At 35.2% G+C, this 57671-nt stretch carries 47 protein-coding genes and 3 tRNA genes (2 of these 50 cut by a window edge); 28 read left to right on the top strand and 22 right to left on the bottom strand.

Annotated features, from left to right (window positions below; all coding sequences use genetic code 11):
• A protein-coding gene (locus tag ACAM30_RS09860; RefSeq protein WP_017494733.1) for a dipeptidase crosses the window boundary here: on the bottom strand, positions 1-635 show its 5' end (the start). 754 nt of this gene lie to the left of the window's left edge; only the first 635 of its 1389 coding nucleotides appear in the window; its start codon is at positions 633-635; the stop codon falls past the left edge of the window.
• Positions 636-755: 120 nt separating this feature from the next.
• On the opposite strand from ACAM30_RS09860, the gene ACAM30_RS09855 reads away from it, so the two are divergent.
• Positions 756-837: transfer RNA gene (locus ACAM30_RS09855), tRNA-Leu, on the top strand.
• 163 nt (positions 838-1000) lie between these two features.
• Here the strand turns inward: ACAM30_RS09855 and ACAM30_RS09850 are convergent.
• Positions 1001-1234, bottom strand: coding sequence for a hypothetical protein (locus tag ACAM30_RS09850; RefSeq protein ID WP_369618332.1), 234 nt, complete (start codon positions 1232-1234; stop codon positions 1001-1003).
• 86 nt (positions 1235-1320) lie between these two features.
• Here ACAM30_RS09850 and ACAM30_RS09845 point away from each other — a divergent pair, with 86 nt between their 5' ends.
• Positions 1321-1551 carry a helix-turn-helix domain-containing protein gene (locus tag ACAM30_RS09845; protein ID WP_369618331.1) on the top strand — a complete coding sequence of 77 codons (231 nt, stop codon included), beginning with the start codon at positions 1321-1323 and terminating at the stop codon, positions 1549-1551.
• Positions 1552-1874: 323 nt separating this feature from the next.
• On the opposite strand, the gene ACAM30_RS09840 is transcribed toward ACAM30_RS09845, so the two are convergent.
• The 9 genes from ACAM30_RS09840 to trxA all read right to left on the bottom strand — a co-directional run bounded on the left by ACAM30_RS09840 (position 1875) and on the right by trxA (position 12088).
• Positions 1875-3458: an MFS transporter gene (locus ACAM30_RS09840; protein WP_369618330.1), complete on the bottom strand. Its 1584-nt coding sequence runs from the start codon at positions 3456-3458 to the stop codon at positions 1875-1877.
• 1 nt (position 3459) lies between these two features.
• The gene (locus ACAM30_RS09835) at positions 3460-4509 is read right to left on the bottom strand and encodes an HlyD family secretion protein (RefSeq protein WP_369618329.1); all 1050 of its coding nucleotides are present in this window, start codon (positions 4507-4509) and stop codon (positions 3460-3462) included.
• A 155-nt stretch (positions 4510-4664) separates the two neighbouring features.
• Entirely contained in the window at positions 4665-6014 is a 1350-nt protein-coding gene (locus ACAM30_RS09830; RefSeq protein WP_369618328.1) for a TolC family protein, read from the bottom strand.
• A gap of 237 nt (positions 6015-6251) precedes the next feature.
• Positions 6252-7076, bottom strand: coding sequence for an AraC family transcriptional regulator (locus ACAM30_RS09825; RefSeq protein ID WP_369618327.1), 825 nt, complete (start codon positions 7074-7076; stop codon positions 6252-6254).
• A gap of 248 nt (positions 7077-7324) precedes the next feature.
• A tRNA-Asp gene (locus ACAM30_RS09820) sits at positions 7325-7398 on the bottom strand.
• Between the two features lie 502 nt (positions 7399-7900).
• Positions 7901-7974: transfer RNA gene (locus ACAM30_RS09815), tRNA-Asp, on the bottom strand.
• Positions 7975-8060: 86 nt separating this feature from the next.
• On the bottom strand, positions 8061-8987 hold the full coding sequence (locus tag ACAM30_RS09810) for a DUF58 domain-containing protein (protein WP_369618326.1): 927 nt from the start codon (positions 8985-8987) through the stop codon (positions 8061-8063).
• Positions 8984-11557, bottom strand: coding sequence for a M1 family aminopeptidase (locus ACAM30_RS09805; RefSeq protein WP_369618325.1), 2574 nt, complete (start codon positions 11555-11557; stop codon positions 8984-8986). The genes ACAM30_RS09810 and ACAM30_RS09805 overlap by 4 nt, the downstream gene beginning before the upstream one ends.
• A gap of 213 nt (positions 11558-11770) precedes the next feature.
• On the bottom strand, positions 11771-12088 hold the full coding sequence (gene trxA / locus ACAM30_RS09800) for a thioredoxin (protein WP_012023423.1): 318 nt from the start codon (positions 12086-12088) through the stop codon (positions 11771-11773).
• Positions 12089-12332: 244 nt separating this feature from the next.
• On the opposite strand from trxA, the gene ACAM30_RS09795 reads away from it, so the two are divergent.
• From ACAM30_RS09795 to ACAM30_RS09760, 8 genes are all read left to right on the top strand, one after another.
• Complete coding sequence (locus ACAM30_RS09795; protein ID WP_369618324.1) at positions 12333-14795, top strand: AsmA-like C-terminal region-containing protein; 2463 nt, start codon at positions 12333-12335, stop codon at positions 14793-14795.
• A 183-nt stretch (positions 14796-14978) separates the two neighbouring features.
• On the top strand, positions 14979-16652 hold the full coding sequence (locus ACAM30_RS09790) for a DNA cytosine methyltransferase (RefSeq protein WP_369618323.1): 1674 nt from the start codon (positions 14979-14981) through the stop codon (positions 16650-16652).
• Positions 16642-17415 carry a DUF3883 domain-containing protein gene (locus ACAM30_RS09785; protein ID WP_369618322.1) on the top strand — a complete coding sequence of 258 codons (774 nt, stop codon included), beginning with the start codon at positions 16642-16644 and terminating at the stop codon, positions 17413-17415. Before ACAM30_RS09790 ends, ACAM30_RS09785 begins: the two co-directional genes overlap by 11 nt.
• Before the next feature lie 15 nt (positions 17416-17430).
• Positions 17431-18951 (top strand): ATP-binding protein, encoded by a 1521-nt coding sequence (locus ACAM30_RS09780; protein WP_369618321.1) that lies wholly within the window; start codon positions 17431-17433, stop codon positions 18949-18951.
• A gap of 7 nt (positions 18952-18958) precedes the next feature.
• Positions 18959-22081: a Z1 domain-containing protein gene (locus ACAM30_RS09775; RefSeq protein ID WP_369618320.1), complete on the top strand. Its 3123-nt coding sequence runs from the start codon at positions 18959-18961 to the stop codon at positions 22079-22081.
• Positions 22081-23043, top strand: coding sequence for a PD-(D/E)XK motif protein (locus tag ACAM30_RS09770; RefSeq protein ID WP_369618319.1), 963 nt, complete (start codon positions 22081-22083; stop codon positions 23041-23043). Before ACAM30_RS09775 ends, ACAM30_RS09770 begins: the two co-directional genes overlap by 1 nt.
• Before the next feature lies 1 nt (position 23044).
• Complete coding sequence (locus ACAM30_RS09765; RefSeq protein ID WP_369618318.1) at positions 23045-25477, top strand: AIPR family protein; 2433 nt, start codon at positions 23045-23047, stop codon at positions 25475-25477.
• 31 nt (positions 25478-25508) lie between these two features.
• Positions 25509-25925, top strand: coding sequence for a very short patch repair endonuclease (locus ACAM30_RS09760; RefSeq protein WP_369618317.1), 417 nt, complete (start codon positions 25509-25511; stop codon positions 25923-25925).
• A gap of 130 nt (positions 25926-26055) precedes the next feature.
• On the opposite strand, the gene ACAM30_RS09755 is transcribed toward ACAM30_RS09760, so the two are convergent.
• The gene (locus ACAM30_RS09755; RefSeq protein ID WP_369618316.1) at positions 26056-26289 is read right to left on the bottom strand and encodes a hypothetical protein; all 234 of its coding nucleotides are present in this window, start codon (positions 26287-26289) and stop codon (positions 26056-26058) included.
• Between the two features lie 481 nt (positions 26290-26770).
• On the opposite strand from ACAM30_RS09755, the gene ACAM30_RS09750 reads away from it, so the two are divergent.
• Entirely contained in the window at positions 26771-27085 is a 315-nt protein-coding gene (locus ACAM30_RS09750) for an HPF/RaiA family ribosome-associated protein (protein WP_369618315.1), read from the top strand.
• A gap of 56 nt (positions 27086-27141) precedes the next feature.
• Here ACAM30_RS09750 and ACAM30_RS09745 read toward each other — a convergent pair whose 3' ends face one another.
• Entirely contained in the window at positions 27142-27798 is a 657-nt protein-coding gene (locus tag ACAM30_RS09745) for an oxidoreductase (RefSeq protein ID WP_369618314.1), read from the bottom strand.
• A gap of 476 nt (positions 27799-28274) precedes the next feature.
• Between ACAM30_RS09745 and wrbA the strand changes: the two genes are divergently transcribed.
• Positions 28275-29435 (top strand): NAD(P)H:quinone oxidoreductase, encoded by a 1161-nt coding sequence (gene wrbA, locus ACAM30_RS09740; protein WP_369618313.1) that lies wholly within the window; start codon positions 28275-28277, stop codon positions 29433-29435.
• 226 nt (positions 29436-29661) lie between these two features.
• Here wrbA and ACAM30_RS09735 read toward each other — a convergent pair whose 3' ends face one another.
• Complete coding sequence (locus ACAM30_RS09735) at positions 29662-30327, bottom strand: hypothetical protein (RefSeq protein WP_369618312.1); 666 nt, start codon at positions 30325-30327, stop codon at positions 29662-29664.
• 345 nt (positions 30328-30672) lie between these two features.
• On the opposite strand from ACAM30_RS09735, the gene ACAM30_RS09730 reads away from it, so the two are divergent.
• The 5 genes from ACAM30_RS09730 (at position 30673) to ACAM30_RS09710 (ending at position 34905) form a co-directional block, all read left to right on the top strand.
• Positions 30673-31164, top strand: a complete 492-nt coding sequence (locus ACAM30_RS09730; protein WP_369618311.1) for a nuclear transport factor 2 family protein — start codon at positions 30673-30675, stop codon at positions 31162-31164.
• A 261-nt stretch (positions 31165-31425) separates the two neighbouring features.
• Positions 31426-32808 carry an ammonium transporter gene (locus ACAM30_RS09725; protein ID WP_369618310.1) on the top strand — a complete coding sequence of 461 codons (1383 nt, stop codon included), beginning with the start codon at positions 31426-31428 and terminating at the stop codon, positions 32806-32808.
• A 238-nt stretch (positions 32809-33046) separates the two neighbouring features.
• Positions 33047-33724, top strand: a complete 678-nt coding sequence (gene trmB, locus ACAM30_RS09720; RefSeq protein ID WP_369618651.1) for a tRNA (guanosine(46)-N7)-methyltransferase TrmB — start codon at positions 33047-33049, stop codon at positions 33722-33724.
• A 42-nt stretch (positions 33725-33766) separates the two neighbouring features.
• Positions 33767-34402 carry a LysE family transporter gene (locus tag ACAM30_RS09715; RefSeq protein ID WP_369618309.1) on the top strand — a complete coding sequence of 212 codons (636 nt, stop codon included), beginning with the start codon at positions 33767-33769 and terminating at the stop codon, positions 34400-34402.
• A gap of 176 nt (positions 34403-34578) precedes the next feature.
• A complete protein-coding gene (locus tag ACAM30_RS09710; protein WP_369618308.1) occupies positions 34579-34905 on the top strand; it encodes an MGMT family protein in 327 nt (108 codons plus the stop codon).
• Between the two features lie 88 nt (positions 34906-34993).
• Here ACAM30_RS09710 and ACAM30_RS09705 read toward each other — a convergent pair whose 3' ends face one another.
• Positions 34994-36319, bottom strand: a complete 1326-nt coding sequence (locus tag ACAM30_RS09705) for a PAS domain-containing sensor histidine kinase (RefSeq protein WP_369618307.1) — start codon at positions 36317-36319, stop codon at positions 34994-34996.
• An 81-nt stretch (positions 36320-36400) separates the two neighbouring features.
• A complete protein-coding gene (locus ACAM30_RS09700) occupies positions 36401-37747 on the bottom strand; it encodes a sigma-54-dependent transcriptional regulator (protein WP_369618306.1) in 1347 nt (448 codons plus the stop codon).
• A gap of 157 nt (positions 37748-37904) precedes the next feature.
• Between ACAM30_RS09700 and ACAM30_RS09695 the strand changes: the two genes are divergently transcribed.
• The 3 genes from ACAM30_RS09695 (at position 37905) to ACAM30_RS09685 (ending at position 42600) form a co-directional block, all read left to right on the top strand.
• Positions 37905-39149 carry an efflux RND transporter periplasmic adaptor subunit gene (locus tag ACAM30_RS09695; protein WP_369618305.1) on the top strand — a complete coding sequence of 415 codons (1245 nt, stop codon included), beginning with the start codon at positions 37905-37907 and terminating at the stop codon, positions 39147-39149.
• A 166-nt stretch (positions 39150-39315) separates the two neighbouring features.
• The gene (locus ACAM30_RS09690) at positions 39316-40023 is read left to right on the top strand and encodes an ABC transporter ATP-binding protein (RefSeq protein WP_369618304.1); all 708 of its coding nucleotides are present in this window, start codon (positions 39316-39318) and stop codon (positions 40021-40023) included.
• 147 nt (positions 40024-40170) lie between these two features.
• Complete coding sequence (locus ACAM30_RS09685; protein ID WP_369618303.1) at positions 40171-42600, top strand: ABC transporter permease; 2430 nt, start codon at positions 40171-40173, stop codon at positions 42598-42600.
• Positions 42601-42765: 165 nt separating this feature from the next.
• On the opposite strand, the gene ACAM30_RS09680 is transcribed toward ACAM30_RS09685, so the two are convergent.
• Positions 42766-44385, bottom strand: a complete 1620-nt coding sequence (locus tag ACAM30_RS09680) for a murein L,D-transpeptidase (protein WP_369618302.1) — start codon at positions 44383-44385, stop codon at positions 42766-42768.
• A gap of 417 nt (positions 44386-44802) precedes the next feature.
• Between ACAM30_RS09680 and ACAM30_RS09675 the strand changes: the two genes are divergently transcribed.
• The 4 genes from ACAM30_RS09675 to ACAM30_RS09660 all read left to right on the top strand — a co-directional run bounded on the left by ACAM30_RS09675 (position 44803) and on the right by ACAM30_RS09660 (position 47340).
• Complete coding sequence (locus ACAM30_RS09675) at positions 44803-45933, top strand: Mrp/NBP35 family ATP-binding protein (protein WP_017494692.1); 1131 nt, start codon at positions 44803-44805, stop codon at positions 45931-45933.
• Positions 45934-46022: 89 nt separating this feature from the next.
• The gene (locus tag ACAM30_RS09670) at positions 46023-46262 is read left to right on the top strand and encodes a NifU family protein (protein WP_017494691.1); all 240 of its coding nucleotides are present in this window, start codon (positions 46023-46025) and stop codon (positions 46260-46262) included.
• Positions 46263-46480: 218 nt separating this feature from the next.
• Positions 46481-46963: a hypothetical protein gene (locus ACAM30_RS09665; RefSeq protein WP_369618301.1), complete on the top strand. Its 483-nt coding sequence runs from the start codon at positions 46481-46483 to the stop codon at positions 46961-46963.
• 59 nt (positions 46964-47022) lie between these two features.
• Positions 47023-47340 carry a 2Fe-2S iron-sulfur cluster-binding protein gene (locus ACAM30_RS09660; RefSeq protein WP_012023404.1) on the top strand — a complete coding sequence of 106 codons (318 nt, stop codon included), beginning with the start codon at positions 47023-47025 and terminating at the stop codon, positions 47338-47340.
• Between the two features lie 95 nt (positions 47341-47435).
• On the opposite strand, the gene ACAM30_RS09655 is transcribed toward ACAM30_RS09660, so the two are convergent.
• The 4 genes from ACAM30_RS09655 to ACAM30_RS09640 all read right to left on the bottom strand — a co-directional run bounded on the left by ACAM30_RS09655 (position 47436) and on the right by ACAM30_RS09640 (position 52170).
• A complete protein-coding gene (locus ACAM30_RS09655) occupies positions 47436-47939 on the bottom strand; it encodes an SMI1/KNR4 family protein (RefSeq protein WP_369618300.1) in 504 nt (167 codons plus the stop codon).
• Positions 47940-48055: 116 nt separating this feature from the next.
• On the bottom strand, positions 48056-49045 hold the full coding sequence (locus tag ACAM30_RS09650; protein ID WP_369618299.1) for an aspartate-semialdehyde dehydrogenase: 990 nt from the start codon (positions 49043-49045) through the stop codon (positions 48056-48058).
• 167 nt (positions 49046-49212) lie between these two features.
• Positions 49213-49629, bottom strand: coding sequence for a large conductance mechanosensitive channel protein MscL (gene mscL / locus ACAM30_RS09645; protein WP_369618298.1), 417 nt, complete (start codon positions 49627-49629; stop codon positions 49213-49215).
• A gap of 69 nt (positions 49630-49698) precedes the next feature.
• Positions 49699-52170, bottom strand: coding sequence for a bifunctional UDP-N-acetylmuramoyl-tripeptide:D-alanyl-D-alanine ligase/alanine racemase (locus tag ACAM30_RS09640; RefSeq protein WP_369618297.1), 2472 nt, complete (start codon positions 52168-52170; stop codon positions 49699-49701).
• A gap of 226 nt (positions 52171-52396) precedes the next feature.
• On the opposite strand from ACAM30_RS09640, the gene ACAM30_RS09635 reads away from it, so the two are divergent.
• Positions 52397-53002, top strand: a complete 606-nt coding sequence (locus ACAM30_RS09635) for a hypothetical protein (RefSeq protein ID WP_369618296.1) — start codon at positions 52397-52399, stop codon at positions 53000-53002.
• Here the strand turns inward: ACAM30_RS09635 and ACAM30_RS09630 are convergent.
• Positions 52997-53710, bottom strand: a complete 714-nt coding sequence (locus tag ACAM30_RS09630; protein WP_369618295.1) for a porin family protein — start codon at positions 53708-53710, stop codon at positions 52997-52999. The two genes, ACAM30_RS09635 and ACAM30_RS09630, sit on opposite strands and share 6 nt — an antisense overlap.
• Positions 53711-53931: 221 nt before the next feature.
• On the opposite strand from ACAM30_RS09630, the gene ACAM30_RS09625 reads away from it, so the two are divergent.
• The 3 genes from ACAM30_RS09625 to ACAM30_RS09615 all read left to right on the top strand — a co-directional run.
• Complete coding sequence (locus ACAM30_RS09625) at positions 53932-54285, top strand: hypothetical protein (RefSeq protein WP_369618294.1); 354 nt, start codon at positions 53932-53934, stop codon at positions 54283-54285.
• 158 nt (positions 54286-54443) lie between these two features.
• Positions 54444-56651, top strand: coding sequence for a TonB-dependent receptor (locus ACAM30_RS09620; protein WP_369618293.1), 2208 nt, complete (start codon positions 54444-54446; stop codon positions 56649-56651).
• Between the two features lie 143 nt (positions 56652-56794).
• Positions 56795-57671 carry the start of a prolyl oligopeptidase family protein gene (locus ACAM30_RS09615; RefSeq protein WP_369618292.1) on the top strand. Its footprint extends 1232 nt past the window's final position, so the window shows 877 of its 2109 coding nt (coding positions 1-877); the start codon lies at positions 56795-56797; its stop codon lies off the right edge, out of view.

Raw genomic sequence — 57671 nt, 5'->3', positions numbered from 1 at the left:
CCTGTAACTTCAACCTCAACATAACTCAAACCTCTTAAACCTGTCGTGATCGACGGCTGTTGGTTCGAAATCATTCCGGTATCAGAAATTAAGATTACGTCGTTTTTCAGTTTTTCCTGATTGCGTTCTACGAACCATGCTAAACTTGCCGAACCTACTTCTTCTTCCCCTTCGATCATGAATTTTACGTTACAAGGCAAAACATTGTTCTGAACCATGTATTCCAACGCTTTTACGTGCATGTACATCTGACCTTTGTCGTCACACGCACCACGAGCGAAGATCGCCCCCTCTGGATGAATCTCTGTTGTTTTGATCACAGGTTCAAAAGGTGGCGAAGTCCATAATTCTAATGGATCTGGCGGCTGAACATCATAATGTCCGTAAACCAAAACTGTTGGTAAATTTGGATCGATTATTTTCTCTCCATAAATAATTGGGTACCCCGGAGTGTCGCAAGTTTCGACAAAATCGCAGCCTGCTTTCGATAAACTTTCTTTTACTGCTTCGGCAGTATCAATAACATCTTGCGAGTATGCAGTGTCGGCACTTACCGACGGAATTTTTAATAATTCGATCAACTCATTGATAAAGCGATCTTTATGTTGTTGAACGTAGGACTTAATATTTTCCATTTAAATTATTTTTATAGAAATCCAAAAGTACAAAAAAGAGAATTAATATTTTTTTCGAAATTTTTCATTTTTTTTCTTTGAATATTCGAAAGTATGTCTATCTTTGCACCCACAATAGCCGCGGATATGGTGAAATTGGTAGACATGCCAGACTTAGGATCTGGTGCCGCAAGGCGTGTAGGTTCGAGTCCTATTATCCGCACCGAAAAAAAGCTTCTGAGAAATCAGAAGCTTTTTTGTTTTTAGCTATTTACAATCAATTCTTCCTTAATGGATGGATTAAAATCCATCCCTACAATATATTTCGTTCCTATGGAACTCTCTAAAATTTAACAAACCAATTTTACTCTGTCGTTTAGATATGGTTATTTAACATCCAAGTAAGGATCTAAAACCTCCGCCAATTTATTCAGCCAATAAAAATTATCATCAATATAAGGCAATTCAGATTCTATGGTTTCGCACCCACGCATGGAAGAAACCGAGAGAGCATAATTTACCTGTCGTAACATTCTTGCCATATCTTTAGGCTCGATAAAATCCTTAAAAAAATCTCTTAATCTGGTTTCTAGTTCCTTTGAAATATTTTCTGTGGCCATAATCTTATTTTTTATTTGAAGCAAATATAATAATTTGTAGGCTAATTAGCCTACGTAAACAAAATAAATCTTTTCACTTTTGGAATATGAATATTTCAGAAGAAACTTTTCTCGTTAATCTTGGTATTCACGTTAGACAATTACGTGAAAAGAAAGGCTTATCCCAACAAGGTTTAGCTGACGACTGTAATATTAACAAATCTCAAATAGCAAGATTAGAAGTTGCGAAAGTAAATACAGGTATAAAAACCCTTATAAAAATCGCCAATGCTTTAGATATTGAACCTAAAGAATTGCTTGATTTCCCTTTAAAATAGAGATCATTCGACTAAAGCCTTTTTCTTCAACTCATAAAAAAACCTCCAGCTAAAGCAGGAGGCTATTTGTATCATTCCTTTTTTTTCACGTTCTGTTTGTCATTTCGACGTAAGAAGACTCGAGCGATAGCGAACAGGCGAAGCAAATCGCACTTGTAATTCGACAAAGATTGGCGACATTTGGAACGGAGTTTCTTGTGTGATTCCTCCTTCGTCGGAATGACAAGATGGTGCAGAAACTTTGCGCAAAAACTCACAATCCATAACTCACAATCCATAACTCACAATCCATAACTCACAATCCACAACTCACATCTCACAACTCAACCTATCCAAATTTTACTCTTAACCAAAGTCATCGTTTGTCTTAAATGCTGATTGCAGGCAATGAGGAAGATCAAAACCAGAAGACTATAACCCACAATGGTATAAATCTCCATATCGGCCAGTAAAGTGGCTTGTTTGGTAACGGTTCCGAAAATCTTTTTCATGGCTAAAACATTGGCATTGTCTACCGAATATCCTTTGGCTATAAAACTTTGTGTTGTTGCGGCAATCGTTTGCTGCGCTTCGGGATTATCACCTGTTACAAACTGACTGAGTTTTAAAAAGTGTTTTTTGTTTAAAAATACCGTCGCATTCTGCATTACGCAAAAGCCAATGGTACTTCCCCAAAAGCGTCCCGAAACCCCCACAATTCCAGAAGAAGCCGCCATTTTTGAAGGAACCGAAGAAGTTGTAAACAATATTAACGGAACAAATAAAAATCCCACTCCAATGCCTTGTAAAACATACGGAATGATAATATCCAACAACGCAACATCGGGCACAAAAAGAAACGTAAACCAAAAATGAAACAACGCAATAAGCGAAAAGCCAATTATAAAAATGATTTTAGTCGAAACGGATCTCATCAGAAAAAAAGCCGCCAAAACAAGTCCGATTACATTCCCTAGTCCGTTAATGTATTGCACACCCGCCACACGCGACGGATCCCAATTCCAAATCGAATACATCGCCGAGTGACAAAGACTCAGCGTTGCCCTGCTGATGTAGAAAAGAAAAAACAGCAAGAATCCGATTCGTAGATTGGCATATTTAAAGACTTCAAAATTAAAAGTAGGTCTTTTTACCAAAAGCTCCTTAAAGATAAACAACCCTCCCGAAATCAGCGCGATGATAAGCGTCAGCACCATTTGAGAAGAATCGAACCAATATTTTTTCTCGGCATAGACAAAAAAGTAAGCACCGCAAAGAATTGCAGTTAAAACCAAAAAATAACTCATCCAGTCGATTTGATACAACGGAATTTTCTTTGTGATTCGGTGCCCACGAAAAGTAACTAAGATTAAAAAAACGTTCAAAACCTGCAATCCGCCCGAGACATACAGCATGTATTTCCAGTCGTAATGGTCCAGAAACCAAACCGCAATATTCATTATAAAAGGTGTCGACAACAACAACGCTCCATAATAAAACGAAAAACCTATGATGATGGCACTTTTAGAATTGAACTGTTCAATCAACAATTGTCTGATCGTAATCACCGGAAGCGCCATCAGGATTCCTTCGGCAATTCGCAGGATTAAAAAGAGCGAAAAATTGGTGATATAGGCCGAGGAAACAATCGTAACCCCAATTAAAGAATAGACCGCCATGAGGTAATTTTTGGCAGGGAAAAAACTCGAAAATCGGGCTTCGATTAAAATGGTCGCAAGCAGTGTTCCGTAAGTAACACACATGGCGAACTGCAAATCTTCGGGTTCAATATCGAGAAAACTTGCCGCATAGGTCACATTTGACGTATAAACCCCCAATAAAATCATAGAATGCAAAAGACAGACAAACAAAATGATAATGATTGCCCACTTTGGAACCCAGGATTTAAAAATACTTTTATCTTCCATTTTAGTGTGCTGCAATCACAGTGATATTCATTCCCGCTCTTAAAAAATCGGTTTGTTTGTCGGTATCCTTTAACTGAATTCTAACCGGAATTCTTTGCTCGATTTTCACGAAGTTTCCGGTTGCATTATCCGGAGGAAGCAATGAAAATCTTGCCCCGCTCGCAGGCGATAACGATGCAATTGTACCTATAAATATCTTATCACTTACTGCATCGGCTTTGATTTCCACATTCTGCCCCACGGTTAGATACTGCAATTGCGTTTCTTTAAAATTGGCTGTAATCCATTTTTCTTTGCTTACAATCGAAAGCAGGGACTGACCTTCTTTTACTAATTGTCCGGGCTGTAAAGTTCGTTTCCCGATCCAGCCATCGTAAGGCGCCGTAATTATGGTGTACGAAAGAAATAAGGCCGCATTATCTGCCGTGGCTTGTCTCGAAGCGATATTCGTTTGTGTTGTTGGCACATTGGCTTCGGCCACCGAAGTACTCAGTGCCGAAGTATGAATTCTGTTTTTCATTTCCTGAAAATGCGCTTGTGCCGACTCGTAATCTGCCTTTACTTTTTCTAATTGCTGAGAAGTCGCCGCTTCTTCACTCACCAAAGCTTTGTATCTTTCGTACTCTAATTTGGTTTTCCAAAGATTCGATTTTGCAGCGTCTAATTGCGCTTCGTTAATAGCCGTTGCACTTGCCATATTTACTGCATTTTTCTCGGCAACCAGGCTGTTTTGTCTCGCGTTCTGAACATCGGCAAGAGCCACATTTAATTTCGATTGATATTCTCTGTTGTCTATAACAACCAAAGTATCCCCCTTATGCACAAACTGATTTTCGTTAAAACGAACTTCCTGTACATAACCCGTAATTCTCGACATGATTGGCGTTACATACTGCTCGACCTGAGCATCATTAGTTTCCTCATGATTCCTGTTGAAAACATAAAACCAAATTCCCAAAACAATACCGCTTACTACCAACACACTTGCAATAATTGTTATTAACACATGAAACGTTCTGTTTCTTCTAGTCTCATTTTTAATCTTAACCATATTTTCGTCTATTCTCTATATTTTATTTTCTACTGGATTAAAATCCTGCCCTACAATATGAATCGTTCCTTCAGAACTCAAAAATCCATATTCTTTACTCTATACTCTTTCTTCTAACTTTTCGCATCTAACATTTCACAAATAACATCTCACTTCTAAGGAAGCATTCCCGCCGTATGCAGCAGTTCGTAATGTTTTAAAATCGCATCCAATCGGGTAGCAATTTTATTGTATTTTGCCTGAAGCAAAGCATTGTCAGCATCAACCATTTCGGTTATTAAAACCAGTTGGTTCATATATTTCAGCTTTACAATACGGTAATTTTCATCGGCCAAATCCAAAGCTTTATCCACTACAACAAACTTTTCAAGGATTTCCTGATACTGTGTATGCTCTTTAAAAAGCTTATCCTGAATTTCGTCTTTCAAAATTTCAGATTGCATTTCCTGCCATTTGATTTTGGTGCTTGCCTGATCTACTTTGGTCTTGTTTTTATACAGAGACGAAAGATCAAAAGCAGCCTCAACACCTATTTGCCCCAGCGTGTACAAATACGGATTGGGCGGGAAGAATTTGTAGTTCGGATAATAAAAACCATAGTTCCCAAAGAAATGAACCGTTGGCAGGTAATTTCCTTTGACCAGTTTCAGCTCCGTTTTACTAATATTCAGTTCCTGACTGGCAATTCTCATTTCTTCATTATTCAAAGCCTTATTCAGATAAAAATCATACGGATCTAAACCGTTCATTTCATCCAAACTGGCCGCCGTATCGATGGCTATTTCTTCGTTTTCCGGAAGTTGAATTAGAGTTTTCAGATCGTGAAGCGCAATTTTTATGTTTTTGGAATTTGTAAGCGCATTTAATTCACGATCCGAAAGCTGTAATTCGGCTCTGATAACTTCATTTTTAGTGACCGCTCCATGTTTTCGAAGCGACTGTACTTCTTTCAATCGGCTTTTCTCTTCTTTGATGTTTTCTTCGAATATCTTTTGAAGCTCCATCATCTTATAAATCGCCAGATAGTTTGCCACAACTTCGAGTTCGACATCATTTTCGACCTTTTCTGTTTTTATTTTAGCAATTTCACTCTCCTGATTGGCAATTTTGATAGCGTTATTTATTTTATTTCCAGCGTAGATTGGCATTTTAAAACTCGAGTTCACCTCATAGAGTTCCGGAATCGCCTTTGTAACTTCTTTGCCGTTTAAAAAACCGTTTCCTTTGAATTCGGTAATATTGGTGATTCTGGAGTACATACCACTTAGCTGTACATCTGGCAATCGGAGTTCTTTTCTTTCTTTGATGTTTTGCTCTGAGAGCGTAATCTCAAGTTGAGATCTGAGGATTTTTTTGTTGTTTTCTTTAGCCAGTTTCAAAGCTTCTTTTAGCGAAACCGAATGCACTTCCTGCGCTTTTATACCATTAAATACTAATACAAGTAAAAATAAGAGCAGGATTCTGGGAAAACAATCGTCTGTAGAATTTGTTGTTTTAAGGAACATGAATACATAAATAATTTAAGCTGCAAAGTTCCTTCATTTTTTTTATTGACTGATAATTCTAAAAAGTCAATAACATATTCATTTCGGACAAATGTTAAAATCTTGTTTTTACAAAAAATTCAATTGAAGCACTGAAAAACAAACTATTAAAAAACAGATATAATATTTGCTCGTTTTTTAGGTTCACGCAGATTTTGCAGATTTTATTTTATGTTTTGACTATCTGCCTGAAAAAATTCATTTTCCTCGGCCTAAAATCTCCTCACCGTTTAAGTAATCAGAAGGTCTTTGTCCTAAGATTTTGAAAAAAGTATTACTAAAAGTCGGGACACTATTATATCCAACTTCTTCGGCTACCTCTTTTACCGAAAGCTTTCTTTCCAATAACAACTCGATAGCCTTTAAAATTCTCCGAATAGTGTAATATTGAATGAAGGACATTCCGAGATCTTTTTGAAACAAGCGATACAAAGAGCGTTCGCTATACCCGAATTCATGCGCCACATCGGCAAACAGAATCGTTTCTCCCAGATTATTTTCGATATGACGTAAAATCTTCCCAAGTCGTTTGTCTTTCGGCTGCGGTAATCCCAAAGGCAAATTAGCAGTACATATTTGAGGCAGAATCGCTTTTATAGCTTTAGCAATGGTAAAGTTTGGCGTTCCTTTTTTAAGATCGCCATTCCATCGATTTGTAAAAAGCATCATTTGAAGCAGTAAATTATTGACAGGATAAATTCCCTCATTCTTATAAAACTCGTCTTCATCTTTTTCAATCGGAAAATACAGGTTTCGCATTGTAACACTTTCCGACTTCGGTTCAATGCTGTGCTCTACTCCACTCGGAATCCAAATAAAATGTCTTGCCGGTAAAAAATAGGTTTTAGTTTCGGTTGTTACAAAAACAACATCTCCTTCGGCATACAATAGCTGTGCTTTGTCGTGTTTATGCGTAGGCACAAACAACTCCCCCATCAAATCGTGGTGACAGTAAATGCTTTTTTTATCAGCATCTACTTTTTTGATGTAATACTTATCTAATTTCTGACCGGAATATTCCATTGGAGTTTATACAATGTTTTTGCAACTTTAAATATAAGAAAATTAAATTTCAATTGTTTGAAATACCAAATTCCAAAGCTGCTCATTAAGACTTAACCGCAAAGTCCACAAAGGAAAAAACGCAAAGTTCGCAAAGCTAAATTAAAACTTTGCGAACTTTGCGTAAATCTTAGCGCTCTTTCCGGTTAAACCTAAAAGCTATAAAAACAAAAAAGCCTTTCCATTAAGAAAGGCTTCTTCCAATATTGCGGTCTGGACGGGACTCGAACCCGCGACCCCATGCGTGACAGGCATGTATTCTAACCAACTGAACTACCAAACCGTGCGTTATTGCGAGTGCAAAAATACAACAGAATTTCGTTTCTGCAAGCATTTTTTACGAATAAATTTCAATTAATTTTTAATCAATTAAATTCCAATATTTTAAAATTTGACCATAAAATCAAAAAAGAAGAATTTACTTTCTTTTTAATCACAAAGACTACGAAACTGAAAGTCCAAAGTCTACAAAACTTATAAAAAACTTTGCGGACTTCGCGTAAATCTTAGCGTTCCTTGCGGTTCAACCAAACACCTAAAAACAAAAAAGTCCACAAAGCTTATAAAAACTTTGCGGACTTCGCGTAAACCTTAGCGAACTTTGCGTTTAAATTCAGAATAGCCCTAAATCAAAAAAGCCATCCACAAAAGTGGAAAGCTTTTCATTGGTCTAACTACTAAACCAGCTACGAGTTACAAAGTCGTAGCAAAACAACACAACTAATCTTAGATACCGTATTTGGGCAAAAAAGCCTTTCCGTTAAGAAAGGCTTTTCCCAATATTGCGGTCTGGACGGGACTCGAACCCGCGACCCCATGCGTGACAGGCATGTATTCTAACCAACTGAACTACCAAACCTCTGCGTTATTGCGGTTGCAAAGATAGTACAGAATTTCGTTTCTGCAAGTGTTTTTTGAAAAAAAATTAAATAAATTTTAAATTATTTAGCCAAAGTTTTGTTTTTCAACCAAATATGTCGTCAATATTTTTTCAAAATTATCGCCTACATTTACCGGAACGTACTTAATATGGTTCTTTGCACAGGTTAAAGCCAGGTTTTTAAAATACCCTTCTACCCTTTTTTCATATTCCGCTTTTACATTATCGGCAAAAATCGATACTTCTTCACCCGATTCTAAGTCAATGAACTTACGCGGTGTGTTATCAAAGTCAAACTTTAGTTCTGTTTGATCATCAACCACATGAAACAGTACTACTTTATGTTTGTTGTGTTTCAAATGCTGTAAGGCGTTAAAAAGCTTCTCATCCTCTTCGGCCTGAAACATGTCTGTAAAAAGAATAATCATCGAACGACGATGCATTTTCTCCGCAATCTGATGCAGATACGTAATCGTATCGGTACTTTTTTTAGCTTTTGGCTGTTCCAGTAACTGTTCTAATTTATTGAGCAGCATTCTGTGATGGCGATCACTTCCTTTCTCCGGAGCATAATATTCATAACTGTCCGAGAACACGCTCAAACCAACAGCATCACGTTGTTTTTTAAGAATATTCATCAATACAGCAGAAGCCAGAACTGAAAACCCTATTTTCTTTTCGTAAAAGGGCTGATTTGATTTCAATTCAGGATAATGCATAGACGATGAATTATCGACAATAATATGACATCTCAAATTGGTTTCTTCCTCAAAACGTTTGGTGTACAAACGATCTGTTTTGGCAAACAGCTTCCAGTCGATATGTTTCGTACTTTCTCCGGCATTATACACTTTATGCTCAGCAAACTCTGCCGAAAATCCATGAAACGGACTTTTGTGCATCCCCGAAATAAATCCTTCTACCACCTGATTGGCAAGCATTTCGAGATGTTGAAAACTGGAGACTTTTTCTATTTCCGATTCAATTTTCATTCGGTTTCTTTTTTAATATTTTGTGCGCGGTACAAACCGTCGGTTGCCTGCATTAATTTTCTTTTCAGAATTGGACTAAAATTAGAATTCTCTTTTAAAAATCGCTGTACCTCATCAAAAGCATATTTCGACGAATATTTTCCAATTGTATTGTTCAGCCAGTCTTTTGGAAAAAAGATATCTCCCGTTCTCTGAATTTCGTCAACCAAATCTAGTGAAAATCTAATATACTTCTGAGCACTTTCCTGACGTAAAGGATGATTTATATTCGCTAAACCTACAGAAACCCATGCTTCTTTTTCTCTGTTGGCATCGTCTTTTAAGGACTGCACAAAAGCATCGCGCACTGCTTCGTCTTTAGACAATGAAGGAAGCAGAAATTCAAATCGTTTTTGCTTGTCGGGATTACTAATTGAAGTTCTGGTTTTATTCAAAATCTCATCCGCTTTTTCATGTTTAAATATAGCCAGATTCATAGCCATGTTTGTATAATCGTCTTCGTTTAATTTTAAACCGGAGATTACTGTTTCTTTACTCCAAATTGCATAAAGTTTTGCTTTTCCTGAATCGGAATAAGCAATCGAACTGAACAGATTAAACAACGTTTTCTTAATATTGCTAGGCAAATTGGTCTTCAAACGATCTAAAACTACTTCGTCAAGCTGTTTTTGCGCTATATTTTGCTGTTTTTGTGTGAGATATTTCCAAAAAATCGCACTCGTTTGATTGGTAATTATTTTCAGTACCAATTCGTTTTGCTCCTGCTGAATTCCTTTCACAAAACAATCGAAAGCTTTTGTTGGAGCCACATTTCCCGTTAAAGTATTTTCATAAATATTAATGTAAGTCGAAGCTCTTGCCACCTCATCCTTCAGACTCAAAACAGACTCTACATTATTCCCGTCAAGCGGAAAAACACCATATCCGAAACCATTGTAATTGTATATAACCGCTATTGGTTTTTCAAGTCCAATAGCTTCTTTCAGCGACAGATTTTTGTCTTTTATAACAGCGCTGATCACTTTTACGCTGTTGGGATAAACCAAACCAATATCAAAGATCTGAGGCCATATGTTAGCCGAATGATCTTCTGCCTGCTGTGTAATTTCAAAGCTCGAAATTCGGTTTTGAGCATCATAGGCAATCTTATCTGTGAAAATGGCTCTTCCAGATTTATTCACCCAGACTTCACTCCATTTTTTCATATCCAAAGGCGTTTCGGCATCCAGAATTTCCACCAGATTGTTCCAGTCGGCATTATCGTTGGCGTACTTTTTAATGTACTTTTCAATTCCTTTCTGAAAAGCCACTTTCCCCATTGAAGCTTCTAACTGGCGCATCATAATAGGTGCTTTGTTGTAAATAATGGCGCCGTAAAGCGATCCTGCATTTTTAAGATTGGCGAGATTTTGTTTGATTGGATGTGTACCCAGCGAACGATCTTCACCATATGCATTAGGAACGTGTGCGGTTAGAAACTGTAAATTATGGTTGACTTTCGGAAAAATCGGATTCATGATTTTGTCGGCCATGAAATTGGCAAAAACCTCTTTCATCCAGACATCATCAAACCATTTCATGGTAACCAAATCTCCAAACCACATGTGCGAGGTTTCATGAGCAATTAATTTAGCACGATCGAGTTTCTCGCTGTCTGTGGCACTATTGTCCAAAAATAAGGTCGATTCCTTATATTGTATCGCTCCAACATGCTCCATTCCGCCATATTGAAAAACAGGAATCGAAGCAAAATCTAGCTTCTGAAACGGAAATTTGTAATTCGTATATTTTTCTAAAAAGTCTAAGGATTGCTGGTGCAATTTAAAAATGGTATCGGTACTTGTTTTTAACTTTTCAGGGCTGTTCTCACGATACAACATGGTCATTTCTAAACCTGGTACCTGAGTGATGCTTTTAAACTTTCCTGCTACAAAAGAGAACAAATAAGTACTCATTTTATCGGATTCTCCAAAGGTGTAACTTGTAAAATCACCTTTTTCAAATTTCTCCTCCACATGCCCCCCAGCCAAAACCGACCAGTCTTTTGGAACTGTTAACTTCAATTTATAAGTTGCTTTTATATCCGGCTGATCAAAACACGGGAATAAAGTGCTGGCACGATCAGGAACCAGTAAAGTATACAGGAAGTCATCATTTCGATTTAAGGACAAATCTCCTGCAATAAAAGAGATTGCAATCGTATTTTTTCCTTTTGTCAAACGCTCCGCGGGAATTATGATATGTCCTTTTTGATGCACAATTGGGATACTTTTCCCGTTTGCTGTAACTGATTTAATATTTTGAGATTTCTCTTTAAAATCAAGATACAAAGACTCACTCCCGTCAGCAAGAATAAGGTCCAACACCAATTCGGCGTTAATAAACTCCGCTTTTTTCTCCGGAATTTCAAAAGACAGTTCGTAAGTAAGTTTAGAAATCTGCTTTTTTCGAAAATGCGCTAACTGTTCTGAAACACCGTCCTCTAGAATCAGTTTTTCTTTTGACTTTGATTGGGAAAAACCAATTGTAATAAACACAAAAAAGCAGAGTAAGCTGGAGGAAATTTTCATTTTTAAAGAAATATAAGATTCGTTAAAAATAAAAAAAACTTTGCCACTAATTTCACTAATTAGCACGAATAATAAATCTCTTGCTACAGATTACACAGATTAAAATGATTTTAAAAAAAATCCATGAAAATTCCTTTAATCTGTGGCAAAAAAAACAAATAAAAAAGGTCCGACTTTCGCCGAACCTTCTTTATATAAATTATAATCTTTCGATTACAACAAAGCGTCTAAACTATCTGCGTAGGTTTGTTTAGGAGCAACTCCTACTTGTTTTCCTACTACTTCACCGTTATGAAAAACCAAAACAGTTGGTATATTACGAACACCGTATTTTGCAGCAAATTCCTGGTTAGCATCTACATCTACTTTACCTACCACTACTTTACCTGCGTATTCGTCGCTTAATTGGTCAATGATTGGACCAACCATTCTACAAGGACCGCACCATGCTGCCCAAAAATCTACCATTACCGGTTTATCTGACTTCAAAACTACTTCATCAAAAGTAGCATCTGTAATTGCTAATGCCATAATTTTTTGTCTTTTAAAATTATTGTCTGAATTATTTCGTTTCAAACTAGACCACAAATTTAAAAATTAAATACAAATGAAACACCATAACCAAATTAGTTTTCATTATAAATGTATTGTCATTAATTATATTCATTCAAAAAGTAAAAATCATAAGTTTTAACCTACGTAAGGTCGAAATTCATCTTTTTAAAGAAACGTAAGTTTTTTACCTTATCTTTAGTGATCCTGAAAATTCTTCCAGATGAAAGCCACTTTACTACGCATAAAAAACTTTTTTCAATCGCTTCATTTTAGAAGATATGCCAGACGTTTTGGCTTTTTCATTCTGGGACTTACTGCTTTACTCCTTCTTGCTTGTGGCGGATTGTCAATTTATTTTAATCGAAATAAAGCCGAAATCATTACCAAGATCAACACTAAAATCAATGAAAACATCAACGGGAAATTTCACATTGGCGATTTTCATTATAAGTTTCTAACTGGTTTCCCTAACTTTACTTTGGCTTTAAAAGAAGTTGAAGTCAAAGACAATCAATGGGCCACGCACCAACACACTTTATTGAAAGCCAAAGAAATTGAAGTACGTCTGAATGTTTGGAGTTTAATTCAAAACGAAATCAATATTCATAAAATCCTGATCAACGACGCGGCTATTTATGTGTATAAAGCACCGAACGGTTATTCGAATGCCAATATTTTTAAGCCGAAAAAGAAAAAAGCACCGGAAGACAAGTCCAATACCGAAACTACAATTGACCAAATCGAACTAAACGGAGTTCACTTCACTTTAAACAATCTGCTTGGGCATAAATTGTTTGATTTTGATGTCGATCACTTACAGTCAAAGATAGAACATGATGGCGACAACTGGCAAACCGATGTTTATCTGAACACCCAAATTAAGAGTTTGGCCTTTAATACCGTACACGGAAGTTTTGCCAAAGAAAAAGAGCTCAAAGGTACTTTTGCAGTGGCTTACTCCGCTCCAAAAGACAGAATTGATGTCGTGACTAAGGATCTGAAAATTGGAACAGACTCTTTTGATATTATCGCTTTTTTTAATCTGGCCAAAGGTAATGCGCTGTTCGGAATCAATATCAGTACGAGTATTTTGTGGCAAAATGCGTCGAATTTATTATCGGCAAACATCAGCTCTAAGCTTAACCGATTTAATCTAAAAAAAGAAATTGAGGTGAATTGCGACATCAAAGGCGATTTTAATGCCGAAGGTGATCCCAGAATTGTCGTTCAGGCAATTGCCCAAAACAACGAACTTTCTATACCGGACGGATTGATTAAAGACTGCCACTTTAAAGGCATTTTTACCAATAATTTCAAACCAACGGCCGGTTATAACGATGCCAATTCGGCTATTATTTTAACGAAATTTACGGGGGAATACGAAAACATTCCGCTTACCATTCCGCAATTGTCGATCAATAATCTCGAGAAACCGGTGGCCACCGGAAATCTAAGTTCTGATTTCGACATTGAAAGACTCAACCAAATAAGCAACGACAAGTGGATTCAGTTTACAAGCGGTCATGCCAAAGCCAACCTGGCGTTTCAGTTTGACATTGTTGACCTGTACATTACCAAACCGCGTTTTATTGGTAAAATAGATGTTGACGACGCCTCGTTTCATTATATTCCGAAGAATGTTCGTGCTGTAAAAACCAACATTCATCTTGACTTTACCGAGAAAGCTTTACTCATCAAACAAATCGCTTACAAACACAATAAGAATACAATTTTCATCGAAGGGCAAATTGACAATTTCCTGAACCTCTATTATGATGCTCCCGAAAAAATGATTGTCAACTGGAAAATCTATTGCCCTAATATCGATCTCAAACAATTTCTGGGTGTTTTAGCCAGTTCACAAAAAGTAAAAGGCTCGGCCAAAATGACCAAAAGACCCACGATTTCGAATCACCTGAGAAGTGTCATCGACAAATGCTCGGTGGTAATCGATATCAAAGCCGATAAAATCAATTACAATAAACTCGTTGCGACCAATACCACCGCCCGAATTCAGATGCTGGATTCGAAACTGGTGATCAAAAACGGTTCGCTGCAAACGTCGGGAGGTACTGTAACTTTTGACAGTGAAGTGGTACCAAACGGGAAAAATTATGCTTTTAGTTCGAATGCTCAGGTAAACAGGGTCGAAATTGCAAGCTTTCTGAAATCGTTTAACAACTTCGGTATTCAGTCCTTTAGCCCCAACAACATCAAGGGAAAACTAACGAGTAAAGCCAGCGTAAACGGTTTTATCAATAGCCGTGGCGAATTGATTAGCAACTCGATGCGCGGAAAACTAGATTTTAAAGTCAATCAGGGAGCTTTGGTTAACTTTGAACCTATTGTGAAAATCGGAAAATTTGCTTTTCCGTTTCGTGATGTCGAGAACATAACCTTTAGCGATTTGTCCGGTCAGCTCAATATGCGCGGAGAGCAGATCGACGTCAACGATCTCACCATAAGTTCCAATGTGCTCAACATCGATGTCAACGGAATTTACTCTTTCGGACGAGGCACCAATCTCGCCCTCACCATCCCCCTCCGAAACTCTAAAAACGACGCCAAACTCGCCACCCAAGCCGAACGCGATGCCGTCCGTGAACGCGGGATTGTCTTGCATCTACTTGCCATTGACGATAACGGAAAAATGAAAATTAAATGGGGGAAGAGGGAGAAATAGGATATTTTTTAACTTAGAATAAAAACACGTATAAATACGCTATTATAACTTTTTATTTATTAATACACTTGTCTAAGTAGAATTTTTAAGATAGTACGGTTTTCCATAATGATGTAATTAGTTATTAAACCTATATTTGTTTAATCTGATCATTTACCTTAAAATTAAACTTATTTTATCCTAATGCCAATACCAATTATAGATATATTCGCCGGCCCGGGAGGATTAGCAGAAGGCTTTTCATCTTTAACAAACGATGAAGGAAATCGAATTTTCGAGATTTCCTTATCTGTCGAAAAGGACGAAAATGCCCACAAAACACTTAAACTCAGAAGTTTTTATAGACAATTCCCAATTGGAAATTTACCTGACGATTATTACAAGTTTGTTAAGGGAGAAATCACGATAACTCAATTATATAATAATCATCCCGATGCCTCAAATCGAGCAGATGAAGAAGCTTGGTGTGGAACATTAGGGAAACCAGACAAAAAGGATTTAAATGGAGTAAGCGACGAAGAAGTCGATAAAAGAATCGAACGAGCGTTAAATGGAAACCAAAACTGGGTACTGATAGGAGGACCGCCTTGTCAGGCTTATTCTTTAGTAGGACGAGCCAGGCGTCAGGAATTAACACTCAACGAAGAAACGGATAAAAGAGTTGGACTTTATAAGGAGTACTTACGTATCCTCGCAAGGCATAATCCTTCGGTTTTTGTTATGGAAAACGTCAAAGGAATATTGTCAGCTGAAACTGAAAAAACTAATGTCTTTACTAAAATCCTGAGTGACTTAAAAAATCCACTTGATGCATGCCTGTCAGAAGGAACTTTTATTGATAATGATCAAAATGTTAGGTATCGAATTTATTCATTAACTGTCGAGCCGAAAGGATTTGATCAAGAAGGAAATCCAATATTTGAACCCAGAGATTACATTATTAAATCAGAGGATTATGGTATCCCGCAAAAAAGACATCGTGTTATTTTGTTAGGAATTAGAGAAGATGTAAATGGCCCTATAAATATACTTCAAAAGAAAAACCAAGTAACTCTGGAATCAATTATTGGTAATTTGCCAATAATTAGAAGCGGAATTACAAAATCATTCACTCATAGTGAGATGGTATCTGATAAAGATGGCAAATTAAAAAAGAAACGATTTTATCAAAATATCGAAGACTCCGAGCAAAACTGGCAAAATCATATTGTTGAGTTTAACAAAGTGATAAATGAACTCGTTCCTGAAGAAAATAGCAAAACAAAACAAAACTTCCCTACAAGTCTTGGCACACCTTTTTTTAGCACTTCAAAAAGCAAAATTTCCCAATCACATCCTTTATTCAACTGGTACAATGATAATCAATTAGGAGGCGTTCTTCAGCATGTTTCAAGAAAACATTTATTAGAAGATCTTAAAAGATATTTATTTGCGGCACGATATACTAAATTAAATCAAAACTTTCCTCGCCTTGAAGATTATAAGAAAGCGGGAGATAATCTCTTACCTGATCATGAAAATGTAGAATCAGGAAAATTCACTGATAGATTTAGAGTACAATTACCAAATATTCCGGCCACCACAGTTACTAGCCATATTTCAAAAGATGGGCATTACTTTATTCATTATGATCCTCTTCAATGTCGAAGCCTGACAGTAAGAGAAGCTGCAAGAATTCAGACTTTTCCGGACAATTATTATTTCTGTGGTGAACGTACTAGTCAATTCCATCAAGTAGGAAATGCGGTTCCACCATATTTAGCATATCAAATTGCACAAATAGTACATAATTTTTTAAATCCCATTTCTAAAGATGAAATCGTAATACAAGAAATAGCAGAGATAAATGGAAACTAGCCACAAATTAACATTGATAATTAGTTATTATCTTTCTCGTTTCAATGATACTGGGTTTAGAAATTTAGGATATACCACTTGGGATGAAGCATTTAAAGATATCGCTTTAAAGCTTGATGTAAAAAAAAGTTCTGTAAAAAACTGGAGAGATGAATTTGATCCGATACATGGACATAGAGTAGGATGGTATCAGCGACCAATGAATCCAAGTCGTGTAAATGTTGTCAATGCATTTGAGGATATGAATGAAGAAGATTTAAGAGAAATAGTATTTGACATTTTAAATAAAAATATTTTTCAGCAAAATGAAAATCTAGAGACAATAGACTCAATTATATCAGATAAGCAATATGACGGTAGTGGAAAATTTATATTAAGAGGTCCAACTGGTAAAAAAGCAGAAAGATATTTTATTAAATATCATATGGAAAAAGGTTTACCAGTCAGAGGCGAATTAATAGACACTAGAGAAAATGGTTGTGGCTATGATTTTGAAATAAAAAATAGTGAGACATATTATGTGGAAATAAAAGGAATAAATGCCAAAACTGGAGGTATCGTCTTTACTAATAAAGAATGGTCTATGGCAAAAAGGAAAATGGAAAAGTACTTTTTAGTTATAATTTCTAATTTAAATGATGTTCCACAAATTAGAATAATCAATAATCCTGCAAAAGAGTTATCCCCCAAAAAAAACATATTCAAAACGATTCAAATCAATTGGAATGTTAATGAAAATGATTTGAAAAACTCAATAGGTTAGATAAAAGAAAATAACATGATTGAAACAAATCCAAATTTCGAAGAAGCAAATCCAAATCCAGAATATTTAATTAAATCAATTGCTGAACAAGGTTATAGTCTTGAAACTTCTTTGGCTGACTTAATGGATAATTCTATTTCTGCAAATGCTGATAAAATTGAGGTTCTAATTAAAATGGACGAAGAACCCTTTAAACTTTTTCTTGCTGATAATGGAGAAGGTATGGATGAAGACACCTTGAAAGCGAGCATGCAATTCCCAAGTAATTCTCCTGAATATATTAGAGGAGGATCAGACTTAGGTAGGTTTGGTTTAGGAATGAAAACAGCCTCATTTTCTCAAACAAGATGTTTCACCGTTTTGTCCAGAAAAAAAGGAGAACAAAAATATTCAGGGAGAACATGGGATGTTGAATTTTTAAAAAAAGAAAAGAAATGGCGACTTATCGTAAATTCATCAGAAGAAATTGAAAAATTAGTTTTTGATTATTCTGAATTAAACAAATCATTTTTAGGTCAATTTGAATCTTTTGAAGCAAATACAATTGTTATTTGGAATGGACTCTATAAATTTGAAAATTACTTAGAAGAAAGCAATAGACAGAATGCTTTAAAAAAGGAAATAACTGAAATTACGTCTGATTATTTATCTTTAGTATTTCACAAATTTATGGAACGTGAGAAGTTCCCAATTAATATCCGTATCAATAATAAAATTTTAATTCCATTCAACCCTTTTCCTGTCCACGAAACTGATTTCCGTCCTATTGCTTACAAACAAAGACATTTTAGCACCGATACTATAAAAATGGAAGGCTTTGTTTTACCATCAAGAAGCATAGACGAATCAAGAAAAGGAATTACTAATTGGACAACTAAAAATCGTGGATTGATGGATATGGAAGGTATTTACATTTATAGGTCAGACAGAATTATACTATTTGGTGGTTGGAATGGACTTATTAAAAAGGCTCCAAGATTACAACTTGCGAGGCTAAGAGTTGAAATTGGAAATAGTGTTGATCACCTTCTTCATTTAAATGTCGCAAAATCTCAGATTGTAATACCACATGATTTAAAAAAAGCATTTGAAAGATATATTGAAGAACTCAAAATAGAAGCGGAAAAAGAATTTTTTAACCGAGGAATTAGAGATTTTTCAAATAGTAAACAACAAAACAGAGAAAATTTATTTGAAAGAAAAGCTTCTAACAAAGGCGTACTTCTTGAATTGAATAGTGAATTTCCTTTATTAAAGGAAGTCAGAGAAGATTTATCAAAAGAACAATCTGCTAAGTTTAATCTTGTATTAAGGATGATAAATACCTCAATAAATAAAATTAGACATACTCATGAAGAAACAGCTTTTCTAAATATTGAAGAAAAAGACGGCCTTTCATTAAGTGATATAGTTATATCGCTAACAACGCTTCAAAAAAATGGTTTTTCATCTGAACAAATAAAAAAAGATATTTTGCCTGGACTAGGTTTTGAAGAATCATCACTTCCTGAAGCAATCAAACAATTATTAAAATAAAAAAAATATGGATAATAATAAATACATTGAAGTAGTTAAAAAAATAATAGCTGGAAAGGCTTTAGATTACTCTACAGAAAACATTTTAAATCCTATATACTTCGATGATTTATTTACCCAGATAAAAGACAATATAATTTTGGTTTGTAATATGTTTCAATATCCTGAAGTAGATGATCTTACCTTGAAAAACTACTATGATGTTGCAGTAAAAGAATATCTTTCGAACAATCCAGTTGACATAGACCCTAGTAATTCATTAACTAAGGAAGGATTTAAAACTTGGTTGACTTCTGATCGAAAAGAAAATATAACATGGAATTATAGCAAACGGTATTTTACCCTATTAGAAAATTCTGGTCGTTCTGAAAAAGTAGTAGCAGAGACAATAAATTCGAGTTATGAAATATTAGAGAAAATGGGGGATCCAAAATCGGATACGCCGTTTTATGTTAAGGGGTTAGTTGTTGGAAGTGTACAGTCCGGTAAAACAGGTAATTTTAATGCTGTAATAAACAGAGCAATTGATTCAGGATACCGTTTAATAATTGTCCTTTCAGGAATCATGGAAGATCTTAGAAGTCAGACACAATTAAGAATAGAAAGTGATGTTATAGGTAATGGAATAATTGATATAACTTCAGAAACAAAAGGTGTAAAAGGAGTAGGGAAAATTGCTCGTTTTGGGAATTTAGGTGATAATACAGTAAATCAAGTTGTTTCGATAACTTCCTATAAATCTGATTTTAATAAATCATTAGTTGATGCTGATTTTAGCATTGACAACACCAATGTTCTCGTATGCAAAAAGAATGTAAGTGTATTAAGAAATTTAATCGTATGGCTTCATGATTATTTAGAAGAAAACAAGGAAAGACACAATATTCCATTACTGATTTTAGATGATGAAGCTGATAATGCTTCCCTTAATAACGAAGGTGCAAAAGGGAGGGAATATGCTTCAAAAACAAATGGACATATTAGAGCTCTTTTAGATTTATTTACTAGGAAAACTTATTTAGGATATACCGCAACGCCTTTCGCGAATGTACTTCAAGACAGAAATGAAGTACCTGAAGACAAATGGAAAGTGAGCTATAAATTGAAAGGCGAAAACGAAGAAAAACATCTTACACAAGTTAATAACATTTTCCCAGATGATTTTATAGTTTTACTTAATCCACCATCTAACTACATTGGAGCCAAACAAATATTCGAAACTTTTGAACCTATTGAAAACAAAATAGGAATTAAAATTCCTTTAGTAGAAATTGTTAATGATACCATTTTTGAGTTCCCTTCTAGGGTTGACAAAGAAACATTAACAGGAGTGCAAATTTTTCGTACAAAAGATGAATTTGATGAAAATGGAGGATATCTTAATTATGATAGTTACAAAGACTATATTAGCTCTACACGAGCAAGTAAAACTGGAGATCATTTTCCAAAAAACTTACCTAAATCTTTAATAGATAGTGTGATGTGCTTTGTCTTATCAATTGCCATTCGTGAAAGCAGAAAACAAAAAATGATTTATTCAGCTGCATTTATGCCACATCATACAATGCTTATTCATATTTCAAGATTTTCATTATGGCAAAATACCACTAGAGACTTATTAAGAGAATATGTAACAGATCTACAAAGTAAAATTGAAAATGAAACAATTACATCTCCAGAATCCATTTATGGAGTTTTAGAAAACATTTGGTATAAATATTATTCACATATAATTGAATCAATCGAATCTTATTTACCAAAAGGTTACCATGATGAATTTCTGATTCCTATAACTTTCGAATCTTTAAAAAGTTATTTACCAGAAGCTATCAATAATATTGAAGTAAAAGCAATTAATAGCATAACAAAAGACAGCTTAGAATATCCAAAAAGTTCTCCCAAAAAAGTTATTGCCGTGGGTGGAAATAGATTATCCCGTGGCTTTACATTAGAAGGATTAACAATTAATTATTTTATTAGATCAACAGATTATTCAGATACTTTGTTACAAATGGGTAGGTGGTTTGGATATAGGCCAGGTTACTTAGATTGTTGTAAGCTTTTTACAACACAAGATTCTAAAGATAAGTTTGATTCAACAACTCGAACAATTGAGGAATTGGAAGTTGAATTTAGAAAAATGGAAGCTAAAAATAAGACTCCGCAAAATTTCGTGCTAAGAGTTAGAAAGCATCCTGGGACTTTAAAAATAACTCGTCCATCAATTTTAAAAATGGTCAATGAAGTTAAATGGTCTTATCAGGATGAGTTAGAGCAAACAACTGTATTCAATCTAGAAAAGGAAAAAATAAGCAATGTTTGGAATAGCTTTAGAAACACGATCCTTCCAAAATTTTCTGAATCTAGCAATTCAGGATTTATTAAATATAAAACAGACATTCAGGGAATTATTAACATACTTAAAGAAGAGAATAATTTTGATGAAGATTCAAGAAAAAGCATGATTATGTTTCTAGAATTGTGTCGTGAAAAAAACAAATTAAAAGAATGGACCGTCGCTCTTAAAACAACTGGAGGAAGTGGTAAATTAGAAAATATAAAGATAAATGAACCTTTTGGCATTGATCTCTCCATACGAAGTGGGCCAACAAATACAAATGATGTTGACTATTTTGTAACTAGTAGAAAATTTAAAGCATCCGGAAAGTCAGCGAATATTATTTCTAGCGGAAAAGATTTTTCAATCTTATTATCTGAAACACAGATTATTCAAACTGAAGCTGATTTTCGAGCTGAACAAAAAATATCAATTTTAAAAAAGAACTCAGATTTAACTGATGACGAAGCTACTAAATTAGCAAAAAAGAAAACGATTCCAGAGAGAGTTTATAGAGAAAAAATGTCAGACCAAGAGGGTTTATTAGTAATCTATTTATTTGATACAGCAGAAGTATTTAGGTACAATGATAAAGGAGCAGATAAAAGGTTAAAACAAATGGCTACTGAGTATGATTTGAAAATTCCTTTAGTAGGTTTTGCATTGGGCTTTCCTCCTATTGAACCTGATCCAGGAGGAATATACGTAAAAGGTGATTACAATATTGAGGATGAAGAAAGTGACATTGATGAATCTGATTCTGCTATACCGGATGATAATAACGAACAATAATGGATATCAAAAATCTACAATCAAAGTGGGCCATCATTACTAATAAAGAAATAACTAGAGGTTATAAATCAGTAATATTGGCTCCAGAATGTAAATCAGATTTATATTTAGGAATAAATAAGGATGCAAATAGGTGTTTAATTTTAGCATTGCCAAAAAATCATAATGTCAATTTTAAAGCAACCATAAAAGAAAACTTATCGATAGAATTTTTTACTGAAACTAATTACATTGTTCTAAAATTAATTGATAATAGTTTTTATGAACTTTTTGACGATTTGATTATATCAATGTATAACCGAATTAAAGATTTATTAGATGTCAATGATTATTCGAAAGAATTCATTCAAACTTTTTACAAATGGAGTGAATTTTTTAATGATACCAATTTATTTCTACTTTCTTCCGCAAATATACAAGGCCTATTTGGCGAGTTATTTTTGTTACAATCTTATATTGATAATATGGAGTTGCCTAATGTAAATGACATTTTAAATAGTTGGACCGGCCCTTTTGATAAAAGGCATGATTTTACTTTCGATCAAAAAGATATTGAAGTTAAGACGAAAACTGAATCTAAATTAGATATTACCATATCAAGCGAATATCAACTCGAAACAAATTTAGATAAACAATTAAACTTAGTTGTAATTTCTATAATTGAAAATGAGGGACATTCTTTGCAATTTCTCATAGAAGAAATCAAAAAGAAGATCCAAATTAAATCAGGTGATTATACATTATTATTAAAAGCATTGAATCTTAAAGGTATTGATTTAAAAAATGCAGGCCTTTATAATAACTATCTATTTAAACCAATTAGCCAAATTACTTATAATTGTACAAGTTTCGATTTTCCAAAGATTGTAAGATCGAACCTCTCAAAAGAAGTAAGTAAAGTAAAATATAATTTAAGAATCAGTGCATTAAATAATTTCGTAATCTCAGAATTATACTTTTAATATGGAAGTTTCAGAATATCTAAAATACAGGAAAGATTTACTAGAAGAATCAAAAGATGAAGATGGCTTTACTTCAGAGCCATCATTTATCAGTTTGGTATTACCATCAATGTTTGAGGCAAAATTAATTGATTCCGAAGATTATAATGAGTCTTATTACAAATATGATTCTGAAAAAATTAAAATAAATGGATATCTCGTTAATGAATCTGGAGAGAGACTACAATTATTTATATTAAATGAAGAATCTATTAATATTACAGAAACTGATAAGGATTTAAAAATTAGCCAGAAAAGCTATTATGATAGTCAATTTAACAGAGCAACAAAATTTTTGAACAAAGCAATAAAACGCCATTTTGATGATGAAATTCAAGATTCTAGCCCTGTTAAAGCTTTAGTTTCTCAAATATCCTCTTCACACGGCATTGATCAATTTGATGTTATAGAAATATTTTTGATTTCCGCAACTGCAACTGTAAGCACAAGAGCGAATATTTCTCAGCCAAAACGCTTAGAATTTGATGATGATGTTTTAAAAATTTCATTCGCTAAAAACAATCAACAAATTCAAAAAGAAATACTTATTATAAAAAGATTAATTGATTTAAACTTTCTATACAGTGTTCTTATTTCTCAAGGAAACAGAGAACCATTAACAATTGATTTTAAAAGCAATTTTACAGAAAAAATTGAGTTAATTAAGGCCGCTGATGAAGAAAACTTTGAATCATATCTTTGTGTTTTACCAGCCAAAGTTCTTTCAGATCTATATAAAAAACACAGCTCACGTTTGCTTGAAAAAAACGTAAGATCTTTTCTGCAATTTAGAGGCGTAAACCAAGGAATAAGAGAAACCATACGTGTTAATCCAGAAAAATTTATTGCTTACAATAACGGAATAACAATTACATCTACCGGAAAGGAAATAGAAGAAGCAAATGGAAAAATTTATCTAAAATCTCTTACCGATTTTCAGATTGTTAATGGTGGACAAACGACAGCAAGTATATATTTTACTAATAAGGATGGTTTTAATATTGATAAGGTCAAGGTTATGGCAAAAATCAATGTGGCAAAAAATGTTAGCGAAGAAAATCTTGATGATTTAATTTCTAAAATAAGTCAATATTCTAATTCTCAATCAAAAGTTTCAAATGTAGATTTACGCTCAAGAAACCCACAATTAACAAAACTAAAAACACTTTCGGAAAGTATCATTACGCCAACAGGCCGAAAGTGGTTCTTCGAAAAATCTAAAGGAGATTTCAATACTAAATTAAGAATTGCAGGTTCGGCGAAATCCAGAATAGAAAAAGAGTTTCCTAAACAGAATAGATTTTCTAAAGAAGAACTAGGAAAGTATTTTACAGCTTGGGGAGATCAACCGTATATTGTAAAAAAAGGAGGAGAAAAAGTATTTCGACATTTTATTGAAGAACTTGGCGGAGAAGGAAATGATAAAAAAGCAGTTGATATTAATCGAAATTTTTTCGAAACCTTAGTTGCAAAAATTATACTATTCAGAGATCTAGAAAAAATCTATGGGCAAGGTAAAAACTCAATGGGACAAATTAGATCTGCTGTAATACCTTATTCTATATCAATTCTATATAAATACTTCGACGGCAGCAAAGGTGATAAAGCATTTGACTTATATAAAATCTGGAACTCAGAAGGACTAAGTAATGATTTAACTCAATATATGACAAATCTAATGCAGCTTACTAATGAATTAATTAGGAAATATTCACAAAGCGACGATTTAGGTGAGTATAGTAAAAAAAGAGAATTATGGGATGATATATCTACATCTAAAGAAATTGCAGAATTTCTTAATACAGAAGATTCCAAATCAATCTTTGAAAAATATTCTCTATCAAAAAAAGAATTAGAAAAAAAATTAAAAGCAAATTCAAAAAATAAAGAAGTTAATTTTAAACTTTTAAAAGATAATATAAATATCCATTGTAAAACATCTGAATTTTATAAGAAAATAAATTCTTTACTATGGGAAAATCTAACAGATAACGAAAGAACTAAAATATCCAATATAATTGCATTAATTCAACAGAGAGATAATTTAACTTCTGATTTAATTTCTTTTGAAGAAAGTTTAATTCAAAAAATAAGAATGGATCAACCTGAAATATTTGACAAAATAAATTACGAAGAAAATAAGTTACTTGAAGACACATTCAATTATATCATGAGGAAATACAATTCATCAATAAATAAATCTGAAAACATTGTTACATCATTTGAAAGAATAGGGGCAATTGCTAAACAAAAAGGAACAAAGTATGAGTCCGTTTTTAGTGAAATAGGAAAAACTTTAAATGAAGGTTTTTCGCCAACTACTAAACAAATATATTATGCATCATATTATGTTTCTACAATAAACAATATTAACAGGCAATGTTTTACAATGTAATTCCGGACCATAAATTTTAAATATAATTTACATGGATGTCCACAATCCAGAGCAACGTTCCAAAAACATGCGTGCCATCAAAAGCACACAAACTAAAGCAGAAATAGCTTTATCCAAAGCACTATGGCATCTGGGTTACCGTTATAGAAAAAACAACAAAACTGTTTTCGGAAAGCCAGACTTTACTTTTAAAAAACTAAAAATTGCCATTTTTGTAGATTCAGAATTCTTTCACGGAAAAGATTGGGAGACGAGAAAAAAACCTCAAACCAATCCTGAATTCTGGATCAAAAAAATCGAACGAAATATGCAACGTGATATAGAAGTCAATGCGTATTTAGAAGGTCAAAACTGGAAGATTCTACGCTTTTGGAGTAATGATATCAAAAAGAATTTAGATGCTTGTATTCTTGAAATTCAAAAGGCAATTGCAGAAAGACAAGTTTGACAATTGGTACGGGACTTCGACTTCGCTCAGTCTGACAACATTGTGTGATTTCTCATTCTTCGAAATGACAAACTAAGCGGAACAAAGAAATCTCATAAAAAAAGCCACTTTTCACAGTGGCTTTTCAAGTTTATTCAACATCCAGATACGGATTTAAAATTTCGGCTAATTGATTCAGCCAGTAAAAACCATTTTGGAGGTTTGTTTTCTCAGATTGGAGGGATTCGTGTTCCTGCATTACGCTTAAAGCAAGCGCATAGTTTACCTGGCGAATGGTTTTTGCCATCGTTGCAGGATCAATCGAATTGCTGAAAAAATCAGCCAACCTCAATTCGGTTTCTTTGTTGAAGGTGTTTGTACTCATAATCTTTGTGTTTAGGAAATATAAAACCCGAATGGGTTAGGTGTCCTACGCCACAAAGAGCGTTGCAGTTGTTTCCAATACCGCCACCGTACCACGCGGGCAAAAGTTTTTCTGAGTTCATGATCTTTGTGTTTAGGACTGCGAAGATAGGAAAAGCAAAAAAGTTATGGAGGGTTTTCTTAGTTTTTAACTTTCTGTGTGTTTTGTGTGAGGGGCTTCGACTTCGCTCAGCCTGACACTAAGTGTGATTTACTTTGACTGTTCGCGATCGTTTGGGGGGCTTCGACTCCGCTCAGCCTGACACTGGGCGTGATTTACTTTGACTCCGTTCAGCTTGAAGCTGGGTGTAATTCCTCATTCTTCGGAGTGATAAAGGGAGCGTAAAAAATTGCAATTAATTTCTTAATGTTTTATTAACCTACTTGTGTTTTTGTTTTAAAAAAGATAGCTTTGAGAGACAATCATTAAATACAAACCAATTATGAAAATTCAAATCAATACCGACAAAAACATCGAAGGACATGAAAGATTAGAAGCTTATTTTTCTGGTGAATTAGAAAAAGGCTTGAAGCGTTTTGAGGACAAAATTACCCGCATTGAAGTTCATTTTGGAGACGAAAATGGGGAGAAATTCAGCCTTCACGACAAAAAATGTGTAATCGAAGTTCGTACCACAAAACTACAACCTACAACCGCTACAGAACATGCCGAGACACTGGAAAAAGCTTTTAGCGGTGCTTTGGCGAAAGTAAAAAAATCTCTTACGACCTCTTTCGAAAAAATGAAAGCGTATTAATCAATATACTCACCATTAAAAAATGGCCTTATCTCTAATCCGGATAAGGCCATTTTTTATTTTAGTAAAGTTGTCATTTCTTCCCAATGTACTATTTTTACTTTCTCATCGAATTGCTCTGCGCTTTTTACCATTGCTTTCGCGATGTCTTCGGCCTCAATTCCTTTGTATTTGCTGAGTTCTCCCACAAACAACGGATTGATCAATTTAAATATTCCTATGAATACTCTTTCCATCGGTCGGCTTTCTTTTCGGTCTCCTAAAATCATCGAAGGACGAAAGATATAAGTATGCTCTAAATTCAGACTGATGATACCTTGTTCAGTTTCTCCTTTTAACCGGGTATAAAATATCGACGATTTTGCATTTGCCCCAAGTGCCGAAACCAGAAAAACAGCTTTTGCTCCGTTTTCTTTCGCCAGTTTCGTTGCCAAAATTGGGTAATCATGATCTATTCGATAATATTGTTTTTTGTCCGGTGTTTTCTTCCGTGTGGTCCCAAGAGCAATAAAGACTTCATCAACCTGAATGTCTTTTATTACTTCGGATAAGGTGTTAAAATCACCGATCAGCATTTTTAGTTTTGGATGCTGGATGTTTAGCTCTTTCCTTACTACAATTACGATTTGTTCATAAGTAGTGTTGTTCAACAAATTTTCGAGAATATAAGAGCCCACTAATCCGCTTGCTCCATACACAATTGCTTTTTTCATAAGTAAGGCGATTTGTTTCCTCGAAGTTAAATCTTTTGGCACAGATTTCACAGATTAGAATAATTACTTTTTTTTGTTTCCCGCAGATTTCTTTGTTTTTTTGATTTAAAGCTCCAACGGAGCAATATATCTATAGACTAATTTTAGTATGCGTTGTTACAATCCAGCTCCAGCGAAGCGACATATAATTTTAGCACAATTTGGTAAATCACCCCGATGGGGGTTCTGTTGATGTGCATTTTTAATTTCCTATAAACTTATTGCTCCGTTGGAGCTCTAAATATATTATTCTTGATTTTTTTTATAAATATATTCGTCCTGATAGATCCTAAAATAAATTACATCCAAAAACCTTAATTAAGATAATAATAACGCTTTTTGATATTGTAAGAAGTAATTTTGCAATCCCAAAAATGAAACTTTGAAACAAGCGCATAACTGGGATTATTTACTATAAATTATTAAAAATTACCCTCATGAAAAAGCAACTACTCCTAGTATTAATAGTCCTTTTTATAGGTTTTGGTTCAAATGCACAAGTAAAAGCACCTGAAACCAATGTGCTGGTTTTGATCTATTCTCAAAACGGCGGAACTTATAAAATGGCCAAATCTATTGCCGAAGGAATTCAGGAATATCCCAATGCAAAAGCAATCATAAAACGTGTTCCTTCGATCAATCCGAAAGAAAAACTGAATGCTGATGTAGAAAAATTACCCATTGCGACTATCGAAGAATTGGCCAATTATGACGGAATCGCATTTGGAAGTCCTGTTCACTTTGCAAATATTAGTGCCGATATGAATTACTTCTTCAACCAGAGTATTCCGCTTTGGACTTCAAGAGCTCTGGAAGGAAAACCAGCTACTGTGTTTATGTCGGCAGGATCGGGAGCCGGAAAAGAGGCTGCTATTCTATCGTTCTGGAATATTCTTGCGTCTCACGGAATGGTAATCGTGCCTACCGGAATTATGGGAACGGCAACTTTAGATAAAACGGTTCCTCAGGGAAATACTCCGTTTGGCGCTACTTCATTGGCAGGATCTGTAGGAACACGTCCATCACAAAGCGAATTGAATTTAGCCAAAGAACAAGGAAAAGCTTTGGCAAGAGTGGCTTCGGGATTGAAAAATACTGAAACAATTAAAGCCGCAAAAACAACTTCGATTGAGACTAAAAACGATATCAATAAAACCTTAAAAGACAATAACATTACGCTTCCTGAAGCGCCTAAACCAGTTGGAAATTATGTTCCGTTTACGATTTCAAATCATAAAGTATACATTAATCAGGTGGCTTTAAAAGACGGAAAGATTCTAAATCCCGGAAAAGTCGGAGCAACTGTTACCGATGATCAGGCCAAAGAAGCAACGTATCAAACGATGTTAAATGTAATTGCGGTTTTGAAAGAGGCTTGCGGTGGCGACTTAAACAAAGTAAAACAATGCGTACAGTTAACAGGATATTTTAATACCACTCCGGAATATACGCAACATGCAGCCCTTATGAATTCGGCTTCGAATTTAACGGCTTTGCTTTTTGGAGAAAAAGGAAAACATGCCAGAGCAACCATTGGAGCTGCTTCGTTACCGATAAATTCGGCTGTAGAAATTCAGGCGATTTTTGAAATTGAATAAAACAATCTTTTATACATTGTCGCCCTTCGACTACGCTCAGGACGACAAAATTAGACCGAAAACTGAGACTGAAAACCGTCTCGCGTGAGGGATAAAGCTAAGCTACCGAAGTAGCAGCGAAAGCCCGACAGCAATATAAAAAGGGGCGACTAAGCGATTGCAATAGTCAGCCCCTTTTTATATTGGTGGCACGCCCAAATTATTATTTATACAATTCTCGACTTCCTTATGATTTCGGTAATGGCGCCCCAACTGCAATATCGCAGCGATGCCCCGGTTTTCCATGGGCAGGATTTTTTCCATCGGCTACAGTTGTGGTTTCTGTACTTAACAAAGCCGGAACAGCATTGTCTGTCGCCGGAGGTGTTACGGTAAAGGTTTGCGAAGCAGTTCCGCTTTGTGCTGTATTTGTGGCAACAGGCTGTTTGGCAGCGGCAGGAGAGTTTAAAGGAGCTCCCACCGGAATATCGCAACGGTGCCCGGGTTGTCCGTGAGCAGGATTCATTCCTTTAGCCACTTTTGTCGGCGTAACAGTTGTTGTGGTCACCACATTTTGCTGACCCGATTTTACCTGAACGGTTTGTGCAGGCTGTGTCGTTGTGGTTTGTCCTTGTGTTGGAGCCGAATTTAATGGCGCCCCAACAGCAATATCGCAACGATGTCCTGGTTGTCCGTGGGCAGGATTCATTCCACCATTAGCACTCAAAACTGTATTTGGATTTGCTGCAGTAGGAGCCTGAACAACAGGAGCTGCTTTTGTCGTATCTTTTGCCAATCCCAATTTTACCAATTCAGAATTTGGTGTGTTTTCCTGAGGTTCTAATTCCTTTTTGCAGGAAGTTAAAAAGATAGAGGAAAGTACTAATGAGGTGATGAGTATTTTTGGATTCATGATGTATCGATTTTAAAGCTATCAAATATACTAAATCCTATTATACCATATAAGCGATGGGCGATAATTTAAGTTTTACTTGGGTATTTGGGTTTTTAAAAATGTAAAGATTTGTAGAAAGTAAGGAGACTTGAACGACAGCGAACAGATGGAATAGATCATACTAGAAACTCCGCACAGATTGCTGCCAATCTTTGTCGAATTTCTTATGTGATCCTTCGTTCCTCAGGATGACAAACGATACGTTTAACAGCACTGCACCTTGAACCTCTGCATCTTTGAACCTTTGTACCTCAGAACCTTTCAAAAAATATTTGCTACCTTTAAATCCAAAACAAACCACTTATGAAAAAACCAATCTTACTTTTATTATTTGTTACCTTTTTTGCAAACGCACAGACTTCTGAAAAAGACAAAGTCAACCAAACGATTGATGCCTGGCACAAAGCAGCCGGCGAAGTAAAATTTGAAGCCTATTTTGATTTAATGGCCGACGACGCCATTTTCATCGGAACGGATGCCACCGAAAACTGGATTAAAAAAGATTTTAAAGTTTGGGCCAAACCTTATTTTGACAAAGGAACTGCCTGGAATTTCAAAGCTTTAGAACGTCATGTCTTTTTCGACAAAACCGGAAAAATTGCCTGGTTTGACGAACTCTTAAACACACAAATGAAGATTTGCCGCGGATCGGGAGTTTTGGTTAAAATAGGGAAAGAATGGAAAATTCAGCATTATGTGTTATCGATGACGGTTCCTAATGAGGAAGTAAATGCAGCGATCAAAATTAAGGCTCCTATCGAAGACGTTTTGATTGCAAAGCTTCAAAAAAAATAAACATTTTTGGACTTTCTTTTTACAATCCTAACTTTTTACGTCCTTTACAGAACACTTTGCCAATTTTATGATAATACAATTGGCAATTTTGTCTCTTTTTTAGAAGTGCAAAATAAAATACCCTCAAAAAAACAGGGTGTATTTTACAAAATATATTAAAATAAAAACAATACCTCTGTTTTTACACCCCTAAAAAACATAATACTCATTTTTTCATAACTTTAACCCTAAAAAAATAGGGACACATAAAGTATTTGAAAAATGAAAATAGAAAAACGCTGGATCATTTCCTTTATTATCATCAGTATTGTTTGCGTTACTGGTGCTTTTTGGCCAACTATAACCGAAAATAGCTACGTATTATCTGAATTTGGCACAACCGATCATATCGTTCCTGCCGATGTCGCCTGGATGTTAACCTCCTGTTGTCTCGTTTTAATCATGACTCCCGGACTGTCTTTTTTTTATGGCGGAATGGTGGGCAAGAAAAACGTAATTTCGACCATGTTACAAAGTTTTATCTGTTTAGGCGTTGTAACGCTTTTATGGGTTGTCGTGGCCTTTAGTCTGGCTTTTGGCGATCCTGTAGGACTAAACTTCGGAGGTCATTTTTATAGTTTTTTTGGCGACCCCACCACTTTTGCTTTTATGGATTATGTGGGCGTTCTGCCTCATAAACAATTGGCCAGTACGATTCCGTTTATGCTTTTTGCCTTGTTTCAGATGAAATTTGCGATTATTGCCCCGGCTATTATTACCGGTTCTTTTGCAGAGCGTGTTCGTTTTATATCGTATTTACTTTTCATCAGTCTGTTTACCGTTTTTATTTACGCACCATTGTGCCATTCTGTTTGGTATCCGACCGGTATTTTAGGTAGTTATTTTGGCGTAAAAGATTTCGCCGGAGGAACCGTTGTACACATGAGTTCAGGATTTGCGGCTTTGGCGGGAGTACTGGTTTTAGGTAAAAGAAAAAACAATCAGCACATTCCAACCAATATTCCGTTTGTCTTACTAGGAACCGGAATGTTATGGTTCGGATGGTTTGGTTTCAATGCCGGTTCGGCTCTTGCTGCCAACGGAACAGCGGCAATGGCTTTTGCTACTACTACAACTTCATCGGCGGCTGCGATGTTAACCTGGGTTTTCTTTGACCGAATGAATGGCAGAAAAGTTTCGGCTCTTGGTGCTTGTATCGGTGCTGTGGTAGGCTTGGTTGCCATAACTCCGGCTGCAGGTTATGTATCGGTTCCTGAAAGTATGTTTTTTGGATTTATTACGGCTTTGGTTTCCAATTCGGTTGTAAATTGTCGATTGTCAAAAAAATTCGATGATACCCTTGATGTTTTTGCCTGTCATGGTGTAGGTGGAATCATGGGCATGATTCTAACGGCTATTTTTGCTCATGGCGAAGAGGCAAGTTTGTTACACGGAGGCTGGAACGTATTTGCGCATCACATGATGGCACTGGTATTAGTTTCAGTATTTACTTTCTTCGGAGCGTACTTCTTGTTTAAGGTAACCAACTTCATTATTCCGTTGCGTGTTTCCGAAGAAAACGAACATATTGGACTGGATTTATCTCAACACGATGAAACACTTGATCCTAAATTAAAACCAATTACAGAAGTTCAGTACAGTTAAAAAAAATCTTTCGCCACGAATTCACGAACTTTAATTTTACAATAATTTGTGAATTCGTGGCGAAAAAAGAGTTGGCATCAATACACCGATTTTCACTAATTCTTTTTCTATTTGCACACAAACACAAGGCAAAATTGATTGGTGAAAATTCGTGAATTCGCAGCGGAAAACTTTTAAAGCTAATTGTACTATTTTCATTCGTTTATATTCCTTAATTTTGCTGAAAATTTTTGTAAAAGTGGGAAGTAAAAATAAACTAAAAAGATTCAGAGAAAACGAAACATTTCAAAACGTTTTTCAACCAACCAGAGAAGAAGTTGTAGGCGATTTAATGCCTTTGAAAGGAAAATGGAATTCTGATTTCTTTAAAAATGACAATCCATTAGTTTTAGAATTAGGATGTGGAAAAGGAGAATATTCTGTTGGACTGGCAGAAAAATATCCAAACAAAAATTTTATCGGAATTGATATTAAAGGTGCCCGTTTCTGGAGAGGTGCCAAAACCGCTGTTGAAAACGGATTACACAACGTTGCATTTGTTCGAACTCAAATCGAACTGATCAATCATATTTTTGCCGACAATGAGGTGGATGAAATCTGGATTACTTTTCCGGATCCGCAAATCAAATACAAGAGAACCAAACACCGTATGACCAATTCGGAGTTCTTGAAATTGTATAAAAGAATCCTTAAAAAAGACGGTGTCGTAAACTTAAAAACCGACAGCGAATTCATGCACGGTTATACGCTGGGATTGCTTCATGGTGAAGGCCACGAGGTTTTATACGCCAATCATAATGTATATAAAAATGAAGGAAGCCCTGAAGAAGTTACAGCATTCCAGACTTTTTATGAAAAACAATATTTAGAGATTAACAAGGCAATTACGTATATTCGTTTCAAAATTAAAGATTAATTTAATTTTGAAAACAACTTACCAAACCCGCTAACCAACTGAATGACATTACTTACTCCCCTACTTTCCGGTTTCATTGCCGCTTTCATCGGGATTATTCCTCCAGGTTTAATCAATATGACAGCAGCCAAAGTAAATTTGAAAGAGGGCAGAAAGAATGCCTTATGGTTTGTTGCGGGAGCTGTTTTGGTAATCTTTTTTCAAGTCTCTCTGGCCGTTTTATTTGCGCGGGTAATTGATCGCAGACCCGATGTCGTTACACTGCTGCGTGAAGTGGGTTTTGTTATTTTTGCAATACTTACGATTTACTTTCTGTTTATCGCAAAAGAACCAAAGGCTAAAAAATCGAAGATTAAAAAGAGCAGTAAAAAAAGCCGCTTCTTTTTGGGAATGTTACTTTCAGGACTAAATTTCTTTCCTATTCCGTATTATGTGGTGGTAAGTGTTACTTTGGCTTCATACCATCTTTTCGCATTCGAAAACAATATCATTTTTACTTTTGTTTTAGGTTCTGTCTTGGGTTCTTTTATGGCTTTATACAGTTATATTGCTTTCTTTGGAAGGATTGAGAAAAAAACAGATTATATGATGCGAAACATGAATACCATTATTGGAAGCATCACCGGATTAATTGCTGTACTCACGCTTTTTAATATTTTGACTTACTATTTCAGCTAATAAAATAATAGCCACAGATTACCCGGATTAAAAAAGATTTCTTCTTATTACAACTACAAGATTTCAAAATGATTACTTTTATCAGGATGAAAACACTATAATTTTCATGCAGATTTACCAATGAAGTGAACCAAAAAATCCCTTTAATCATTTTAATCTGTTACAAAAACGAATCTATGGCTGAAGATAATTTTTTTGAAAGAGTATATGCGATTGCCAGACAAATTCCGTACGGAAAAGTAACTTCTTATGGCGCAATTGCCAAAGCTTTAGGAACAGCGCGCTCTGCCCGAATGGTAGGCTGGGCCATGAACGCCTGTCACAAGATGGATGATGTTCCCGCGCATCGTGTGGTAAACAGAAAAGGGCTTCTCACCGGAAAACACCATTTTGACGGAACCAATTTAATGCAACAGTTACTCGAAAGCGAAGGCATTAAAGTCGTAGACAATCAGATTATAGATTTTGAAAAACACTTCTGGCAGCCTGAAATCGAGCTTTAAAGTTTTTATTTAACAGCAAAGGACGCAAGGGAAGCGCAAGGGTCGCCTATAACACCTCTAAAGGCTATTTTGCTTTTTGATGTTTTAATCAAATCAGACAAATTACAAAGCTGGTCTTGTCTTCATCGGTTTGGTAACTCAAATAGCCTCCGTGCGCTTCAATGATATTTTTAGAAAGCGTTAGCCCAATTCCGGCACCGTCTTTTCTGGTGGTGAAAAACGGCAGAAAAACTTTATCTCTGATCTCGGTATCAATTCCTTTTCCGTTATCCGAAATGGTAATAAAAAAACGATTGTTTTCAGTATACGATGACAAGAACATCTTCTTTTCGCTCTTTTCTTTCAAAGCATAAATACTGTTAGTAATCAAATTAATAATTACCTGTTCCATCTGACTTTTATCAATTAAAATCGATCTTGAACTATTAATTTCGTTTACCAATTCGATATTTTCCGTCTTTAAAATTGGACTCATTACCCGAAGACAGTCTTCAAAAAGAACATTTATAGGAGTCATTTTTTTAGTCGGAGTGGGCAACATGGCCAGTTTTCGATAATTTTCCACAAAAACCTGCAAGTGATCGCTTCGATTGATAATCGTCGAAATACTGCTTTTAATATCTTCAAAATCATCCTCTTCTAATTCCTCCTGATCCACTATTTGCAGTAAATTTTGCGAGAGTGCACGGATAGGTGTTAACGAATTCATTAACTCATGCGAAATAATCTTCATCAGATTGATCCAGGCTTCCTTTTCTTTTTTCTCAATGACACGCTGAATACTGTCCAACAGAATAATAAAATACTCTTTGTCATACATTTTCGTATGCGAAGTCTGAAGCACAAAAGTCTGTAAGTCCTGATCTTCAATTTTGATAGAAATAGCCGATTTCAATTCTGTAAAATCAGTCTTTTCGATTTCCTCACAAAGAGAAGGCAAATAGTTTTTAAGATACTTCCATTGGCTTACTTTTGGCACTTTGAATAAGTTTGAAAAGCAGTTGTTCATTAAAAAAAGATTCCAGTCCTCGCCTTCTTTCTCGAGAATTAAAGTAGCTGTATCAATATTATTTAAAATGGACTGATAGATGCGCTCTTTTGATGTCTGTTCCTGTCGCTGCACCTTTAACTTATCATAAAGTAAAAACAAGTTCCTGAAATTCTCCTTTTTGCTTTCTTCCGGAAAATTATTCAAAAAATCATTCTGCAGGATCGATAAAAGCATTTTATCGTAAAACAAGGTCTGTCCTTTAACAAAAAAGTACATTTCAGACAACAATATAAAAACGATAAACCCAACCAGAATTGCATTGTAATACAGTTCCTTGTAAGTCAAAAAGACACAAAAGAAAAAGGGAATCATCAGGAACAGAATCCTTGCAAACAAAGCGTTATAAAATTTCCAGTTCTTCATTGTTTTAATTTTTATTCCAACAGATTCAAAAGTTTAATATCCGATAAAGTCTTTTAAAGTTGTTCGGAACTATTTTTAAGTTTAGCTATTTTTCAGATCGTATTTTTCAATCCTTCTGTACAAAGCTGCCCTTGAAAGCCCAAGTTCTTCGGCTGTTTTGCTGATATTTCCATTATTCTTAAACAATGTTTTTTCGATGGCGTTTCGTTCCATTTCAGACAGTGGATTTTCGTCGTTTTCCTGAAGTTCTTCGAAATCTAAAATATCCAGATTGGTCACCGAAATCGTATGATTATCGGCCAAAATTAAAGCCCGCTCAATCTTATTCTCCAATTCCCGAATGTTTCCTTTCCATGGATATTTTTCTAAATACGGGCCCACATTGTCCTCAAAACACCAATTTTCCTGATTGTATTTTTCTGCAATTTTATCCAGAATAAAATTAGCCATTGGGACAATATCGTCTTTTCGCTCACGCAAAGAAGGCAAATAGATCTCCATGGTGTTGATTCGGTACAGTAAATCTTCCCTAAAAGTTTTATTTTTTACCTCAGCTTTTATATCGGCATTGGTAGCCGCAATAATTCTCACATTCAGTGGTCTCGCTTTGCTTTCACCCAAACGGGTTACGGTTTTGGTTTGTAAAACATGTAACAGCTTAGATTGCAGATGTAATGGAATATTCCCTATCTCATCCAGAAAAATTGTACCGCCCGAAGCCGCTTCAAACCTTCCCGCAGTATCGGTTTTAGCATCTGTAAAAGCACCTTTGGCATATCCAAAAAGCTCACTTTCAAACAAATTATCACTCAGCGAACCCAGATCGACATGGATAAAAGGCTGCTCTTTACGCTCTGAATTCAGATGGATAAACTCCGCAAAAACATACTTTCCAGTTCCGTTTTCACCTAAGATCAAAACGTTAGCATCTGTTCTGGCGACTCTTTCGGCAATGCTATAGGCCTGCTTAATTTTAGGAGAAGTTCCTGTAAAATAACTTTTGGTTGGTTTTTCGACTATTTCTTTTTTGCCATTCTTTCGGCTTTCGATTACGGCCTTATCTATGATTTCAAGCAGTTTTTCGTTGTTCCAGGGTTTCAAAACATAATCAAATGCTCCGATTTTTATTCCTTCAACTGCGGTATCAATTTTACCAAAAGCAGTCATTAATATCACAATGGTTTGTGGCGAAAGTGTTTTAATTTCTTTCAGCCAGTGAATTCCTTCGCGCCCATCTTCAAAACCAATTCGGTAATTCATGTCCAATAAAACCACATTTATTTCATTTTCGTTTAAAATGGAAATGATTTTTTTAGGACTGTTGGTCGTAAAAATGGTTTCAAAATGTTTTTTGAGAATCATTTTTGCCGAAAAAAGAATTTCTTCCTGATCGTCGACAATTAAAATATGGGCTTGTTTCTTTCGCATGCTGTCTTTTTTTGTCCGATTCTGAACGGTCAACTGTTCATTTCCGAACACTTCTTTTTTGAATGGTTTTTAAAGCTTCTTTAAAATCAACACTTTACAGATTATACTTTTTATGGCACAGTATTTACCTATTGATAATCAGTAAATTATTAAAGAAATGGACAAGATAATTCCTCGTAAAAATAGAAAATTTAGATATCTCACAATAGCAATTGGAGTTTTTTTAATTTTAACAACAATTGTATTTTTCTCGTTTAACACCAAAAGAAGTTTAAATGTAAAAGCCGATGAACTGACTGTTCAAAAAGTAGAAAAAGCTTTCTTTGAAGATTTCGTTGTTTTTCAGGCCAAAGTAGAACCTCTTAACGTAATGCTAGTGAATGTTACCGAAGGCGGATCTGTAAAAGAGATTTTTGTAGAGAACGGCGCAATGGTTACCAAAGGTCAGCCCTTAGCGCGTTTGTTCAATCCGAACACAGAACTGAATTATCTGACTCAGGAAACAGCGATTATCGAGCAAATCAATAATCTGAATACAGGAAAACTGAACATCAGAAATCAGGAGCTGACCTTAACTAAAGATCTGGTTTTAATTGAACACGATTACAATGATGCCAAAAGACTGTATGACATGAACGCCAAATTGTTTGAAAAAGATGTTATTTCGAGAAATGACTGGAATAATTTTAAAGAAAGCCTTCGTTTTCAGGACGAGCGCAAAAGAACGATCCAACAAAGTATTCAAAAAGAAAAACAAACCAATCAGCTTCAAATTTCTCAAATCAACCGTTCGATTCAGACTATGGAGAAAAGTCTGGATATTTTACGAAACAATAAAAAGAACTTTTTAATTACAGCACCTGAATCAGGCAGATTAACTTCTTTTCAGCCTGTGTTAGGAAAAACGTTTCAGGCTGGTGAAAGTATCGGAAAAATAGATTCTAAACAAGGTTATAAATTAGCCGCTGATGTAGACGAATTTTATTTGGAAAAAGTACGCGAAGGCTTGAAGGGTCAGGTAGAATTTCAAGGAAAAAATCTGGAAGTTTTAGTCACAAAAGTAATTCCGGAGGTAAAAAACGGGCATTTTAGAGTGGAGCTGGCTTTTATTTCCAAAGAAAATATCACTTTACAGGACGGACTTAGCTTTGGTGTGAAATTGATTCTGTCCGAAAAAAACAAAACACTTGTAGTTTCAAAAGGAAGTTTCAATCAGGAGGCTGCAGGAAAATGGATTTTTGTAATAAAAGGAAATAAAGCGGAAAGAAGAAACATAAAACTAGGCAGAGAAAACCCTTCGTATTATGAAGTTCTCGAAGGTTTAAAAGAAGGTGAATCAGTCATCACTTCATCCTATACCGATTATAAAGACATTGAAGAGTTATCGATTAGTTCGCAGTAATAGTTTTCAGTCGCTGTTTGTAGTCACAGTTCACAGTCACAGTACGCAGTTTTCAGTAACGGTTTTCAGTTTACATTTTACATCTCACATCTCACATCTTACAATTAACATAGTTTCAATCATCAATCAAAAAATAGAATTAACAATCACTAAAATTTCAAAACTTATGATAACCATTCAAAACCTAACCAAAGTTTTCAGAACAGAAGAAGTAGAAACAGCAGCTTTAAGCGGGATTTCTTTAGACATTAAAAAAGGAGATTTTTTAACCATTATGGGACCTTCGGGCTGCGGAAAATCGACTTTACTTAATATCATAGGTCTTCTGGACAGCGCTTCAGGCGGGAGTTACCAATTATTAGATCAGGAAATGATTGGTTTAAAAGAGAAAGGAAGAGCAAATGTCCGAAAAGAAAACATTGGCTTTATTTTCCAGAATTTTAACCTGATCGACGAGCTTTCGGTTTATGACAATATCGAATTGCCTTTGATCTACAACAATGTAAAAGCAGCTGAGAGAAAACAAAAAATTGAAGCTATTGCCGAGAAACTGAATATCTCTCACCGTCTTAAACATTTCCCGCAACAACTTTCGGGGGGACAACAGCAAAGAGTTGCCGTTGCAAGAGCTCTGGTAAACGATCCTAAAATTATTCTGGCCGATGAGCCAACCGGAAATTTAGATAGTAAAAATGGTAATGAGGTAATGGAACTCTTAACCGATTTACACGCTAAAGGAGCTACTATTTTAATGGTTACCCACTCTGATTATGATGCTTCGTTTTCGCAAAGAACGATTCATATGAAAGATGGTGTGGTATTCTCTGAGAAATTCAACCAACGAAATGTTGATATTTTTATGGACGCTAAATAAAAATAAAATGATCAAATTCATCGTAAGTGCAATCATAATCCTGATGGGATTTGTTTGCAAAATATTATCAGGCCTATAACGCCTTACAGATTATAAAACCTGTAGAACTATTTCAAAACCAACCGTAACAACTATAAAAAATAAAACATGATTTTTAACTGGTTTAAGATTTTTATATATCATTTGAAACAAAACAAATTGTTTTCGTTTTTGAATGTCCTGGGATTAAGCATTGGAATCGCCGGAGTGATTTTCGCTATTCTATATTGGAATAACGAAAATGCCTACGATCAATGGAATCCTGAAAAAGACAACGCTTATCAGGTTTTTAATAAAATCGGAGCAACCGGAGATACCTGGGCTTCAAGCAGTGTTCCCTTTGGGAGAACCTGTAAAGCAACCATTCCGGAAATCGAATCGATCTGTTTTTTCAATTCCTGGTATAGCAATGATATGATTAAATATCAGGGGCAAAAATTCTTTCATAAAAAAATTGCCGTTTCAGACAATGGCTTTTTCGACATGTTTCCGCTCCCTATTGTAAAAGGGGCTAAAACCAATATCCTAAAAGAAAAAAACAGTGTTGCAATATCTGAAGAAACAGCAAAGTTACTTTTTAAAAACGACGACCCGATTGGTAAATCGATTACCTATAATTACACAAACTACACGGTAAAATCAGTTTACAAAATCATAGCGCCTTCGGCATTTGAACCTAATTATGTATTTAGCGGAGTTACCCGTGAAGGCGATGAACAAAGCTGGGGTAACTTTAATTATGCTTTGATGATTAAAGTCAAAAAAGGTGTTGATATTGCTACTGTTTTAAAGAAAATGCAGAACGTAAATTACGTTAACCGAACTTTAAAAGATGCTAAAGCCAACGGACAGACTCCGGAACAATATGTTAAAGAAAATGGCGAGATAACGGTATTACTGGACAAATTAAGCGATGCACGTCTGCATGGTATAAAAGCTTCGCAAGGGCCTAGTTATCCTGAAGGAAAAGGAAATCTGCAACTGCTTTATATTATGGTTGGTCTTTCTATTTTGATTCTGATTCTTTCACTGGTAAACTATATCAATTTAGCAACGGCTTCAGCAATAAAACGTGCTAAGGAAGTTGGTGTTCGTAAAATTGTCGGAGCAACTAAAAAGCAAATTGTTCTTCAGTTTATTTTCGAGACAGCTATAATAGTAGTTCTGGCTATTCTTTTTGCTTTGGCAATTGTTGAACTTTCACTACCTTACTACAATACTTTCCTGAAAAAATCTTTAACTATGAACGGCAGTGAATTTTACCTGCAGCTCATTTTTATTTTCGGATTAGTAATCGTTTTGGCTGGAATTTTCCCTGCCATTTACATCTCTAATTTTGAGACTTTAAAAGTACTAAAAGGAAACTTCTCCAGAAGTAAAAGCGGTATTTGGATTCGAAATTCGATGCTTATTTTCCAGTTTGGTATTGCTGCTTTTTTTATCATAGGTGCTTTAATCGTGAATTCTCAGGTGAGTTATATGATGAACAAAGACCTTGGTTTTAGTGGAGATCAGGTTATCAAAATTCCTTTTAATTATCAGGAATACAAAACGAAATTATCCAAATATCAAACCACCAGACAGGAACTTTTAAAAATGTCCGGCGTTGTAGATGTATCCACCTTTGCCGGTTCTTTCGGAAACAGTACAAACTCCAGCTCAGGGCTTACACATAACGGTATTTTTGTACAGCCAAGAAATGTCGAGATGGATTTTGGTTTCCTGAACATGATGAAAATTAAAGTTGTTCAGGGAAGGGATTTATCTCCAAAATTTGCTTCGGATACCATTGACAATTGGTTAGTAAACGAAACTCTTGTTAAAACACTAGGGCTTAAGAAACCACTCAATACGGTTATAACATCGGGCTGGGGGAACGAAAAAGGCAACATGAAATTTAAAATCGTGGGCATTGTAAAAGATTTTCATATCACAGGTTTACAGGACAAAGTTCCTCCAATGGTTTTTATCAATCTTAAAACTCTGAAGTGGAATAATTTTGACAATATTTATGTAAAAGTTTCCCCGAATAATCTGTCCGAAACCTTAGCAAAACTAGACAAATACTGGACGAAAAACATCAATCAGGATTATCCTTTTGAATACGAATTTGTCGATAAAGGTTTTGCGAGAACCTATCAGGAACAGGTCAAACAGAAGAATTTATTTTTCATTTTAAACCTTGTGGTCATTATCATCGCCATTTTCGGATTGTTTGCTTTAGCATCTTTTTCAATGGAGCGAAGACTGAAAGAAATTGCAATAAGAAAAACATTGGGCGCCGAAACAGATGCTTTATTAAAAGAATTATCCAAGCAATACGTTGGTTTTTGTTTACTGGGATTTGTGATTGGAATTATTCCGGCATACATTTTGCTTCAAAAATGGCTGGAAAACTTTGCCTTCAGAATTGGAGTTTCGGTAATTCCATTCAGTATCGCCTTAGCTTCTCTGTTAGGTTTAACACTTATCATCGTTTTAGCAAAAGCGTATCAGGTTACTAAGATTGATATCTTAAAATATTTAAAATACGAATAATACCGATTGTATATCCAATATAGTCCAATTGCATTGTACTATTTTCATATTACATCGGCATTATATCAGAAAATATTAGACTAAAATGTAAGTAAATTTGATATAAACTTGTAGACCATTTTTTTTAAAACCCGCCATATCATATTGATCTGACGGGTTTCTTTTTTATTTCGAAACAACTGAATCGGAATACAATAATTTATCCAGTTGTTTATCTCTGTCGTAAACATCAGGATAAAAACCAATTTCTCCGTCATCATTTACCCAGGCGGTAAAGTATCCGATATAAATTGGGATTTTGGTTTTCAGCATACAAGTCGTTTCTTTTTCACCGCTCATTGCCTTATCTATTTTATCCACTGGCCAATCCGGATTATCTTTCAAAATAGCCAAAGCCAATGATTTTGCTTCTTTAACATTAATACAGCCGTGGCTGAAAATACGCTTTTCAAAATCAAACAAACTTTTCGCAGGAGTATCGTGCAGGTAAATATCGTTTGGATTTGGAAACATGAATTTAACTAATCCCAAAGAATTTTTAGGCCCCGGTTTTTGTCTTACATTCCCTCCGTTCCATTCCATATTATGATCTGCCAGATAGTTTTTATCTTCTGCCATTTTCAGTTTCAGCTCATTTTTGATGATACTCTGCGGAACATACCAATACGGGCTAAATACAATTCGATCCATATTACCGCTAAAAATTACAGTCTCGGTCATTCGGGTTCCTACAAAAACATCCGAAACAAGTTCATATTTTCCATCTTTAACATAAATCAGTCTAAAGGATGGAATGTTGACCATTATATACTCGCTGGCCTTTGCTAATGAAGCCGGTATCCATCGGCAGCGTTCCATATTTAACATGATCGTTTTAATACGATTGCCAATAGGTTCATTCATCTGATTGATATGATCACGGGTTAAAGTATAATTCAGTTTAAGTCCGTACCTTTTTTTATACTTTAAAATTCCGGCCATCATCTCTTCATCGTACACATCTCTTTTGGAATCTTGCGCCAAATCTCCCACCACAAACAATCGCTGCCTAATTTGCCTGATGGCAACACCACTATCAAAAGGCTTTAGGTCTTTATAATTGATGCTGTCAATATCAATTTTTGTCCATTGATTGTTTTTCTCGATGTTTCTGTATCGTTTCAATACCGATTTAAGTTTGTAGTATTGTCCAAACAAAAGATTTTCGTCTTTATTCAGTCGATCCGGATCAACCATAAGGGAATCCAGTATTTTTGAGTAAGAAATAGTTTTTGCAGGAAGAAACCATCCAATTTTTTTTAGTGTCGCCGGATCAACTCCCGAATAAACATTACTTGCGTAAAAAACATACATATTAGACAACAATAGTTCTGTCTCAATTTGAGGGAGATCATTTGTTACATTCTCATTAAAAACATCATCTACCAGATTCATATAAGGCATTGAGGCCTTAATTCCCTGCTCATTGAGCAAGCGCACTTTCTGATACAACAACGCACCAAATTCACTCACACTTTTTTCATCGTACCAAATCATTTTGTATTCCTTTTTCTTATACAGGTCCAAAACGTCATTCTGGTATTTTTTTAATTTGGGGTATTTTTTGTAAAACTGACTGATTGCTGCCGCATCAACAGCAATTTTGAAAAGGTACCTATTCGATGCAGAAACATTATCAAACTTTTTGAATTTGTGGCTTACATCACTCTCTTTAGCGGAAGATCCGAAAGAAAACAGCAAAAAACTAACGGCAATAATTACAGATGAAGAAGTAAAATTTCGCATATTTTTCAGATTTAAATTTTAAGATTAAATTCTATTCAGAAAATACCGGAAACCTATAATTGTCCCCAAAGACAAATTCTCGTATATTTTTCAGAATATTTGGAAATCGCAAATTTAGGGTACTCAAATATAGCTAAGATTATTGATATTTTAACGATCTTATTCTTAAATTTATTCTGTTTTCCTGTTACGTTTTTTAAGATTCTTAACTTATAAACAAAGTAAAGTTTATCTTTTTTCAGATTTTGAAATCAAAAACAGCTTATAAGAATCATTTTGAGCAATCTCAATATCAATAAATACAATTTAAAAAGGGTTTGAATCCGAACATAATCTGTTATCTTTGCAGTCTGAAACCGGTTTAAATAAATACAATACTTTAAATCGATTTCGATCAATCGAAAATAGTCCATTAAAATGAAATTAGACAGAAAAGAAATTCTTAAAGCTCTAGAAACAATTACTATAGCGGGAGAAGGAAAAAATATGGTTGAAAGCGGCGCTGTTGCCAATGTCATTACTTTTGGTGATGAAGTTGTGGTAGACTTAGTGTTGCATACACCCGCAATGCACATCAAAAAAAGAGCGGAAGATGATATCAAAAAAACAATCCATGAATTGGTATCTCCTGAAGCTAAAATCAAAGTAAATATCAAAGTAGAAACTCCGGAAAAAAACGAAATTAAAGGTCGTGCTATCCCTGGAATTAAAAATATTATTGCAGTTGCTTCCGGTAAGGGAGGAGTTGGAAAATCGACTGTTACCGCAAATCTTGCTGTAACACTTGCCAAAATGGGCTTTTCAGTTGGTGTTCTTGATGCCGATATCTATGGACCATCGATGCCAATTATGTTTGACGTTGAAAACGAAAAACCGGTTTCGATTACTGTTGACGGAAAATCAAAAATGAAACCTATCGAAAGCTATGAAATCAAAATACTTTCTATCGGTTTCTTTACCGCGCCAAGTCAGGCTGTGATCTGGAGAGGTCCAATGGCTGCAAAAGCACTAAATCAAATGATTTTTGATGCTGATTGGGGAGAATTAGATTTTATGTTAATCGATTTACCTCCGGGAACAGGAGATATTCACCTTTCGATCATGCAATCATTGCCAATTACAGGAGCAGTAGTAGTAAGTACTCCTCAGGCCGTAGCTTTAGCCGATGCTAAAAAAGGAGTAGCGATGTTCATGCAGGACAACATTAATGTACCTGTTTTGGGAATCATAGAAAATATGGCTTATTTCACACCCGAAGAATTACCTGACAATAAATATTATATCTTTGGACAAGAAGGAGCAAAAAATCTTGCCGAAGACTTAAACGTTCCTTTTTTAGGAGAAGTTCCAATTGTACAATCTATTCGTGAAGCTGGTGACTACGGTCGTCCGGCTGCTTTGCAGACTGCTTCGGTAATCGAAACCGTTTTTGAAGGAATCACACGAAATGTTGTACAGGAAACTGTAAACAGAAACGATAGTTTACCTGCAACTGAAGCCATAAAAATTACAACTATGGCAGGATGTTCAGCCGTTAAAAAAAATTAATATAATAAGATAATGAGAAAGTTAGATAATTAGATAATGCACACAATTGTCTAATTATCTAATTGACCAATTTTCTAATTGATAAAATTATGACAACAGAAGAATTAACAAGCAACGTATTATTAGCTCTTGACGAAATCAGACCTTTTTTAAATTCTGACGGAGGAGACATCACGCTTATTTCTATAGAAGATGACAAACATGTTAAAGTTCGTCTTGAAGGAGCATGTATCAGCTGTAGTGTAAATCAAATGACGCTAAAAGCGGGAGTTGAGACCACTATAAAAAAATATGCGCCACAAATAGAAACGGTGGTTAATATCATGTAATAAAAAAGGCTATTTTTCTCAGCAATTCGATTTCTTCGATTTAACAAGAATACTAGCACTTTACGCTGTTAAATTTATAATTTCACAAAAAAACAATACTAAATAAACGAGTTATTGCATTTTTAGCAAAATATAATACAAATATTTAAGAGTTTTAGTTAAGGAATTGTCACTTATTTAATTAAATTTGTCACATAACCAACCAAATCTTAAATCTTATGAAAAAGTTTTACTCTCTATTTTTATTATTATTTTGTGTTTCTGTAAATTATGCGCAACAAACCACTCAAACGTTAGTTGTTGACAAAGCCTGGCTAAATGATTCTGAAGAATGGTCGGATTTTAAGTACACAGGTCAGATTGTATTTTCGACTAATGCCAACGAAGAAGAAGGAAGTCTAAGAATTGGAAACTATGATTTTCTATATGACATTTGTGGCGGAAAAGCAAAGTTTGCCAACAAAGCAACTTATAGTGTTGCACAATTCTCTCACCCAAGAAAAGTATCTGTTACCACAGACAAACAGGGAGTAATGAATTCAACTTACGAAGGAACTTTGGTTTTTCAATCTGATAAAGATTATTATTCTGTAATTGCTATCGTAACAATACTAGAGAAAAACGGAAATACTCTTGGAGTAAAAATGCATCTTAAAGAAGGCAGCAAAAAAGAATACGCATTTAGTATCAAAAACAGTTAATATAATTAAGGATTTTTTCACGTTATAAAATCCGAACCAGTAAAATTCCACTAATTAAAATGGATGTATTAATAAAGATTAAAGATCGAGAAGGAGTTATACACGAATTACAGGCTCCGACTGATATGGCAATGAACATAATGGAGTTATGCAAAGCATACGAACTTCCTGTTGAAGGAACTTGCGGAGGAATGGCGATGTGTGCCTCTTGCCAGTGTTACGTTCTTAATGATGTTGCATTACCGGAAATGGGAGATGAAGAAGAAGCTATGCTTTCGGAAGCGTTTTATGTTAAATCTAATAGCCGTTTAGGTTGTCAGATCCCTATTACTGAAGAATTAGAAGGCCTTGAATTAGAACTGGCCCCGGAATATTAAAAAAAAGCGAGAACTAAAAAATTCTCGCTTTTTTTATGGCTGTCAATTAACTAAATCCGACAGGTTTTTGAAACCTGTCGGATTTGTTTATCCAGTTATCCTGCAATTTCTCCCGGATTAAATGGCTCGAAATTTCTTTCCGAAAATGCTTCTGTCAGGATTCCTGACGAACACAACCAGGTTATCGCTTCTTCAAGTGTAGTCCCCGCCTTATAGATCATTTCACTATATCTTGGCAATACAAAGTATTCATTTTTTAAAAGAATAATCTCATCACCGTCGTACGTATCCCCGATTCTTACAGAATTCAAAACTTCTTCTTTCGTAAGTACATCTTTTCCTTCATCCCAGAACCAATACTCCATTATGCGATTTCTCCACTCATCGAGCGTCAGCATTATGGTTTCGGGAAGATAAATCCGTACATAAGTTCCCCCAAGGATTCCACTTCCAAATTCTGAAACATACGCTTTGTAATCTTCGTCGAAAAGAATGTTTAGGGTTTTCTCACAAGCCAAAATCTCTTCTTCATCTGCTACAAACAAATCTGTTTTATGGGTATTGTAATTGGCTATTATTTTATAATTATCAAAATTCATATCATTAATTTTTAGAACAGCTAATTTATGATTTTTAAATTTATACATCAAAAAAACCGCAACTGCATTGCTGCAATTACGGCCTTCTCTTTATAACAATTTAATTTAATCTCTGTTTATACCAAACCTGCTGCGATTAAATACTCGGCGATTTGAATGGTGTTGGTAGCAGCTCCTTTTCTAAGGTTATCGGCAACAATCCATAGGTTTAAAGTATTTGGCTGGCTTTCGTCACGACGAATTCTACCTACAAAAACTTCGTTTTTACCTTCTGCAAATAATGGCATTGGGTACGTAAAGGTATCTAAGTTATCCTGAACTACTACCCCATCTGTATGGTGCAAAATTTCGCGAACTTCATTTACGTCAAAATCATTGGCAAACTCAACGTTTACAGCCTCACTGTGTCCGCCAACAACCGGTACACGAACTGCTGTCGCCGTTACTCTGATCGTATTATCACCAAGAATCTTTTGAGTCTCACGAACCAGTTTCATTTCTTCTTTAGTGTATCCGTTTTCCTCAAAACTATCGCAATGTGGAATAGCATTTCTGTGAATTTGATATTTATAAGCCAATTCACCCTGAACTCCGGCATACTCATTTTCTAACTGTCTTACCGCTTTCACACCCGTTCCGGTGATCGATTGATAGGTTGAAACAATAATTCTCTTAATATTGTACTTTCTGTGCAATGGAGCCAAAGTCAACACCATTTGGATAGTTGAACAGTTTGGGTTTGCAATAATTTTATCTTCTTTGGTTAAAGTTGAAGCGTTGATTTCAGGAACCACTAATTTTTTAGTCGGATCCATTCTCCATGCTGATGAATTGTCAATTACAGTTGTTCCTGCTGCAGCGAATTTTGGAGCCCATTCCAATGAAGTTTCACCTCCTGCCGAAAAAACGGCAATATCAGCTTTCATATCCACTGCTGTCTGCAGTCCTACCACTTTGTATTTTGTTCCTTTATATTCAATTTCTTTTCCTACTGATTTCTCAGAAGCTACCGGAATTAACTCTGTAACAGGAAAATTTCTTTCTGCTAAAACTTTAAGCATTACTTCGCCAACCATACCAGTGGCACCTACGACTGCTATTCTCATTTTTATATGTTTAGTATGAATTAATTTATTTTGTTATGCAAAAGTATACATAATAAAAGTCAAAACAACGTCATTCACAAAAAATAACAAAATGTTACAAAACAAACAAATGATAAAAAAAACCGCCCCAATTAAGGAACGGTTTAGTTAGACTTAGTGTAGCGGAATTATTTTTTAAGCAAATCTCTAATTTGCGTAAGTAACTCTTCTTGAGTCGGTCCGGCAGGTGCTGCCTCAACTACCGGTTCTTTTTTCTTCGCTTTATCTGCAGCTCTTAATACTACAAATACAAAAAATGATATAATTACAAAGTTAATGATTGCCTGAACCAAATTTCCATAGGTAATTACTGCGGCTCCTGCGGCTTTAGCAGCGGCTAAATTTGGATAACTATTACCATCGAGTGTAACAAATTTTTGAGTAAAATCAATTCCTCCCGTAAGTAAACCAACAACTGGCATAATAATATCGTCTACAGCAGAACCCACTATTTTTCCAAATGCACCACCAATAACAACTGCTGTTGCTAAACTCAACACATCACCTTTCAGCAAAGAAGCTTTAAAATCTGCAAAAAATCCCATAATCGATTATTTTAGTTTATACTTAATTGATTTTCGAAAATACATAATTTTATTGACAATTTGTTAAAACTATCTAAAAAACACTCTTTTTACGCGCTGTGATATGCTGGTCATGATTTCGTACGGTATTGTTTTTAAAGCAGTTGCCATTTCAATAACTGTAGGACTTTCTCCAAAAACAATTACCGAGTCACCTTCCTTACAATCGATCTCGCTGACATCGACCATGAGCATGTCCATACAAACACTTCCTAAAATGAACGCTTTTTCGTCCTTAATCACCACATACCCTACTTTATTTCCCCACAAACGCGAAATTCCATCTGCATATCCAATAGGTATGGTAGCCACTCTGGTTTCTTTATCTGCCATAAAACGGCGTCCATAACCAACACTGTCTCCCGCGGGAATGGTTCGCACCTGAGAAATAATCGATTTTAAAGTCCCTACATTTTCCAGATATTTTTGCTCAGCAGGATCGTTCGAAACTCCGTATAAACCAATTCCTAAACGTACCATGTTGTATTGTGCATCCGGAAAATTACTTATTCCGGAAGTATTGAGAATATGACGAATCGGATTAATATCCAAAGCCGTGGTCAATTTTAAGGATAGATTTTCAAACAGACGAATCTGAGATTTCACAAAATCAAAATGCTTTACTTCGTCACTTGTAGCTAAATGTGACAGTACGCTTTTTACTTTTACGGTCGAATTTCCTCTGAGCGTTTCAATCAGTTCCTCCAGTGTGTTTTCTTCAAAGCCCAAACGATGCATTCCGGTATCCAGTTTTATGTGAATTGGAAAATCTTTAAGGTTCTTTTCCCTTGCGATTTTTAAAAATGCTTTTAATCCTTTGATACTATATATCTCGGGTTCTAAATGATACTGTATAATCGAAGGAAAACTGGTCGATTCCGGATTCAGAACCATAATAGGCAGTTTGATTCCACCATTTTTTAGAGAGATTCCTTCATCGGCGAAAGCCACACCCAAATAATCTACTTTATGATGCTCTAATAATTTGGCAATCTCCAAACCTCCATTACCATAACCAAAGGCTTTCACCATGACCATTAGCTTAACGTTAGCTGCTAATTTTGATTTATAGTAATTCAGATTGTGACTAATCGAATTCAAGTTGATCTCCAGAATCGTTTCATGCGTTTTTTCTTCGAGTAGCGATACAATTTCTTCAAACTGAAACGATCTCGCTCCTTTGATTAAAATGGCTTCATTTTCGAAATTCAAACCTTCAATCTGCGTAATAAATTCAGCTGTGTTTGGAAAAGTAATACAGTTTGAGAATTTGGCGGCAAAAGAGGAAATAGTTTCTCCTATTCCAATGACACGGTTTATTTTATTATCGGAAATTAACTGTGCTACTTTGGTATACAATTCTTCGTTTGAAAATCCGCTTTGAAAAATATCCGACAGAATAACTGTTTTTGAGGCGTTCTTTTTCTGCTGGCTTTCTAAGAAATCCAACGCTATTCTGAGTGACTGAAAGTCTGAACTGTAACTGTCGTCAATAATACTGCAATTGTTGATTCCGTTTTTTACCTCCAGACGCATTTGCACAGGGTATAAGTTTTGAAATCGATTCTGAATGGTTTCGGCATCGTACTTCATATACAGTAAAACCGACAGACAGGAGATCGCATTTTCTATAGAAGCCGAATCACTAAAAGGAATTTCCAAATCAAAAATTTCATTTTTATAACGGGCCTGAATACTGGTCGTCTCGTCCTCATTAATACGTTTCACAACAAAAACATCAGCCGATTCATCAGTGAAACTCCATGAAAAAAGTACTCGTTCTGGTAAAAAATAGTCCAGGCTTAACTTCGCAAGGCGTTCATCTACAAGTTTGTTGTTCTGATAAATAATAACCGTCGAATTTTTAAAAAGCAGTAACTTTTCGTCTATTTTCTCTTCCAAATTTTTAAACCCTTCATCATGTGCCGAACCAATACTGGTTAAAACTCCAATATTAGGCTTAATGATTCTTTCGAGTTTCACCATTTCGTTAACCGTAGATATTCCGGCTTCGAAAATTCCCAGATTGTGTTTTTCGTTAATGGCAATTACAGATAACGGCACACCAACCTGAGAGTTATAACTTTTAGGGCTTCGGATAATATTATAGTCCGGACTCAACAGGAAATTAAGCCATTCTTTTACTATCGTTTTACCGTTACTTCCGGTCAATCCGATAATAGGGAATTGAAACAAATCTCTATAATAGCCCGCAAATTCCTGTAAAGCCTGTAGTGTATTTTTGACCACCAAAAAACTGGCTTTTCCTTTTACATCTTCAGGAATATGCTGTACTACAAAATTCTGAACTCCTTTTTCTATCAATTCTGCAATATACAAATGAGCATCATTATTAATCCCCGAAAGGGCAATAAACAAAGTTTTGGAACCGTTTTGTAGAGAACGGCTGTCGATCGAAATATGGTCGACAAAAACATCAGAATCTGAACCTGTCCATTCGGCATTAAGAACCGGGATAAGGCTTTTTACATTTATGCTCATTAAGATTTTCTTTTTGTCAAATTTAAAAAAAGGTTTACCATGAATTTCACAAATTTTCACTAATTCTTTGTGGTACTTTTTACCACAAATTAAAAATAATTTGCATCGATTAATAAAATAAAGTTTGCCGTGAATTATACGAATTTTAACTCATGCTAATTCACACGATTCGTAGCAAAAAACCATTATTTGTTTATATTTGCTTAACACCACTAAATACAACGTTTTGAAAAGAATCCTGCCTATATTCTCCTATATCTTTCATCCGATTTTTATATCGATGTACGCCACCTTATTTTATCTTTTCTTCAAGCATGATCTCTTTAGTACTCAGGAAAAATATTATGTGCTGCTTCAAATCCTGATCATCACCATTTTAGTACCTATACTGTTTTATCTTTTACTTCGTTCGACGGGGCATGTGAACTCTATTATGATTCACGAAACTTCGCAACGCAAAATCCCTCTGATTTTACAATGTTTTCTCTATATTTTACTGGTAAAACGAAGCATCATCATTAGCCGTTATCCTGAATTGCATTTCTTTTTTCTGGGAGCTTTGTTCAGTACCATTCTGGCCCTGATTTGCTCATTGTTCAAAATAAAAGCGAGCTTACACATGATGGCTCTTAGCGGATTCACCATTTTTGTAATTGGACTGAACACACATCTTCAGCTGCAAAATCCTTATTGGAGTGCTTTCCTGATTTTAATGACGGGAGTTGTTGCTTCATCTCGATTAGAAATGGAGGCTCATTCACCTAATGAATTAGTGATCGGAACTTTTATTGGAATTTTACCGCAGTTATTATTTCTGTATTTGTGGCTATAAAATGTAGAAAATCAATCCCGCATTTAGCGTTCTTACATTAATGTTTTGCCCTGAAACCGTTGTTACATTTTTAAACAAAGGATTTAGTCCATAATTAAGGTATAGATTCCAGGTGTTATATCCAACGGCCAGATATACGCTATACTGAAGTTTATTTATATCAGGATTGTTCGAAATTTTTTGGGACTCTTCTCCGGTGTCTAAAAGAGACTTATTCGAGAAAACATAGCTTAGTTTAAATCCTCCATAAATCCTCCAGAATCTATAACTTTCGTAGGTTGAATTTCTCCAACGAAATTCTATAGGAAGATCAACCATGTACTGTTTGTATCGGTTTGATTTGATATCATTGTAATCCGTTACTTCATACGTCAACTCACCATCTGGTCCTTTAGCAATAGTCAGGTTCTGGTTGTAATTTTGATAACTCAAACCCAAACCTGTTGCAATAGCAACCGTTCTGCTTTTATTGATTGGCATATCACGCAGAAAGCCTGCGGAAAGTCCGACAGAGAATTTATTTTGTTTAAGTCCTTGGGGAATCTGGGTTAGAAGATTATAGGTAACCGAGAAATAAAACTGATCTTCCCGATACAATGAATCGATTTTAACAACAGGCTTCACTTCCGGTTTGACCTCCGGCTTTACTTCCTGTGCAAAAGAATTAAAAAACGACACTAAAAACAAACAGCTAAATAGTAATCGCATACGGTATTTTGGTTTTAAAGGGTTTCTCAAGTAAACGTTTTTTAGGGTAGTTTTATTTCACTTACAAATATAATATAATGCCAGTTCAGGATACCATTTGAATGTAATTATTCGCTTTTCGATCCAAAAAAAATGCCTTTTCTAAACTTTTTTCAATGAATCGCTAACAGAATCTAAAAAATAAATCTATTTTTCTTCTATCTTTTATACCTTTGTGTGTGATGAAAAGAAAACAGCTCATATTAAGTGTTTCTTTGGTTCTGATGATATTGTTTTCAATATTCTTTCAGTCCATACACAGCTATGAGCATGTTGTAAAGCAGCTTTCAGAAAAACAATGCCACCACGATTACAATGATCCAAGTGGCGAAATAACGCACCAGCACCATAATTATGACTTATGTTATGTTTGTCATTTTGCTTTTGGCAGTTATATTGTTCCGGAAGAAATTACACTTCAGTTTCACGATTTCGATAACGAAATTCCGTACTTCTTTACTCTTTCCGAAAGCTTATTTTCGTTCTCAGGAAGTGCCTATTTACTAAGGGGACCTCCCCAGGCTATAGTTGCCTAAATTTCGAAATACACGAAATAAATTTAAACTCTTTTTAATCTAATTCTAAAAAATTGGTGAATTCCTCTATCCTGAAACTTTCAGGCTCGGCAGGTTTTACCGTTGGTTTTAGTTTCCGATTGGAAGACAAATTCAATTAACTATAGCATCATTTTCAAATGAAAAAACTAATATTGGCCCTTATTTTAGGGTTTACGGGCATTCTTTCTGCTCAAAATTCGGTATCGGGAACTGTTATCGATCTTCAAAACAAACCTTTAGCCGGCGTATCTGTTTATGCAGCTGAACTACACAAAGGAACAACAACAGATGAAAACGGAAAATACGATTTTAAGAATCTTCCAAACGGAAGTTTCCGACTTTCTTTTACTCTTATCGGTTATACTACACAAAGCAAGACCATTTCCAAACTATTAAAAGAAAACACTTTAGACATTACACTTACGGAATCTGTTTTTGAAATGGATGAAGTTGTGGTTTCAACTCCTTTCAATAAATTGCAATCGCAAAACGTAATGAAAGTAGAACATGAAAGCATTAAAACCTTACAACAAAAAGGAACTTCAACTTTAATCGAAGGTCTGGCTACTATCCCGGGGGTTTCTCAAATTTCTACGGGAACTTCTATTGGAAAACCGGTTATTAGAGGTTTAAGCGGAAATCGTGTTTTGGTGTACTCGCAAGGAGTTCGTATCGAAAATCAACAATTTGGAGACGAACATGGTCTGGGACTTAATGATGCCGGAATAGAAAGTGTCGAAGTAATCAAAGGGCCTGCTTCTTTATTATACGGATCTGATGCTTTAGGTGGAGTTCTATATTTTAATCCTGAAAAATTTGCTGATGCGAATACCTTTAAAGCTAATTTTAGTCAGAAATATTTCATAAATACACAAGGAAGTAATTCTTCTATTGGCTTAAAAACTTCAACAGACAACTGGAAATTCTTAGCCCGAGGAAGCTTCAACACTCATTCTGATTACAAAATTGCCGACGGTGATCGCGTAACCAATACCCGCTATAATGAAACCGATTTTAAAACGGGAGTTGGATACAGCAACTCTAGTTTCTCAAGTGTTTTACGTTACAATTACAACAAGCTGGACATTGGTATTCCCGAAGAAGGAATCGCAGAACAGTCATCGAGCAAGAATACGATGTTCCCAAGGCAAGGAATCTTCAACCATCTATTGAGTTTGAACAATGTGATCTTCTTTCAAAACTCTAAACTGGATGTTGATTTAGGATATATTGCAAATGACAGAAGTGAATTTGAGGACAGCAACGTTGCTTCTCTTCACATGAAACTGAATACTCTTAATTATAATGCTAAATACCATTTCCCAAAATTCGGTAAATTCGAAACGATTGTAGGTGTTCAGGGAATGCACCAAACCAATAAAAATTCCGGAGAAGAATACTTAATCCCGGATGCCACCACAAACGACTTTGGTGCTTTTGGAACTGCAAATTACGAATGGAATAATAATGTTTTACAAGCCGGATTGCGTTTTGACAACCGAAAAGTAACTTCTGAAGCTCACGGAACTGAAGGAGAAGAAGGTTATTTTCTTCCATTAGATCGTTCTTTTGACAGTTTTAATGCTTCGTTAGGATATAAAACAAAGCTTGCAGAACCACTGACACTTCGATTGAATGTGGCTACAGGTTTCAGAGCACCAAACTTAGCTGAACTTACATCAAACGGAGTTCACGAAGGAACGAACCGTTATGAAGTTGGAAATGCCAATTTAAAAAATGAACAGAATATCCAAACCGATTTAAACTTAGAATATAAAAACACCCACTTCGAGTTTTTCATCAACGGGTTTTACAATCATGTGAACAACTACATTTACACTTCACCAACAGGTGAAGTACGTGATAACAACGATGTTTTTGCTTACGTTCAGAATGATGCCAAATTATACGGAGGTGAAGCAGGTTTACACTTTCACCCACACCCACTGGACTGGCTGCATTTTGAAACCAGTTTTGAAACGGTAACCGGTAAAAAACAAAACAATGATTACCTGCCTTTAATTCCTGCTAATAACTGGAACAATACTTTAAGAACGGAGTTCAAAATCAAAAATTGGTTTGAGGAAGGTTATGCTTCTTTAAATGTTTCTTCTACTTTTAGCCAAAATAATGTGAGTGGTTTTGAAACTGCTTCGAAAGGATATACTTTGGTGAATTTAGGTTTTGGAGGAACAGTAAAACTGGGCAAACATGCTTTTGATGTTAATTTAAACGGAAACAATTTATTGGATAAAAAATATATTGCTCACCTATCAAGATTAAAAACTGACGGTATCCCAAACATAGGACGAAATATTGTTCTGGGAGTTAACTTCAATCTGTAACATTTTTAAACCATATACGACATATAGCTAAGATTAGTTAATACCTGACTAAGCAAGCTTGTATGCCTTATATGGTTTAACTTTTTATCATCATTATTTCACAACAAAAATGCTATTTTTGCTACAATCGTTAAACAAAAACTATGAAAAAAACATTTCTTCTAATGGCAATCACAACTGCAGGAATTTCGTTCGGGCAAGGCAAAATTCATTATCCCCAAACTAAAAAAGGCGAAACGGTTGATGTGTATTTTGACACTAAAGTAAACGACCCATATCGTTGGCTTGAAGACGATAAATCGGCTGAAACAGGAGCCTGGGTAAAGGCTCAAAATGAGGTAACTTATGGTTATTTGGATAAAATTCCATTCCGCGATGAACTTAAAAAGCGCATGGAAAAATTATGGAACTACGAAAAAATCAGTGCTCCATTTGTAGAAGGAAAATTTACTTACTATTCTAAAAACAATGGACTTCAGAATCAATCTGTAGTTTATAGAAAAGGAAAAGACGGTAAAGAGGAAGTTTTCTTAGATCCGAATACTTTTTCTAAAGACGGTACTACTTCTCTTGGAGGATTAAACTTCTCTAAAGACGGATCAAAAGCGGCTTATGCTATTTCTGAAGGAGGAAGCGACTGGAGAAAAGTAATCATTATTGATGCTATCACTAAAAAAGTACTGGAAGACACAATCGTTGATGTAAAATTCAGCGGGGTTTCATGGCATGGAAATACCGGTTTTTATTACTCCAGTTATGATAAGCCAAAAGGAAGTGAACTATCTGCAAAAACAGATCAGCATAAATTGTATTTCCACAAACTGGGAACTTCTCAAAAAGAAGACAAAGTGATTTACGGAGCCGATCAAAAACGCCGATATGTGGGAGGTTATGTTACGGAGGATGACAAATATCTGGTAATTTCTGCAGCGAATTCTACTTACGGAAATGAATTGTTCATCAAAGATCTAACAAAACCAAATAGCCCGATTGTAACGATTGTAGACAATTTCAACAGCA

Origin of the sequence: Flavobacterium sp. CFS9, from assembly GCF_041154745.1 — a bacterium.
Lineage (GTDB): Bacteria > Bacteroidota > Bacteroidia > Flavobacteriales > Flavobacteriaceae > Flavobacterium.
This window is presented reverse-complemented; position numbering and strand designations above follow the sequence as displayed.

Excerpts from the sequence above, each read along its gene's own strand:
- ACAM30_RS09685 (WP_369618303.1), top strand. The coding sequence starts at position 40,171 with ATGATTTTTAACTGGTTTAAGATTTTTATATATCATTTGAAACAAAAC.
- ACAM30_RS09845 (WP_369618331.1), top strand. The coding sequence starts at position 1,321 with ATGAATATTTCAGAAGAAACTTTTCTCGTTAATCTTGGTATTCACGTT.
- ACAM30_RS09835 (WP_369618329.1), bottom strand. The coding sequence starts at position 4,509 with ATGGTTAAGATTAAAAATGAGACTAGAAGAAACAGAACGTTTCATGTG.
- mscL (WP_369618298.1), bottom strand. The coding sequence starts at position 49,629 with ATGGGATTTTTTGCAGATTTTAAAGCTTCTTTGCTGAAAGGTGATGTG.
- trxA (WP_012023423.1), bottom strand. The coding sequence starts at position 12,088 with ATGGCATTAGCAATTACAGATGCTACTTTTGATGAAGTAGTTTTGAAG.
- wrbA (WP_369618313.1), top strand. The coding sequence starts at position 28,275 with ATGAAAAAGCAACTACTCCTAGTATTAATAGTCCTTTTTATAGGTTTT.
- ACAM30_RS09805 (WP_369618325.1), bottom strand. The coding sequence starts at position 11,557 with ATGAAAATTTCCTCCAGCTTACTCTGCTTTTTTGTGTTTATTACAATT.
- ACAM30_RS09850 (WP_369618332.1), bottom strand. The coding sequence starts at position 1,234 with ATGGCCACAGAAAATATTTCAAAGGAACTAGAAACCAGATTAAGAGAT.
- ACAM30_RS09700 (WP_369618306.1), bottom strand. The coding sequence starts at position 37,747 with ATGCGAAAGAAACAAGCCCATATTTTAATTGTCGACGATCAGGAAGAA.
- ACAM30_RS09735 (WP_369618312.1), bottom strand. The coding sequence starts at position 30,327 with ATGAATCCAAAAATACTCATCACCTCATTAGTACTTTCCTCTATCTTT.
- ACAM30_RS09825 (WP_369618327.1), bottom strand. The coding sequence starts at position 7,076 with ATGGAATATTCCGGTCAGAAATTAGATAAGTATTACATCAAAAAAGTA.
- ACAM30_RS09660 (WP_012023404.1), top strand. The coding sequence starts at position 47,023 with ATGGATGTATTAATAAAGATTAAAGATCGAGAAGGAGTTATACACGAA.
- ACAM30_RS09775 (WP_369618320.1), top strand. The coding sequence starts at position 18,959 with ATGGATAATAATAAATACATTGAAGTAGTTAAAAAAATAATAGCTGGA.
- ACAM30_RS09655 (WP_369618300.1), bottom strand. The coding sequence starts at position 47,939 with ATGAATTTTGATAATTATAAAATAATAGCCAATTACAATACCCATAAA.
- ACAM30_RS09745 (WP_369618314.1), bottom strand. The coding sequence starts at position 27,798 with ATGAAAAAAGCAATTGTGTATGGAGCAAGCGGATTAGTGGGCTCTTAT.
- ACAM30_RS09625 (WP_369618294.1), top strand. The coding sequence starts at position 53,932 with ATGAAAAGAAAACAGCTCATATTAAGTGTTTCTTTGGTTCTGATGATA.
- ACAM30_RS09730 (WP_369618311.1), top strand. The coding sequence starts at position 30,673 with ATGAAAAAACCAATCTTACTTTTATTATTTGTTACCTTTTTTGCAAAC.
- ACAM30_RS09840 (WP_369618330.1), bottom strand. The coding sequence starts at position 3,458 with ATGGAAGATAAAAGTATTTTTAAATCCTGGGTTCCAAAGTGGGCAATC.
- ACAM30_RS09725 (WP_369618310.1), top strand. The coding sequence starts at position 31,426 with ATGAAAATAGAAAAACGCTGGATCATTTCCTTTATTATCATCAGTATT.
- ACAM30_RS09620 (WP_369618293.1), top strand. The coding sequence starts at position 54,444 with ATGAAAAAACTAATATTGGCCCTTATTTTAGGGTTTACGGGCATTCTT.
- ACAM30_RS09695 (WP_369618305.1), top strand. The coding sequence starts at position 37,905 with ATGGACAAGATAATTCCTCGTAAAAATAGAAAATTTAGATATCTCACA.
- ACAM30_RS09760 (WP_369618317.1), top strand. The coding sequence starts at position 25,509 with ATGGATGTCCACAATCCAGAGCAACGTTCCAAAAACATGCGTGCCATC.
- ACAM30_RS09770 (WP_369618319.1), top strand. The coding sequence starts at position 22,081 with ATGGATATCAAAAATCTACAATCAAAGTGGGCCATCATTACTAATAAA.
- ACAM30_RS09830 (WP_369618328.1), bottom strand. The coding sequence starts at position 6,014 with ATGTTCCTTAAAACAACAAATTCTACAGACGATTGTTTTCCCAGAATC.
- ACAM30_RS09795 (WP_369618324.1), top strand. The coding sequence starts at position 12,333 with ATGAAAGCCACTTTACTACGCATAAAAAACTTTTTTCAATCGCTTCAT.
- ACAM30_RS09790 (WP_369618323.1), top strand. The coding sequence starts at position 14,979 with ATGCCAATACCAATTATAGATATATTCGCCGGCCCGGGAGGATTAGCA.
- ACAM30_RS09630 (WP_369618295.1), bottom strand. The coding sequence starts at position 53,710 with ATGCGATTACTATTTAGCTGTTTGTTTTTAGTGTCGTTTTTTAATTCT.
- ACAM30_RS09640 (WP_369618297.1), bottom strand. The coding sequence starts at position 52,170 with ATGAGCATAAATGTAAAAAGCCTTATCCCGGTTCTTAATGCCGAATGG.
- ACAM30_RS09675 (WP_017494692.1), top strand. The coding sequence starts at position 44,803 with ATGAAATTAGACAGAAAAGAAATTCTTAAAGCTCTAGAAACAATTACT.
- ACAM30_RS09750 (WP_369618315.1), top strand. The coding sequence starts at position 26,771 with ATGAAAATTCAAATCAATACCGACAAAAACATCGAAGGACATGAAAGA.
- ACAM30_RS09710 (WP_369618308.1), top strand. The coding sequence starts at position 34,579 with ATGGCTGAAGATAATTTTTTTGAAAGAGTATATGCGATTGCCAGACAA.
- ACAM30_RS09810 (WP_369618326.1), bottom strand. The coding sequence starts at position 8,987 with ATGAAAATTGAATCGGAAATAGAAAAAGTCTCCAGTTTTCAACATCTC.
- ACAM30_RS09670 (WP_017494691.1), top strand. The coding sequence starts at position 46,023 with ATGACAACAGAAGAATTAACAAGCAACGTATTATTAGCTCTTGACGAA.
- ACAM30_RS09665 (WP_369618301.1), top strand. The coding sequence starts at position 46,481 with ATGAAAAAGTTTTACTCTCTATTTTTATTATTATTTTGTGTTTCTGTA.
- ACAM30_RS09715 (WP_369618309.1), top strand. The coding sequence starts at position 33,767 with ATGACATTACTTACTCCCCTACTTTCCGGTTTCATTGCCGCTTTCATC.
- ACAM30_RS09690 (WP_369618304.1), top strand. The coding sequence starts at position 39,316 with ATGATAACCATTCAAAACCTAACCAAAGTTTTCAGAACAGAAGAAGTA.
- ACAM30_RS09780 (WP_369618321.1), top strand. The coding sequence starts at position 17,431 with ATGATTGAAACAAATCCAAATTTCGAAGAAGCAAATCCAAATCCAGAA.
- ACAM30_RS09705 (WP_369618307.1), bottom strand. The coding sequence starts at position 36,319 with ATGAAGAACTGGAAATTTTATAACGCTTTGTTTGCAAGGATTCTGTTC.
- ACAM30_RS09650 (WP_369618299.1), bottom strand. The coding sequence starts at position 49,045 with ATGAGAATAGCAGTCGTAGGTGCCACTGGTATGGTTGGCGAAGTAATG.
- ACAM30_RS09785 (WP_369618322.1), top strand. The coding sequence starts at position 16,642 with ATGGAAACTAGCCACAAATTAACATTGATAATTAGTTATTATCTTTCT.
- ACAM30_RS09755 (WP_369618316.1), bottom strand. The coding sequence starts at position 26,289 with ATGAGTACAAACACCTTCAACAAAGAAACCGAATTGAGGTTGGCTGAT.
- ACAM30_RS09765 (WP_369618318.1), top strand. The coding sequence starts at position 23,045 with ATGGAAGTTTCAGAATATCTAAAATACAGGAAAGATTTACTAGAAGAA.
- ACAM30_RS09680 (WP_369618302.1), bottom strand. The coding sequence starts at position 44,385 with ATGCGAAATTTTACTTCTTCATCTGTAATTATTGCCGTTAGTTTTTTG.